Raw genomic sequence first — 49,932 nt, 5'->3', positions numbered from 1 at the left:
CTAGGGCAGGTTGCTCACGTGTTACTCACCCGTTCGCCGCTCGAGTACCCCGAAGGGCCTTTCCGCTCGACTTGCATGTGTTAAGCACGCCGCCAGCGTTCGTCCTGAGCCAGGATCAAACTCTCCAACAAAAACCTGTTGAACAATCCATCCCGGCAACAAACAAATGTTGCCAAAGGAATCCCCACCAAACAAACCCGAAAGTCTGCCCAGTGCGGGGTATAAATCATAATTGGCACTGGCTTATCAAGCACCCTGTTGAGTTCTCAAAGAACAACCACACACCACCCGAAAGCCCCGACCAACAGGACCCCCGACCTGGGGTATCTCACTCCCTACACCCCGCGCTTCCGCGCCGGGCACTTTTACTACGTTACCTTACCGTCTTCGCCGTGTCAACCGGTGTGTCCCGGTGTGTCACGCTTCGTACGGCATCGCCCGCTGAGCGCACGCAGCGGCCAGCGCTGCGGTTGATCATCGGATTTGGCAGAACCGGCCGCTACGGTCTCCCGCAGGCTCGCCCGGTGCTCCGCCGATCGACAACACTACCCGGTCGGTTCCGCCCGCCCAAATCCGCCCTGCGGCGTTTCGGTGAGCCCCACCCGGTCCGTGCCGTAGTGGACTAGTGCCCCCCACGACCCGGTGCCAAACCTGGAAGCTGACTCCCGGGGCTTTCGTCCCGTTTGCCCGTTCCGCGCTGGCAGAGAGAAAGTTACGCGGTTTCGGGTTTGATCGTCAAATCCGCAGGTCATCGCCGTACAGCCCGGCGCGCTGCCCGCCATCCCCGGACGCCGAGCACTCCCACGGTGGTGCCGATGACCAGCGAGGCGGCGATCAGCAGCAGGTGTATCCAGAAGAAGCCGGTCGGTGCGCCCTCGCCGACCACCCCACCGGCCCAGGCCCGCGCGTCGTTCCAGATGGCGAGCCCGAACCTCGGCCAGATCGCCCAGGTCCACACCCCGACCCCGATGAGGAACAACGACCAGCCCCGCGACAGCACCATGGTCGCCAAGTATTCCAGCGCCCCCGGCCCCACCCGGCAGGGCGGAGATGCGCTCACCCAGACAGCCTCCCGGCGGTCGCGTTTCCGCAAGGTTCGCCGTCGGGACCGACGCGGACGCTCGGCTTCCTTCCCGATCCGGCGGAGCACGGCGACGACCCGACCCACCCGCAAGGTCCGTCGTCCGGGCCAACCGGTCCGCGCCAGCCAGGTCCCGGCTGGCCTGAGCCGGACAGCCGGGACGGACGGGGAACCGGATGTACCCACCGTCGGTCGGCCCGCTACCGTGGCGGGTATGACCAGCGCGCCCGCCCAGCACCCCGGAACGTCGTTCGACGTCCAGGTCGGTGCGGAGCGACGCCGGCGATCCGTCGCCCGCCCGCGCTGACCCATTCCCTGCGACCGGCGGATCGAGCCGCCGGTCACCGCCGCTGTCCTCGTCCGTCCGCAGGCTCTCCCGTCCCCGGAGATCCGTTGCGTTGACGGATCCGAGCAGATCGGCGTACCCATGGATCTTGAAAGGTTGCTCACCGACCGGCTGACGCCGGCGTTCACCGCCGTGGCCGGCGGCCCGGTCGACCCCGTGGTGCGGCGCTCGCCGCGCGCGGACTTCCAGTCCGACGCGGCGTTGGCGCTGGCCCGGCGGCTCGGCCGGCCGCCGCGCGAGATCGCCCAGGCGGTGCTGGACCGCGCGGTCCTCGACGACGTCTGCGCGGCGGCGGAGGTCTCCGGGCCGGGCTTCGTCAACCTGACGATCGACGACGGGGCGCTGGCCGGCATGGTCGCCGCGCTGGCCGCCGACGACCGGCTCGGGGTGCCGGTGACCGCCGACCCGGAGACCGTGGTGGTCGACTACTCGGGGCCCAACGTGGCGAAGGAGATGCACGTCGGGCACCTGCGCTCCACGGTCATCGGCGACGCGGCGGTACGGCTGCTGGGCTGGCTCGGGCACCGGGTCGTCCGGGTCAACCACCTCGGCGACTGGGGCACCCCGTTCGGAATGCTGATCGCGCACCTGGTGGACCTCGGTGAGGCGGAGGCGGCGCAGGAGCTGTCCATCGGCGACCTCGACGGGTTCTACCGGGCCGCCCGGTCGAAGTTCGACGCCGACCCGGCCTTCCAGGTCCGCGCGCGGCAGCGGGTGGTCGCGTTGCAGGGCGGCGACCCGGAGACCCGGCGGCTGTGGCGGCTGCTGGTCGAGCAGTCCCAGCGGTACTTCCTGACCGTGTACCGACTGCTCGACGTGACCCTGACCGAGGACGACTTCCGGGGTGAGAGCGCGTACAACGACCGGCTCGGCGCGGTGGTGGGCGACCTCGACCGGCTCGGGCTGCTGACCGACAGCGCGGGGGCGACCTGTGCCTTTCCACCCGGGTTCACCGGACGGGACGGCGCACCGCTGCCGTTGATCGTGCGCAAGGGCGACGGCGGGTACGGCTATCCGGCGACGGACCTGGCCGCGCTGCGGCTGCGCACCGGCGAGCTGGGCGCGACCCGGCTGCTCTACGTGGTCGGCCTGCCGCAGCGGCAGCACTTCGCGATGGTGTTCGCGGTGGCCGGGCAGGCCGGCTGGTTGCGTCCACCGGCCCGCGCCGAGCACCTCGGTTTCGGCTCGGTGCTCGGCCCGGACGGGCGGATGCTGCGCAGTCGGGCCGGTGGGTCGGTGAAGCTGGTCGACCTGCTGACGGAGGCGGTCGCCCGGGCGACCGCGCTGGCCCGGACCAAGAACCCCGCGCTGGACGAGGCGGACGCGGCCGAGATCGGCCGGGCCGTCGGCATCGGCGCGATCAAGTACGCCGACCTGGCCACCGACCGGACCCGCGACTACGTGCTGGACTGGGAACGGATGCTCGCCCTCGACGGCAACACCGCCCCCTACCTGCAGTACGCGTACGCCCGGACCAGGTCGGTGTCGCGGCGGGCCGGCACGAAGGTCGGGCCGGACGCCCGGATCGTGCTCACCGCGCCGGCCGAGCGGGCCTTGGCGTTCGAGTTGCTCGGGTTCGCCACCGTCGTCCACGAGGTGGCCCGGACGGCGGAGTTCCACCAGCTCGCCGGCTACCTGCACCGGCTGGCCACCCGGTTCAGCGCGTTCTATGAGCGCTGCCCGGTGCTGCGGGCGGACGGGGAGCTGCGGGCCAGCCGGCTGCTGCTGACCGACCTGACCGGCCGGACCCTGCGGCAGGGGCTGCACCTGCTCGGCATCCGTACGGTCGAACGGATGTGAGCGGACCCCCACCGCCGGCCGGTGGACCCGGGCCGCGCCGCGGCGCGCGGGGCGGCCCGGGGCGTCAGCCGGCCCGACCGCGCAGCTCCTCGAAGTACGGCTTCATCGCCGGGTAGTAGTCCCCGAACTCAACCTTCGGCTCGGGGCCGGCGACCACCGGGGCGTCGGAGCCGGCGGCCACCAGGAGACGGGTTTGTCGGCGTGCCCCGTCAGCGCAGCGGGGCCGGCAGTGGGCGTACCCCGGTGAGTTCTTCGGAGCGGGCCCAGAGGTCGGCCGCGAGCTGCCGGTCGGTGGCGGTGCCGCGCAGCGGCGCGAAGGTGGGCTCCGCACGGCGGAACAGCCGGCCGGGGCCGATGTGCCGGCCGGTGGGCGCGGTCGGGACGGTGGCCGCGAAGAGCATGGGCGCCGCGGCCTCGTCGAGGGGACGGCGCAGCGGCCCCATGACGACGGTCTCGACCCGGCGGGCGAAGGAGGGGAGGTCCCGGGAGAGGTCGGTCCTGGTCATCCCGGGGTGGGTGAGCAGACTGCGCACCGGCGAGCCCACGGCCCGCAGCCGGCGGTCGAGTTCCCACCCGAACAGCACGTTGGCCAGCTTCGAGGTGGCGTACGCACCGGCGGCGGAGTAGCGGCGTTCGGCGGCCAGATCGGTCAGGTCGAGCCGACCGAGCGGGTAGAGACCCGAGGCGACGGTGACCACGACCGGCTCCCGGCCGACGGTCAGCGCGGGCAGCAGTCGCCCGGTGAGGGCGAAGTGGCCCAGGTGGTTGGTGGCGAGTTGACTCTCCACCCCCTGCGGGCTCAGCCGCCGGGGGACGGTGCCGATGCCGGCGTTGTTGACCAGCGCGTCCACGAGGTCGACCTCGCGCCCCAGGTCGTCGGCGAACGCGTGGACCGAGTCCAGGTCGAGCAGGTCCAGTCGACGCACGACGAGATCGGCCCGGGGCTGGTCGCGCAGGAGTTCGGCCCGGACCCGGGCGCCCTTGGCGGTGTCCCGGACGGCCATCACCACCCGGCCGTGGCGGGCGGCCAAGTGGCGGGTGATCGCCACCCCGAGCCCGCTGCTGGCCCCGGTGACGATGAACGTCCGGCCGGACTGGTCGGTGAGATCGGCGACGGTCCAACCGGGTGCGCTGTCCATGGGGTGCCTTCCGACGGACGAATGAAGTGGATTACGTATCCGATTGAACCTCCGGCTAAACGGATTGTCAATCCGATCGGATGGGTCATCCGCCGGGTTAGGCTGGCGCGGTGACGACGACACTGCGCGCGGACGCCGCCCGCAACCGCGAACGGGTGCTGGCCACCGCCCGCGCCGTGGCGGCGGAAGGTGACCTGTCGTTACCGCTCAACGAGATCGCGCGGCGGGCCGGCGTCGGCGTCGGCACGGTCTACCGGCACTTCCCGACCCGGCGGGCGCTGCTGGAGGCGCTCGCCGCCGACGCCTTCGCCACACTGCTCGACCAGGCGCGGGCGGCGACCCGCGGGGACGACCCCTGGGACGGCGTGGAGCTGCTGCTACGGGCCTTCCTACGCGGTCAACTCGACGATCCGGCCCTCGCCGAGGTGCTCTCGACCAGTGCGGAGGAGGACGCCATCGCGCAGACCACCGCCGGCCGCGAGGAGTTGGGCGCGCTGGCCGCGATCGTGCTGGCGCGGGCGACCCGGGCCGGCCGGTTGCGCCCCGGGCTCACGCTGGACGACCTGCAACACCTGGTCTGCGGCACCGCGTTCGCCGCCCGGCTCGCCGACGCGCCGGACCGACGCGTCGAGCTGTACCTGACCGTGCTGCTCGCCGGCCTCCGCGCACCGGACCCCACCGGGGCGGCACGACCGGCCGACTAGCCGGGCCGGACACACGGGTCGACGGTCGTGGACGACGGGCTGTCCGCCGTACGGCCGTCAGTGGCGGTGACCCGCACCGTCCAGGTCACGGCGGAGGCGCGGAGCTGGCCCACGGTCACCCGGGCGGACGGCCCGTCCACGGTCATCGCCCGGCTCGCCGAGCGCCCCCCGGCGGGTGTCCACCGCACCTGCGCAGCCCCGAGGGTGGCACTGCCGGTGGCCCGGACGACCAGGCTCCAGGTGTCCGCGCCGCAGCGTACGTGCGCGTCCGCCGCCACCGTGAAGGGCGCGGCCAGCGGCAACGCCGCCGGTGGACGGGGCACGGCCGGTGATCCGGTCGGCGCGGGGACCGGCGGCGCGGCGCCGGTCGGCGGCACGGCGGTCGGCGGTGGCGTGACGGTCGTGGCCGGCACCCCCGCACCGGCCGGGTCCGAGGTCGACGCCGTCCGCTCCGGGGAACCCCCGGTCGTCGGGCCGGCCGCCGACGCCACCCCACCGGACAGGTCGCCGGTGGTCACCGCCGCCTGCTCGCCGGCCGGCCGGCCGGGCGAGAGCGCCCAGGTGCCCGCCGCGACGAGCAGCAACAGCAGCAGCAGGCCGGCGAGCCGACGCCGCCGCTTCCGGTCCCGGGCCGACGTGGCGGCGGACGTCGCGGTCGTCCGGACCGGGCGGGAGGCGGTGCCCGCCGCGTCACCCGAGGTCGCCGCCGCTGCGGGCCCGGCGGCCGACACCGCGTGGACGACCCTCCCGGGGCCGGCGGCGTCCGGGGCGTTCCCCGCGACGACGGCATCGGCGGCCGGCGGCGGGTCGGCGGACGCCGAGGTGTCGGACGACGACACCTCGGCGCGGCCGTGGGAGACCCCGCCCGCATCGGCCGGAGCGGTGCCCTCCCCCGGGGCGGTGGCATCGGGGCCCGCGGCGGCCGGATCGGTGGCGGCGGCCTGGGGGGCGGTGGGGTCCGTGTCGGCGAGTCGCGGCCACACCGTGTCGGCGACCACGAGGAACCCCGGTGCCGTGTACGCGGTCAGCAGCGCCGCCGGGTTGCACTGCTCGCGCCGGAGCAGCCCGCACCGGGCGCAGTCGTCGATGTGCCGGGCGACCCGCTTGCGCAGGGTCGGGGTGAGCCGGCCCCGCCAGTCGTCGAGCAGGTCGGCCAGGGCCGGGCAGTCCCGGGCCCCGCCCCGGGCGACGAGCAGCGCGCCGAGCGCCCGTTCGAGCTGTGACCGGGCCCGGGACAGCCGGGCGTGCGCATGGTTGGCGGGCACCCCGAGCGCCGCACCGATGTCCACGGAGGACAGGTCGTGGCGGATCGCCAGGTGCACCACCTCGCGGTCACCGGGGTTGAGCGCGGCGACCGCCAGGTGCACGAGGTCGCGTACCTGGTCGGCGTTGACGGCGGCGGCCGGGTCGGCGGTGTCGGCCACCGGCTCAGCCGCCTCCGTCAGGGGCGCGGAACGCGACCGCTCCCGCAACTGCCGCAGGCATTCGGTCCGCACGATCGCGTACAGCCAGGACCGCAGCCGGTCCGGGTCGCGCAGCTGGTCGATGCGCTGACCGGCGAGGAGGAACGCGTCGTGGACGGCGTCCGCCGCCGCCTCCGGCTCGCGCAGCATCATCCGGGCGTACGTGTAGAGCCGGTCGGCGTACCGCCGGTAGATGCCCTCCAGGCCGACCCGGTCGCCCCGTCGCAGCGCCTCGACCAGCGCCCGGTCGTCCTGCGCCGTCACATCCATCCGTGCCCCCACCGCTCGTCCACCCGTCCAGTAGAGCGAAGAAAAGAAATCCCGGGAACTTTCTGTTGGCATGCCGACCCCCCGGTGCTCCCACCGGTGTCATCGCACCGCCGACCCCGGGAGACACCCATGAGCACGACACGTTCCGCGACCCACCGACCGGGCGTCGGCAGACGCCGTTATCTGGCCACCGTAGTGGTGGCGACACTCGCCGCCGGACTCGTCGCGACCACCTCGGTGGACGCCACCGCGGCCACCGCCCCGGGCGGCCCGACCGGGGTGCCGGGCGCCACCAGCGCCGAGCCGCTGGCCTTCCGGGTCGACCCGGGCCTGTCCGCACCCCGACTGTCGCTCGACCCGGTCGGCCGGCTCGGCACCGGTCGGGAGGTCGGGGTGGTGGCCGGGCCGGACGGAAAGCCCGCCGGCCTGGTGCTCGACGAGGTCATGGTGCGGGTCGCCGACCAGGCCGCACTGGACGCCTTCCTGGCCCGTTGGGGTGGCCAGGTGCTCGACTCGTTCACGCCCGACGACCAGGGGCAGGACCATCTGGTCCGGGTGGACGCCAACCGGGCCGACCCGGCGGGGCTGGTCGCCGACCTGCTCGCCGCCGAGCCGCGTCAGGCCGGCGGGTACCGGGTCGGCGACGAGCGGGCGCTGCGGCTGCTCGCGCTGGCCGCCGCCGAGTGGCGCACGGGCACCGAACTGGTCCTCGACTGGCTGGTGGAGCCGTCCGGCATCGCCGACGGCCAGGTGTTCGAGGCCCCCGACATCGGCAAGAACGTCTTCGACTGGACGTTCATGCGGGCCGGTGGCGCGCTGGACATCGGGGTGGCGCCGGCCTGGCAACTGCTGGAGAGCAAGGGCCGGCTGACCAAGCAGGTGAAGTACCTGGTGCAGGACGGCGGGTTCCAGTCCAACGCCGACTTCCCGAGCAAGGTCTCCCTGCACACCGCGGAGTGGGGCGAGACCAACACCAACGACTGCACCGGCGGCTCGGCCTGCCCGTGGCACGCCACCGACGTGGTGCTCGCCGGGATGGGCCGGGTCGACAACGACTACGGCACCGCCGGTCCCGCCGGGCCGGTGGTCAAGGAACTGGTGGGCGTCCGCAACGGCATCGACTACTGGACGGTCCTGCGCCGGCTGGAGAAGGCCGCCGAGGCGACCCACCCGGACGTGGTCAACCTCAGCTTCACCCGGGACGTGAACCTCGGCGTCAGCCATGCCCGTACCTGGACCGACCGGCGGATGAAGCACGTCCGGGACACCGGTGCGCTGATCGTCGCCGCCGCCGGCAACAACGGCACGAACGTCGACGGCGACACCCTCTGGGTGCCCTGCGAGAGCACCCACGTCATGTGCGTCGGCGGGATGAACACGAACGCGACCGTGGCGGGCGGGTCGAACTGGGGCACCAAGAACCTCACCACGTCGGTGGAGATCTACGGTCCGATGTGTGTGGCGGGCCTGACCGATCCGGGCACGCCGGCGGTCAACACCACGAAGACCACCTGCGGCACCAGTGTCGCCTCGCCGTTCGTGGGCGGCGTCGCCGCCCTGGTGATGGCCGCCGACCCGACGCTGACCTCCGAGCAGGTCCGGACCATTCTCAACGACACCGCCCACGTCGGCGGGCTGGGCGCCAAGGTGACCGGCAGCCAGCGTCGGATCGACGCGCTGGCCGCCGTCGCCGAGGCGTTGGGCGTCACCGTCGGCAAGCCCACGGTGAACATCAGCACCCCGAAGACCAAGCAGAAGTTCGGGGTGAACCAGTCGGTGGACCTGTGGGGCACGGCCACCGACTTCCTGGGCAAGGAGATCCCGCTCAGCTGGACCAGCAGCATCGACGGTGCACTGGCCACCGGGTCGCAGACGTTCGTGCCGTCGCTCTCCGCCGGCAGCCACGTGATCACCGCCAGCGCCACCGACAGCCTCGGGCGTACCGGCTCGGCGGCGGTGACCGTCACGGTGGTGGACAGCCCGACGACGGTGGGGATCATCTCGCCACCGGCGGGGTCGACCCTCCCGGCGGGGCAGTCGGTCGGGCTGCTCGGCACCTCGAACGACCCGGACCTCTTCGGGCAGCTCCCGGACGCGAAGGTGTCCTGGACGGTCCGGCGCGGCAACACGGTGGTCCTGGAGAAGACCGGCCACCAGGCGCTGCTGCCGGCGAACGCGGTCACGCCGGGGACGTACACCGTGACGTTCGCGGCGGGTGGCGCCAGCGTGCAGCGTGCCTTCTCGGTCACCTCGGCACCGGCCGGGCAGTCCCGGCCGATCGCCACGATCACCCTGCCGGCACCGGCCCTGGAGCTGACCACGATCGAGTCCGGGCCGAAGTCGGTCGCGTTCGTCGGGACCGGGTTCGACGCCGAGGACGGCGTGGTCGCCGGGACCCGGTTCCGGTGGACCGCGTACGGCGACGGCGGCGTCAAGCAGGTGCTGTGCCAGGGCAGCGGGGTGCCCACCGGCGAGCCGGTCGACGACAAGGGCACGCCGAAGAACTGTGCGTCCTTCACCGCGGCGCTGGCCCAGCTGGCCAGCGGGACCGACACCACCACCTGGTCGGTGTGGCTGGAGGTCTTCGACGCGACGGGACTGGTCGGCACGGACTCCGTGCCGGTCCGGATCCGGCGGGTCACCCCCTGACGGTCCGTTTCCCCATCCGAACGCCGCCCGGGACCGACCGGTTCCGGGACCGCACGACACGAGGAGAGCACATCATGCGCAGACAAGAGTGGACGCGGCGGACGGTCGCCCTGGGTGGTGCCCTGCTGAGCGCGGTGGTGCTCGGTCAGGTCGCGCTCAGCGGGCCGGTGGCGGCGGTGCCCGGCCTGCTGATCCGCACGACGGTCGGGCCGAGCAACAGCGTCGCCAAGTCGCAGAACGCGGTCTGCCCGACCGGCACCACGGTCATCGGCGGCGGCGGGGCGGTCACCGGGTCGGGCCTCGGCCAGGTGGGCATGGACATCGTGCAGCCGCTGGCCGACGCCGGCCTCTACTCGGTGACCGGGCGCGAGGACCCGAACGGAGTCGCCGGGAACTGGGCGCTCACCGCCAGCGCGATCTGTGCCCCGGCACCCTCGGGTCTGGAGGTGGTGACCGGCCACTCGGCGACCAGTTCGGTCAACCCGAAGTTCCTGGAGTTGTTCTGCCCGGCGGGCAAGCGGGCGATCGGCGGCGGTGGCGCTGCCCTGGCCCTCGGCTCGGGAGCGAGTGACGTGCTGCTGGAGGACCTGCGGATCAACCAGAGCAGCGTGACGGTGGCGGGTGTCGAGGCCGGCAACGCCTTCGCGGGCAACTGGTCGGTGGACGCCTCGGTGATCTGTGTCGACCCGCTCGCCGGTGAGCAGCGGGTGATCGTGGACAGCGCCGACAACTCGACGGCCAGCCGTGCGGTCACCGCCACCTGCCCGGCCGGCAAGCGCCTGCACGGGGTCGGCGGCGAGATCGTCGGCGGCGAGGGCCAGGTGCGGCTGACCGAGATGCGGCCCACCTCGTCGACCACGGCGACCGTCCGCGCCGCCGAGGACGAGAACGGCTTCAGCGGGAACTGGAAGGTGCGCGCGTACGCGGTCTGCGCGACCTGAGCGACGGGCCGTCTCCTGCCGGCCCCGCGACCCGTGCCGACGAACCGGTACGGGTCGCGGGCCGGCGGCGTCGGTACCCACGGGATCGGGCTGGACCGGGCGACGGCGGAGGGTTGTGTCGACCTCCACCGATGAGTAGCGTCACGTACTGATGTGACTACTCAGAGTCATGGCAGGAGATGTTCCACATGACACAGTCCACGGAGACCACACTGCCCCTCTGGCCGCCGGTCAACTCCGCCCGCGGCCCGTTCACCCCCCTCGACGACGCCGAACGACAGCGGTACTTCGGCCCGGTGACCCGGGTGCTGCTGCCCACCGGCATTACCGCCTGGCTGGTCAGCCGGCACACCGAGGTACGTCAACTGCTGCGCCACCCGGCGTTCAGCTCCGATCTCACCCGGCCAGGCTTTCCGCTGCTCCGCCCGCTGCCGCCCGAGGCGACGAGGGACCTCCGGGGCGCGTTCCTCCAGATGGACGGTGCGGCGCACACCCGGCTGCGGCGGATGCTCACCGCCGAGTTCATGATCAAGAACGTCCGCCGGATCGAGCCGCTGATCCACCGGACCATCGACGAGGCCCTGACCGACCTGGCCGCCGCCGGCCCCCCGGCCGACCTGGTGTCGACGGTCGCGCTGCCCGTGCCGTCCAAGGTGATCTGCCACCTGCTCGGCGTCCCCTACGCCGACCACGACTTCTTCCAGTCCCGCAGCCGCCGCCTGCTCGATCGTCGGGTGCCCCCGGAGCAGCTCCAGCAGGCGGCCCAGGAGCTACGGGCATACCTCCGCTCGCTGATCGACACCAAGCGGGCCCGGCCCGACGACGGGGAGGACCTGCTCAGCCGGTTGATCCGGGAACGGGTCGAGCCGGGTGAGCTCGTCGTCGACGAGTTGGTCGGGATGGCCCTGCTGCTGCTCATCGCCGGGCACGAGACCACCGCCAACATGCTCGGCCTGAGCGTCCTGCTGCTGACCCGCCACCCCGGGCGGTACGCGCTCCTGCGCGACCGGCCCGATCTCGCGCCGGGGATGGTGGACGAGTTGCTGCGCTACCTCAGCATCGTCCGGACCGGGCTGTTCCGGGTGGCCACCGAGGACGTCGAGATCGGCGGCCGGTCGATCCGGGCCGGCGAGGGGGTGATCGCCCTGATCGCCCTGGCCAACCGGGACGCCGAGGTCTTCGACGACCCCGACGGGTTCGACCCGTACCGGGAAGCCCACCAGCACCTCGCCTTCGGGTTCGGGGTGCACCAGTGCATCGGGCAACCCCTCGCCCGCGCCGAACTGCGCATCGCGATGGTGGAGTTGGCCCGCCGCTTCCCCGGTCTGCGGGTGACGGCCGAACCGCAGGAGCTGACCACCCGGGACCATTCGATCGTGTTCGGCCTCGACCGTCTCCCGGTGACCTGGTGACGCCCGCACCACGACCGCTGAGCGTGGAGACGACGCTGCGGGTGGTCGTCGATCGGGATCGCTGCTGCGGGGCGGGCAACTGCGTCCTGACCGCCCCGGAGGTCTTCGACCAGGACGACGCCGACGGCCTGGTGCTGCTGCGCGACCCCGCACCGCGCGATGCGCTGCGGGAACGCGTCCAACGGGCCGTCGACCTCTGCCCGACGGACGCGATCCGGTTCGACTGACGCCGTGGGCGGGTGGACGTCTGCCCCGTCCACCCGACCGCGCGGGCCGGGTGCCCAGCCCCGTGACCCGGGCACCCGGCCGGCGGTCGATCAGGGCAGGAGTTCGATGTACCCGTCGGTGCCGTGCACGCGGATCCGCTGCCCGTCCGGGATGAGCCGGGTGGCGTCCACCACACCGACGACGGCTGGCAGACCGTACTCCCGGGCGATCACCGCGCCGTGGGTCATCAGGCCGCCGACCTCCGTCACCAGGCCGGCGACGGCGACGAACAGGGGCGTCCAGCTGGGATCGGTGTACGGCGTGACGAGGATGTCACCCGGTTCGAGATCGGCCCGCGCCACGTCCCGCACGACGCGGGCCCGGCCTTCGACGGTCCCGGCGGAGACCGCCAGGCCGATCAGCGCACCCACCGGCACGTCGTCGCGCCGGTACGCCCCGGCGACGATCTCGCCCTCGGAGGTGAGCACCCGGGGCGGGGTGAGCGCGTGGTAGGACCGGTGCTCCTCCATCCGTCGACGGATGAGCCGGTCATCGACGTGCCCGGTGCGGACGACCTCGTCGAGTTCGGGGAAGGTGAGGTACCAGATGTCCTCCCGGTCCCGGAGCACGCCGTTCGCCACCAGACGGTCGGCCTCGGCCAGCAGCGCCTGCTTGTACGCGAAGGTGCGGTTGACCATGCCGTACTTCGGATATTCGCGGTAGCCGACGAACGTCCGGGCCCGGTCGATCATCCGTTTGGTCTGCTCGGCCTTCCCCGCGCCGTCGTCGGGCAGTGCCCGCAGGCGCTCCAGCAGTTCGCGCTCCCTGTTCCGCGCCGTCCGCAGGCCCTGCGCGAAGTGCCGCTCGGCGGCCCCCGGGGCGAAGTTCCTGATGTTGCCCAGGATCACCGGGACCAGCATGGCGGGGCGTTCGCGCCACCGGGGCCGGGTGATGTCGATCTCGCCGACCCCCCGCATGCCGTACCTGTCGAGCCAGGACTCGATGGCCGCCCGGGCTTCCCGGCCACCGGCGAGCGGGTCCATCCCGGCCAGGAGGTCGGCCGGTCCGCCGGGCCCACCGCGCTCTTCACGGGCCCCGTTGGTCCCGCCGTCGTCCGCCACGCGGTGCAGGAAGGACACCACCTCCGGGTACGGCCGGATCGCGTCCGCGACGTCCAGCAGCGCCAGTCCCATCTCCGAGGTGATGTTGTGCGGGACGGACTGGGTGAGCGCGTCGGCGGCGTTCCGCTCGCCGAGCCACTCCTGAAGATGCTCGTTGAGCCACCAGACCGCCTCCATCCCGGCCATGATGACCGGGATGCTCCTCGGATCGATCATCATCCGGGTCAGCCGGGGGAAGTCGGTCCGGATGAAGTCGAGCAGTGCCGGCCCGGACTTCGTCCGGATGTCGCGGTGGAGGGCGGCGTTGGTGTCGTCGATCTGCCTGATCAGCTCGGCGACCAGCGCGGGATCGGTCTCGACGGGAGGTGCCGCCGGCCCGGGCGGCGGCCCGGCGGGGGCCTGGTCCGGCACCTCCCTGACGAAGTCGCCGCGCTCGACGACGGTCCGCAACGCGTCCCCGATCAGCGGATCGGATCTGCCCAGGGCCGCCAGCAGACCGGCGCGGCCGGCCGGCGACGCCAGCTCGGGGGTCACGTCGGCGAACAACCTGCCGGCGGCCTCGTACATGGGCCGGGCCGCGATCAGCTGGAACATCGAGAACCCGAGGGGCTTCATCGGGTCGGTCATCATCTGCTGGTGGCCCACGGAGACGTAGACGCGATTGTCGGTGTCGTCGGCCACCGGTACGGGGAACAGCGTGGTGACCGGTCGACTCTGGACGATCTGGAAGTCGTCGTCGACGAGGCACCACTCGATGTCCTGCGGGCGGCCGAAGTGCGCCTCGATCCGCCGGCCCAGCCGCACCAGCCGGACGACCTGCGGGTCGGTCAGCGCCGGTTGCCGCTGCCGCTGCGGGTCGATCGCCACCACCCGCGTCCCACCGGTCGTCGAGGCCCGCACGGCGTGGTGCTTGGCGGCGATGGTCCGGGCGACGACGCGGTCGTCGCGTATCCGGAAGACGTCCGCGTCGACCAGCCCGGAGACCAGGGCCTCGCCGAGGCCGAAGCCGGCCTCCACGAAGGCGACCCGGCGGTTGCCGGTGACGGGGTCGGCGGTGAACAGGACGCCCGCCGATCCGGCGGGGACCATCCGCTGGACGACCACCGCCATCGCGACCCGGCGGTGGTCGATGCCGTTGCGCTGGCGGTAGGTGACGGCCCGCTCGGTGAACAGGGAGGCCCAGCACCGGCTGATCTGCCGGAGGATCGCGGTCGGACCGAGCACGTTGAGGTAGCTGTCCTGCTGCCCCGCGAACGAGGCGGTCGGCAGGTCCTCCGCCGTCGCGCTGGACCGGACGGCGTACCCGACGTGCCCGCCGAGCAGGGCCAGGGCGCGGGTGATCTCCGTCGCCACGTCGTCGGGGACGGTGACCTCTTCGATGGTCCGGCGGAGCTGTGCGCTGAGGGTGCCGATCGTCTCCCGGTCGGTGGGCGTCAGGCGGGCCAGTCGGTCGAGTTGCCCGTCGAGTGCCGGCGCCAGCGCGGTGACCCGCCGGAAGGCGTCCGTCGTGACGCAGAAGCCCTCCGGCACCCGGACACCGTCGATCCGGGTCAGGCCCGCGAGGTGTGCGCCCTTGCCGCCGACCACCGTCCGCTGCGTCGGGTCCACCTCACGCAGTCCCCGCACGTACCGCCCGCTCATCGGGACACCGCCCGGGCAGGCGGGCATCGTCGGATCGCGGCGACCGGGCGGGCAAGCGGCCTCGAATATGTCGTCGGGTACGTGGACATCGTTTCGCCTTCCGCTGGTGATTCGGTCGCCGACGCACCATCGCGATGCATTTCCCCAGGTGGCGACCTCGGCTGACGATTCTGCGGGGTGACCCGGGTCTTGCGGCAAGTCCCCCCGTCCGCTATATGTTGAGGGAGGCAAGAAATAGTGCGCGCCGGAAATAGCGAAGGCGACCCGCGAGAACGCCTTTGTCGGGTCACCTGTCGGGTCACCTGTCGGGTCGATCCGGGCGCGGTGCGACGCGACACGCCGTGACCGGCGCGACGGGCTCAGCCGATCAGCGCGGTGCCGTCCAGCCCTGCTCACGCAGTCGTTCGATGCCGTCCAGCAGCAGGTCCAGGGCGAACTCGAACTCGAACTGGTCGTCGCAGCCCTGCCCCACCACAGAGCCGTCGTCGTGCGAGGCCGCCGCGGCGATCTCGGCGACGTGCGGGAACCGGAGCGCGACCTCCGGCGGTAGCGGCGCGGGCGGTTGCGGTGCGATGGGGCCGGACCGGCCGGCCTGTCGGGCGGCGTCGAACAGTTCCTGGCTGAAGCCGAGGATGCGGCTGCCGAGCGCGTGCATCACGTGGTGGGTGAGGTCGGTGGAGAGTCCACCGGCCCGCAGCGCCCCGATCATCGAGTCGAGGTAGCCGAGGACGGCGGGCGTCGCCATGTTCCGCGACTCGATGGCGAGCGACGCCCAGGGGTGCCGGCGCAGCATCTGCCGCGCCGAGAGGACGCGCCGACGGATCGCGGGCTGCCAGCCCTCGCCCGAGGTCAACGGATCGATCTCGCCGACGACCACGTCGATCATGCCGTCGAGCAGTTCGTCCTTGTTGGCCACGTGCTTGTAGAGGGCCATCGGTACGACGTCCAACTCCTGCGCGAGGTTACGCATGCTGAGCGACTCGATCCCGGCGCCGTCGGCCAGGGCGACGGCGGCGCGCAGGATGCGGTCCCTGCTCAGCGGCGTCCGGCGCAGCTTCTCAGCCTGCTCGGCCATCTCGGTCCCTGTCCTCGGTCGGCGAGAAGAACGATAACCGCATTGACAGGTGTACGGCGTACACCTACCGTGGGTGACATCTGGTGTACGGCGTACACTCTGCGGAGGATTAGATGAAGGCGATCGTCCAGGACCGGTACGGCCCACCGGAGACGTTGACCCTCACGGACGTGGACGTGCCGGTGCCCGCCGCCGACGAGGTGCTCGTGCGGGTCGAGGCCGCCGCGCTCAACGCGTACGACTGGCACGTGATGCGGGGCGATCCCCGGATGGCGCGGTTGACCCTGGGCCCGACGCGGCCCCGGGCCCGCATCCGGGGTCGCGACTTCGCCGGCCGGGTCGAGGCCGTCGGCGTCGACGTGCGGCAACCGCGTCCGGGTGACAGCGTGTTCGGCGACCTCGGAGACGCCAACGGGGCGTTCGCCGAATATGTGTGCGTCCCCGCCGGCCTGGTCGCGCCGATGCCGGTGAACCTGACCGCACCGCAGGCGGCAGCCCTGCCGTTGGCCGGCGTGACCGCGCTCCAGGGGCTGCGCGACGCGGGACGGGTCGGGCCGGGCCAGCGCGTGCTCGTCAACGGCGCCTCCGGCGGCGTCGGCACCCTGGCCGTCCAACTCGCCAGGGCGCTCGGCGCGACCGTGACCGGGGTGTGCAGCACCCGCAACGTCGACCTGGTCCGCTCGCTCGGCGCCGATCACGTGGTCGACTACACCCGGGAGGACTTCACCCACGGCGTCCGCCACGACGTGCTGTTCGACCTGGTCGGCAACCGTTCCCTCACCGCGCTGCGACGGGCCCTGACCCCGACCGGGACGCTGGTGCTCTCCGGCGGCGGCGTGTACCGGGGCGGCAGCCTCCTCGGGCCGGTCCGGCTCCTCGCCCGGGGGCGGCTGCTGGCCCCCTTCGTCCGGCAGCGCATCGTCAGCCTGACGGCGACCCCGGGCCGGGAGCACCTCGACACGCTCCGCGCCCACGCCGAGGCCGGCCGCCTCACGCCGGTCATCGACCGGACCTATCCGTTGTCCGAGGTGCCCCGGGCCATCGGCTATCTCGAAGGCGAACACGCCCGCGCGAAGGTGGTCATCACCGTCTGACCGGCCCGGCATCCCCGTGATCGGCCCGGCCGATCCCGCCGGGCTCCCGATTCCTCGGTCAAGCGCCCCCGGCTCAGAGTTTCGTCAATATCACCTGTCAATCAGCTGGCAATGGTGGAAGCGCTTCGATTTCCTGCCTCAGCACTGTCGGCGAGAGGTGAATCTCATTTACCATCGTCGATGCTAAGCCTCGTTCATCCGCCGTTCACCTTGCCGACGGCCAAGCTTCGAGGCACCCGCACCGCGCCCGGGCCCAGCGCACCCCCACCCTGCCCACCGAGGAACAGGACCCCCATGAAAGCCACCGCACGCCGCACCGCCGTCCTGGCCGGACTCACCGCCACCCTGCTGGCCGGCCCGCTCGCCGTGGCCGCCGCCGCCGCCGCGACCGCCACGATCACCCTCAACGGCTCCAGCGCGAGCGTCACCGGCAGCAACGTCACCGTCGCCGGCAGCGCCGTCACCATCACCGCGCCGGGCTCCTACGAGATCAGGGGCACGCTGAACAACGGCTCCGTCAAGGTCGACACCGCCGTCACCGGCACCGTGGAACTCATCCTCGCCGGCGCCTCGATCACCAACTCCACCTCCTCACCGCTGTACGTGACCAACGCCAGCGCGGTCACCGTCACGCTGGCCGCGGGCACGAGCAACAACCTCACCGACGCGGCGACGTACACCAACACCGGCGAGCCGGACTCCGCCCTGTTCAGCGCCGCGGACCTGACCATCGGCGGCACCGGCTCGTTGACCGTGCGCGCCAACTACGCCGACGGCATCGTCAGCAAGGACGACCTGGTCATCCAGTCCGGCACCATCACCGTGAACGCGGTGGACGACGCGATCCGGGGCAAGGACTCGCTCACCGTCAACGGCGGCAAGATCACCGTGACCTCGTCCGGCGGCGACGGGCTCAAGTCCAACGACACCGAGGCCGGCAAGGGCGTGCTCACCATCACCAACGGCACGATCACGGCCTCGGTCGCCGACGACGCCATCAAGGGTGAGAACGTGCTGAACATCTCCGGCGGCACCATCAACGTCACCCGGTCCTACGAGGCGTTGGAGGGGCTCCGGACCACCATCAGCGGCGGCAACATCACCGTCGTGGCCAGCGACGACGCGGTCAACGCCGCCGAGGAGGGCCTCGGTCACATGGAGCCGTCCGCGATCGCGTTCATCAAGGTCACCGGCGGCACGGTGGTGGCCACCGGCGGCACGGACGGCTTCGACTCCAACGGGTCGCTCACCTTCGCCGGTGGAACCGTGGTGGCCCGGGGCTCCAGCACCCGGGGCGGCGGCGAGGGCGCGATCGACGCCGACGGGACGATCGCCTTCACCGGCGGCACGGTGGTGGGCGCCGCGCTGACCTCGCTGGCCGTGTTCCAGGCGGTGCCGAACACCGGCCAGGGCTGGGTGGCCCCCCGGTTCAACGCCAACCTGGCCACCAACACCATCGTGCACGTCGTCTCCGGCAGCACGGTGCTGGGCTCGTACCGGACCTCGGCCACCGTCCGGGAGGTCGTCTTCTCGTCCCAGCGGATCACCAACGGCCAGCGGTACGACATCTACACCGGCGGCAGCGTGACCGGCACCAACGTCGGCGGTCTCTACACCGGCGGCAGCATCACCGGCGCCACCCGGGTGCTGACCGGCGTCACCGCCGGCAAGTACGGGCGGTTCTGAGCCCGCAGGTTCTCCGGTCCGGGCCCGGTCGGGCCCGGACCGGGACCCCGGAGCGGCGGTTCGGGCCGTCCACCCCGGGACCCGCCGGCCCGCCCAGGTGCGCCGCGCGGACGCTGAGCGAACCCCGACGTCGAAGGCGTCCGCCGTCGACGTCGGGCTCGCGGGTGCACCACTGCCAGATCTGATGCCCATCCGCCGGACGCCGTGCACTGGAAGACGGCTGGCGGACACCCCAAGGAGCAAATATGTCGCGCTTGGTCCTGGCCGGAATGGACCTGGTCGCCGTGGTCCTGCTGGTCTTCGCGCTCTACTTCCCGCGCCACCGACGGCGGGATCTGGTGGTGGCCTACCTCGGCGTCAACGTCGGCGTCTTCGCCGTGGCCAGCTCACTCAGCAGCAGCACCGTCGGCGCCGGGCTCGGACTGGGGCTCTTCGGGGTGCTGTCGATCATTCGGCTACGCTCCACGGAACTCGACCAGCACGAGGTGGCGTACTACTTCTCGGCGCTCGCGCTCGGCATCCTCGGCCCGCTCTCCGGCACCTCGGTCTGGATGGTCGGCGCCCTGACCGCGCTGATCCTCGCGGTGATGTTCGTCGGGGACCACCCCCGGCTGCTCCGCCGCTACCGACGGCACGTCATCGTGCTGGACAGCGCGGTCACCGACTCGGTCGCCCTCACCGCGCACCTGGAACAGTTGCTCGGCGCACGGGTGCACAACGTCAACGTCGAGCGGGTCGACCTGGTCAACGACACGACGGTCGTCGACGTCCGCTACTCGCGGCCCCGGGTGCCCGCCACCGGCGGACGACGGCCGGTGGACGCGGGTGCCGCACGATGACCACCCTCGACCCGCCCACCACGGCGCTGGCCCCGCTCACGCCGATCGGGCTCACGGAGCTGACCGAACGCGCCGCGCTACAGACCCGGTTCGACCGCAAGTACCTCCTGCCGGTCGCCGAGATACCGCACCTGCTCGCCGGGCTCGACCGCACCGACCAGGTGCTGGAGATCGACGGCAGGCGGGCCTTCCGCTACGAGTCGATCTATTTCGACACCGCCGATCTGGTCAGCTTCCGGCTCACCGCCCGCCGACGCCGCCGCCGGTTCAAGATCAGGACGCGGACCTACCTCGACTCCGGCCTCTGCTGGCTGGAGGTGAAGACGGAGGGCACCCGTGGCGGCACGGTCAAGGAGCGGCTGCCCTACCGCCTCGACGACAGCGGCACCCTCACCCCCGGGCTGCCGTTCGTCGACGGGGTGCTCGCGGCGCTCAGCAGCGGCCCCGCCCTGACCTTCTCGCCTACCCTCACCACCAGCTACCTGCGCAGCACGCTCTATCTACCGGCTACCGCGAGCCGGGCGACCATCGACGTTGCGCTGCGCTGGGAGGACCACCGGGGTCGTCGATTGGCGCTGCCGGAACTGGCCATCATCGAGACGAAGACCGGTTCCACCGCCTCACACGTCGACCGACTGCTCTGGCGGCAGGGTCACCGCCCGGTGGCCATCTCCAAGTACGCGACCGGGCTGGCCGCGCTCGACCCCGAACTGCCCGCCGGGCGCTGGCGACGCACCCTGCGACGACACTTCCACCCCACATCCCACGCTTGCCGGGACGCGGAACCGGGGGCGTCTCACCGAGGCGGTGCCGGAGGTGACCCCGGGGTCGCCTCCGGCAGCTGCGGGGGCAGCCGTAACGCGTACCCGACGCCCCGGACGGTGTGAATCAGGGGCGGGTCCCAGCGGTCGATCTTCCTCCGCAGGCAGTAGACGTACGACTCGACGATCCGGCCGTCGCCACCGAACCGGTAGTTCCACACCCCGTCGAGGATCTGCGCCTTGCTGACCACCCGGCCCGCGTTGGCGAGCAGGAACCGCAGCAGGTTGAACTCGGTGGGCGACAGCGGCACCAGGTGCCCGCCCCGGCGTACCTCGTGGGCCTCCTCGTCCAGTTCCAGGTCGGCGTAACGCAGCCGCCCGCCGTCCTGCGCGCCCTGATCCACCTGGCAGCGCCGCAGGACCGCCCGCACCCGGAGCACCAGCTCCTCCAGGCTGAACGGCTTGGTGACGTAGTCGTCGGCCCCGGCGGTGAGCCCGGCGATGCGGTCCTCCACCTCGTCGCGGGCGGTGAGGAACAGCACCGGCACGGCCGGGCCGGGACCGGCACGCAGGCTCCGCACCACCTGGAAACCGTCCAGATCCGGCAGCATCACGTCGAGCACCACCAGGTGCGGATCGAAGTCCTCCGCCACGACCAGCGCCTCCCGGCCACCGCAGGCCACCCGGACCTCGAAGTCGTGCATTCCCAGCGTTGCCGAGAGCAGCACTCGGAGATGGGGATCATCGTCCACGACGAGCACCCTGGGCATCGGGGAGATCACGCACTATTCGTACGGGACATTGTGGAGAATGGCCTCGCAGTCGGCTGTGGATCAGCGGTGAATAACCTGTCGCCGACGGCTGGCGGCACGCGTCGGTGTCTCATCGATCGCCCCGGTCCGGGTCCGGCTTCCGGCACGCCGTGCGCGGCGTGCCGGCGGCCGCCCACCCGTCGTGCCGGTGGGTGGGCGGCCGCCGCGCTCAGGGGCTGGTGCAGGTCGGCGACGGGCTGGTCGGCGTGCCGGTGCCGAGGAAGCCGAAGGTCGTCGAGGTGCCCGGTGCGAGCGCACCGTTGTAGGCGGCGTTGCGGACGGTCGCGGTCGCGCCGCTGGTGCTCAGCGTGCCGTTCCAGACCTGGCTGATGCCCTGGCCGCCACCCAGCTCCCAGCGGGCGGTCCAGCCATTGACGGCGGCGCTGCCGGCGGTCACCGTGACCTCGGCCTGGAAGCCACCGGACCACGAGTTGACGGTGCGGTAGGTCGCGGTGCAGGCGGTGCCGGCAGGCGGCGGGGTCGTGGGCGGCGGAGTGGTCGGGGGCGGAGTGGTCGGCGGCGGAGTGGTCGGGGGCGGGGTCGTGGGCGGCGGAGTGGTGGGGGGCGGGGTCGTCGGCCCGCCCGGGGGCACCAGGGGGCAGGTGGAGCTGTACCGGGACACGCCGGTGCTGTCCGCCAACGGGCAGAGGAACTGGGTGTAGCGGGTGTCGTTGTCCAGGAAGATCTTGAGCCAGGGGATCAGGAGCCGCATCTCGGTCGGGTTCGACCGGGTGAACGACAGGTGGTCGTTGCCGGCCAACTCCGCCCAGGCGTGCTCCACCCCGGCAGGCAGCGTGTTGTAGATGCCCTGCACGTACGAGGGCGTGACGGTGCCGTCGTTCTGACCCGACAGGAGCAGGGTGGGGACCTGGGTGGTGGACATGTTCAGGTTGTTTCCCGGCGTACCGGGAGCGAGGCCGACCGCGGTCTTCAGCGACGGCCGCCGCAACGCCGCCAGGAGGGTGCCGGCCCCGCCTGCGGAGTGGCCCATCACGCTGAGCCGGTGGGGATCCACCCGGTTGCGCACCGGGCTGGTCCGGGTGAGGTAGTCCAGCGCCGCGAGCAACTGGGTGGCGCGGGCGTCGGCACCGTCGGTACGGCTGTTGGTCTCGATCCCGAGCACCACGAATCCGAAGGACGCCAGCCAGGGGCCCATCCATGCCTCTTCGTTGGCGAACAGCGCGGAGTAACCGGGGACGATCGCCACCGCGCCCCAGGTGCCCAGGCTGGTGTCGGTGGGGTAGTAGACGAACCCGCCGTTGAAGCCGTTGCCCGCCGGCACGGTCGCCTGCGTCGTGGCGAACGGTCCCCGGGTGGCGGCGACGCTGGCCGGGGTCGGGTCGGGACCCCGCTGGTACGGGTTGTCCGCCGCCGCCGCGTCCCGGGGCGTGGCCGACACCGCCAGGCCGAGGACCACCGCGAGCCCGGCGGTCAGCCAGCGGACGGCCCGGCTCCGGCGTACGGACGGTGTGCGGCGTCCGGCCCCCGGGGCCGGGTTCTGCGCTGTTGGCAGCTTCACCTCTGGTTCCTCCTTGCCTCGGGCGGGCCGGCGCGGGTCACCGTCGGCTCCACTGCTGGTTGGCCTGCCCGGAGCAGGTCCAGAGGACGAGCTTGGTGCCGTTGGCGGTGCCCTGGCTGGCGGCGTCCAGGCAGAGGCCGGACTGCACGCCGGTGATGGTGCCGTTGGCGTTGACGTTCCACTGCTGGTTGGCGCCGCCGTGGCAGTCGTAGGTGGTGACCTGGGTGCCCGGGGTGGTGCCGTAGCCCGCCGCGTCCAGGCACTTGGTGCCCAGGACGGTCAGCGCCCGGCCGGAGGTGTAGGTCCACTGCTGGTTGGCGCCGCCGTGGCAGTCCCAGAGCTGCACCTGGAGCCCGTTGGTGGCGGCGGAACCGGGCACGTCGACGCACCGACCCGACGGGGTGCCCACGATCGCGGCGGTCTGCCCGCCACTGTTCCCCGGGTTGCCGATGCTGCCGGGCACCGACTGCAGGGCGCTGTACCAGCGGGCGGCCATCTTGTCGTAGCCGCCGGCGGTGGGGTGGATGCCGTCGATCAGGTCGGCGGTGGTGACGGCGCTGTGCATGTCGACCAGGCGCACCCGCTTGCCGGCGCTCACCTTGCTCGACACGATGCCGGGGATCGCCGCGTTGAAGGTGCGGACGGCCGCTTCCTGGTTGCTGTTGGACAGCGGGATGAGCTGCGCCACGAACACCTCGGCGGTGGGTACGGTGGCGGTGATCCGGTCGATCAGGGTGGAGAGCCGGTTCGGCGCGGTGCTCACGTTGTAGTTCTGCAGAATGTCGTTGGTGCCGATGTGCAGCAGGACGGTCTGCGGCCGTTGGGTGTTCAGCCAGCCGACGATGTTCGCGTCGATCTGGTCGATGCGCCAGCCGGGATGCCCCTGGTGGTCGTGGTCACCCAGGCTGGCTGGCCCGTTGAACTGCGAGCCGACGAAGTCGATCGTGTAGCGGCCGCTGGCGAGACGCTGCCAGAGCCCGATGCGGTATCCGCCCGGCACCTGGGTGCCCTCGGTGATGGAGTCGCCGAGGGGCATCACGCGTACCCCGCCGTTGGACTCGGCCTGAGCGGGGCCGGTCGGTGTCACCACCCCGGCGATCATGACGCCGAGTGCGGCGATCGCCGCGAGCCATCTTGCCCTTGTTCGCATAGCTTTCTCCCATGAATGGTCGAACCGATGCCGGCAACGCCCCGAGTGTTAACGATAACAACGATACTTGTAAATTTTTGTCGCTGATTCAGCACCCGTCAACCCTCACCGGCGGGTGGTCGGCGCGGTGGCATGGCCGACCGGCCGGTAGGCCGTGGCAGCCGAGCCGACCACTCACCTGCCGGAAGGCGTCTCAGGCCACAGAGAAGGTCACGGTGCCGGTGTAGCTGCCGACCACGGCCGCGAGAGGTAGCTGGACGGAGACGACGGGATCCCAGGTGGCGGAGTTGGATCCCCGCCCGCCGGTGAGGGTGAAGGCGGTGCGTTCCACATCGAGGGTCTGCGCGTCCTGCGGGGTGGGTTGACCCGAGGTGAAGGTACCGATACCGGTGGTCGACGTGGCCGGCCCCGACCAGTAGGACACGTTGACGTTCGCGATGGTCTGCACCGGGCTGCCGGTGGTGACGAAGTCCGTCGCGACGACCGTCGCCGTCCAGGCAGCGACCGAGAGCAGACGATCGTCGGTCACCGTCACCGACCCCAGGTTGGCGGAGACGGCACTGCCGGGAGCACCGCCACCCAGGTCGGCCGTCTCCGGCGCAGTGATCGACAGCTCACCCGGCACGGCGCAGCTCGACCGGGTGATCGTGCTGGTGTCCAGGGTGACCGCGCCGTTGATCGCCATCGTCCGGCCGTCGACCACCAGCCCGGCACCGACGGTGATCGACGTAAAGGCGAGGATGTCGCCCCGCAGGGTGGAATTGGCGCCGAGGGTGGCCGAACTGCCGACCTGCCAGAAGACATTGCACGCCTGAGCGCCGTTGATCAGCTCAACCGCGCTGTCGGCGGCGGTGATGAGCGTGGAAGTGGCCTTGAAGATGAAGACCGCGTTCGGGTCGCCCTCGGCATCGAGGGTCAGCGTGCCGGCGATCCCGAAGGTGCCGCCGGCAGAGTTGTAGACGCCGGTGGTCCTGGTGGTTCCGCCGAGGCCGTCCGAGATGGTGTCTGTGGTGGTCCGCGTCAGGGCGTTGTCGTACGCGACAGCCAGGTCGGCCTGCGCCTGCACGGCGGGACCGTCGTTGGAGTGAATCGCACCGTTGATTTGGCCGGGTGGAAAGCCGGTCACGGCAGTACCCGGGCTCACTCCGAGGTCACCGGTGACTGCGGAGGCCCCGGTGTTCGTCACGGTCGTCCCGGCGAGGACCGCGAAGTCGGCGGCGGAGCCGAGCGGCACCGGTACGGTCTCCGCTCTCGCGCTCACCGGTGCGATCACATCGACCAGCAGCGTGGTCGCGCAGGTCAGGAGCAGCGCCAGAGCCGCCCGCCCCACGGTGGTGCGCCAGCGGCGGGCGACCGCCAGCCTGAGCCTTGTCACAGGTCCTCCTCCGAAACTCAGGCTCACCGTCGCTGACACCAGACCGATCAGCTACGCCGATCTGGGCGAATCAGGCGATGCGCCAATCTTTGAGCAATGTTCTCAAAATGGCGGTACGTTGCTGTTCGGGACGACGTCAAGACGGGGGTGAGGCAATGATCCGCCATGAAGTTCAGCCCGGCAGGTCCGCGCCCTGGTCGGTGCGGATCGCGGTCCTCGTGTTCTCCGCCCTGCTCACCGTCCCAGCCGTGGCGGCCCAGCCCGAGCGGTCGGATGCCGCGGCCTTAGCGGAGCCGGCGGCAAGCACCGGGGTGATGTTCGAAGTGGTACCGGCCCAGCCCACGGCGAGCCCGACCCAGCCGACGCCTGGCCCGACCCAGCCCACGGCGAGCCCGAGCCAACCGGCTGGTGGGCCCGACCAACCGGCTTCCCCGCCGCCCGGCGGGGAGCTTCCGCAGACCAGCCCGGACACCATCGGCCTCTTCCTCGCCTTGGGCGGTTCCGCCCTACTGCTCGGTGGTTACCTCTTGATGCGGAACCGCCGACCGGAATGATGCGGCAGTTCGGCCGACCGCCAGACGCCATTGACCTGGGAGAAGGACCGGACCCGGAAGAAAGGACCGGCCGCGCCGACCGGCGATCCCCGCCGACTCGGCGGGCTCATCCCACAGCCGCCGGTTGCCGGGACCGACGCTTCATGATCAGTGCCGCGAGGATCAGCAGCACGACCACCAGCGCACCAGCGATCGACCAGAGCGGCATCCAGCCGGACAGGATCGTGCCGGGCTTACCCACCTTCCCGCGGTCCGGGAACTCGATGCTCCTCGTCACGCTTCGCTTCACCATCCCGCTTTCCAGGTCGGCCACGATCTTCCACGGCCCGTTCGGCAGTTCCTTGGGCAGCCGGACCACGACCCCACCCGAGTCGCCAGGTGACAGGGTGGTTCCCTCGACGATGTCGAACGGCCCCGCCTCCATGCCGCCGGGGCCCTCGGTGAGGTTGACCTTCCCGGTCAGGTCCAACGCCCGCTGGCCGGTGTTGTCGACCCCGATGGCGACCGAGGGCACGCCGTCCGGGTCCCGGGCCGGGACGAACTCACCGATGCGGAAGTCGGATGGCGGTTCGCCGCCCGCGCCGACGCTCAGGTAGACCCGGACACCAACCCGGTGGACCTGGGTGACGTTGCCGGAAGCCGTCGGCTTCGAGGTCGCTGACGCCCAGACGACGGCATACCGCTCACCGGACGACGCGTTCGCCGGGACCGCGATCGTGCCGGTGAACCGGGCCGAATCGCCCGGATCGAGGGTGAGCTGGTGGCGATCGAGCGAGATCCAGGAGGTCAGCTCGTTGGGCGTACGGCCCTCACCGAAGATGAACCGGTCTCCCTCGACCGTCGCGGCGGACGGATACAGGTCGATCCGTTGCTGCGCATCGGACGTGTTCCTCACCTGCAGTTGCCGCTTGATCACTGTCCCGGGGGCCAGATGGTCGACGATGTAACGAAGGGCCCGGGGGTCCGCCCGCCGGCTGACGGGCGCCTCCAGCAGTTGGATCCCGATGCTGCCCTCGTCCGGGTCGGGCACGGCCTCGCTGGCCTGGGCGACGGGGCCCAGACCAACGAAGCACAGCAGCACCGGCACGACCCGTACGGCCGATCGGACCCACTGCTCACGCCACCGAATGCGTCACCGTTCCGGTGTAGATGCCGGCCTGGGAGTCCAGCGGAACGTTGACCACCAGGGTCGGGTTCCAGACCGCCGTGTTGTTACCCGTACCGCCGACGTGGGAGAAGGCGGTCAGCGGAGCCGTGTTGTCCAGCGGCTCCTGGTCCCCTGTGGTCGGCTGACCCGGGGTGAAGGTGCCGGTGCCCGTGGTGGCGGTGGCCGCACCGGACCAGTAGTTGATCTCACTGGCGAGGACGGTTTCGGACGCGGTGCCACCGCCGGTCTGGAAGTCCGTCGAGACCACCGTCGCCACCCATGAGGCGTCGGCGGAGGCCCGGCCGTCGGTGACGGTGACCGAACCCAGCTGGCCGGTGATCGTGCCCCCCGGCGAGCCGGTGCCAAGGTCCGCCGTGGCGGGGGCATCGATGTCCAGGGTGCCGGCGAGCACCTCGAAGGTGACCGTCGTGGTGTCCGTCGGGGCAGCTGCGGCGGGCGCGGCGGCGAAGCCCACCATCGCGGCAACGGCAGCTGCCCCGACCAGGGAGATTCTGGTAGTACGCACGAATTCCACCTCACGTCTCTCGGATCACTGTGGTGCTGGCGCAGGCATGCGACCGACACACACGGACAATAAGGTTTCAAACGTCATCATGACCGCAAAAGCGTACTTTTCTCCCCGGTGGGGAGGTGCCGTGGGCGGCGATCTTGTCGTAGCCGCCAGCGGTGGGGGTGGATGCCGTCGATCAGGTCGGCGGTGCTGAGGGGCCCCGGATCACCGCCGCACCGGGCCAGGTCGGGCTCACCGACATCACCTAGGTGCCCGCCGAGATGACGTTGGCCGAGCCGATGCCGAAAGCTCGCGCAGTTCAAGCCGTTGGCTGCCGAGTCGCGGGAGCGGGCCTACCGCACCATCCGCGAGATGCACGCCGCAACCGAAGCCACCAGCTGACCGGCCCACCCGGCACCCCTGACGGACGGGGCGGCTGCGCCACACCGGCGGGCTGTCCCGTCCGTTCTCACGGCTGCGGCAGCGCCGCGTCGATGATCGCGGCCTGCTCGATCTCGTGCTGCTTGGCGGAGCCGACCGCCGGGGCGGCGGCGGCCGGGCGGGAGATACGGCGCAGCCGCACCCCGTCCAGGTGCTCCAACAGGTTGAGCGCCACGAACGACCAGGCGCCCTGGTTGGCCGGCTCCTCCTGCACCCAGGCGACGTCCTCCGCGTTCGGATACTGGTCGAGCACCGCCTTGAGTTCCGCTACCGGCAACGGATAGAGCTGCTCCACCCGGACGATGGCGGTGTCGCCGATGCCGCGATCGGCGCGCGCCTGCAGCAGGTCGTAGTAGACCTTGCCGGAGCAGAGCAGCACCCGCTTGACCGCCTCGGCGGGCAGCGACGCCGCACCCGGCCCGCCGTCGGCCAACACCGGCTGGAACCCGCCCGTGGTGAAGTCGGCCACGTCCGAGACGCAGAGCTTGTGCCGCAGCAACGACTTCGGCGAGAAGACCACCAGCGGCTTGCGCCTGGTCGACAGGGCCTGCCGGCGCAGCAGGTGGAAGTAGTTGGCCGGGGTGCTGGGGATGGCGACCCGCATGTTGTCCTGCGCGCACAGCTGCAGGAAGCGCTCCGGCCGCCCGGACGAGTGGTCGGGGCCCTGCCCCTCCTGCCCGTGCGGCAGCAGCAACACCAGTGCCGACCGCTGACCCCACTTGAGCTCACCGGAGGACAGGAACTCGTCGATGATGGACTGCGCGCCGTTGGCGAAGTCACCGAACTGCGCTTCCCAGAGCACCAACGCCTCGGGGTTCTCCACCGAGTAGCCGTACTCGAAGCCCATGGCGGCGTACTCGGAGAGCAGCGAGTCGTGCACGAAGAACCGGGCGTCGCCGGTGGCCAGGCGGGACAGCGGCACGTCGTCCTGGCCGGCCTTCGAGTCGACGATCGCGGCGTGCCGGGAGGTGAACGTGCCGCGCCGGGAGTCCTGGCCGGCCAGCCGGACGGTGACGCCCTGGGCCAGCAGCGACCCGAACGCGACCAGCTCGCCGAAGCCCCAGTCGATGTCGCCCTCGACGGCCATCCGGGCCCGCCGCTGCAACACCTGCTGGACCCGCTTGTGCGGGGTGAAGCCCGCCGGGAGCTGCAGGTGGGCCTCGCCGACCGCGCGTACCACGGCGGCGTCGACGGCGGTCTCGACCTGCGGGTCGGGCTGCGCGCCCCCGGGGCGCCGCGCGCGGGGCGGCGCGCCGGCCGCGTCCCGGCTGGCCGCGAAGACCCGCTCCAGCTCCGCCTGGTATTCGCGGAGCTGCTGCTGGGCGGCGTCGACGGTGATGTCGCCCCGGCCGATCAGCTCCTCGGTGTAGAGCTTCCGGACGCTGCGCTTGGCGTCGATGATCTCGTACATCCGGGGGTTGGTCATCGACGGGTCGTCGCCCTCGTTGTGCCCGCGGCGGCGGTAGCAGACCAGGTCGATCACGACGTCCTTGTGGAACGCCTGGCGGTACTCGAAGGCCAGCCGGGCGACCCGGATGACCGCCTCCGGGTCGTCGCCGTTGACGTGGAAGATCGGCGCCTGGATCATCCGGGCCACGTCGGTGGAGTAGAGCGACGAGCGGCTGTATTCCGGGGCGGTGGTGAAACCGACCTGGTTGTTGACCACCACGTGCACGGTCCCACCGGTGCGGTAACCGCGCAGCTGGGACAGGTTGAGCGTCTCGGCGACCACCCCCTGCCCGGCGAACGCGGCGTCGCCGTGGACCAGCACCGGCAGCACGGTGTAGCCCTCCAGCCCCAGGTCGAGCCGGTCCTGCTTGGCCCGGACGATCCCCTCCAGCACCGGGTCGACGGCCTCCAGGTGCGACGGGTTGGCGACCACGCTCACGGTGGTGGAGTGCTGACCGTCCGGGGTGGTGTATCTGCCGGTCTGCCCGAGGTGGTACTTGACGTCGCCGGAGCCGTGCGCCGAATCCGGGTCCATCTGACCCTCGAACTCGTTGAAGATCTTCTCGTACGGCTTGCCGACGATGTTGGCGAGCACGTTGAGGCGCCCCCGGTGGGCCATCCCGATGACCAGCTCGGGGAAGCCGCCCTCGGCGCAGGCCTGGAGCACCTCGTCGAGCAGCGGGATCAGCGACTCGCCGCCCTCCAGCGAGAAGCGCCGCTGACCGACGTACTTGGTCTGCAGGAAGGTCTCGAACGCCTCGGCGGCGTTGAGCCGGTTGAGCAGGTACTGCTGCTCCACCGGGTCCGGTTTGGTGTATCTGATCTCGATGCGCTCCTGGATCCAGCGACGCTCCTCCGGCTCCTGGATGTGCATGTACTCGATGCCGACCCGGCGGCAGTAGGTGTCCCGCAGGACGCCCAGCACGTCGCGCAGCCGCATCTTCTGCCGGCCGGCGAAGCCGCCGACCGGAAACGTCCGGTCCAGGTCCCACAGGGTCAGGCCGTGTTGCAGGACGTCCAGGTCGGGGTGCCGACGGATCTCGAATTCGAGCGGGTCGGTGTCGGCCATCAGGTGCCCGCGCACCCGGTAGGCGTGGATCAGCTCGACCACCCGGGCGGCCTTGTCGATCTGCCCCTCGGAGGTCCGGGCCACGTCCCGCATCCAGCGCACCGGCTCGTACGGGATCCGCAGCGAGGTGAAGATGTCGTCGTACAGGCCGTGCTCGCCGAGCAGCAGCTCGTGCACCGTCTTGAGGAACTCGCCGGACTGCGCGCCCTGGATCACCCGGTGGTCGTAGGTGCTGGTCAACGTGGCGACCTTGCTGATGCCGTGGTCGGCCAGGGTCTCGTCGGACATGCCCGAGTACGGCGCCGGGTACTCCATCGCGCCGACGCCGATGATCGCGCTCTGGCCGGGCATCAGCCGGGGCACCGAGTGCACGGTGCCGATGCCACCCGGGTTGGTCAGCGACAGGGTGGTGCCGGCGTGGTCCTCCATGGTCAGCTCGCCCCGACGGGCCCGCCGCACCAGGTCCTCGTACGCCTGCCAGAACTGCCGGAAGTCCATGCTTTCGCACTTCTTGACCGACGGCACGACCAGGGTGCGGGTGCCGTCCGGCCGGGCCAGGTCGATGGCGATACCGAGATTGACGTGCTCCGGCTGCACCAGTGCCGGCCGGCCGTCCACCTCGGCGTACGAGTTGTTCATCTCAGGGTGTGCGACGACCGCGCGGACCAACGCCCAGCCGATCAGGTGGGTGAAGCTGACCTTGCCACCCCGCCCCCGGGCGAGATGGTTGTTGATCACGATGCGGTTGTCGACCAGCAGCTTGGCCGGCACGGCGCGGACACTGGTGGCGGTCGGCACGTCGAGCGAGCTGTTCATGTTCTGCACGATGCGGGCCGCGACGCCCCGCAGCGGGACCGTACGCGCGGCGGTGGCCGGGTCACCCGCTGCACCGCTGCCGGACGTCGCCCTACCGGCCGCCCCGGTCCCGCCGGCTCGCCCACCGGACACCTCGACGCCGGACGCGGGAGCAGTCGTGGCCGCCACCGGAGCCTTCGCGCCGGACGCGGAGGACTTCCCGGCGGACGGGGACGACGCCGCCTTCGGGGCGGGCGCCGTGGCTGCCGGGACCGCCGACTTCGCGGCGGGTGCGGTGCCGCCGGTCGCGGCGGGCTTCCCCGCCTGGACGGCCGGCGGGGTCGGCGTGCCGGCCACGGTCGCCGCCTCCTCGCGGTCGCCTGCGGTCTTCACCGTGCCCGGGGCGGTGGTGTCGTCCGGCGAGACGGTCGGGCCCGCCCCCGGTCGGTAGTCGGCGAAGAAGTCGTGCCAGGCATGGTCGACGCTCGTCGGATCGGCCAGATAGCGCTGGTACATGTCGTCGACGATCCACTCGTTGGGACCGAAATCCGCGAGCGGATTGTCCTGCGAGGTCTGGTGGGTCGACACAGCCGGGTTCGCCTCTTTCACCACAGGTCGACGGCACGCGACGATCTCGTCGCGTGGGACGGAAACCACGTCCGATTCAGGCTACGCCGCCCGCTGTCGCCATTGTGGACACGACCACGGTCGGATTCGGGTCCGTACCGGCCGCCACCGCGCCCAGTTGGCCGCTCTCACGGGCCGCCTTCGGTCGGGACGGGTGCGGTGCGGTCGCCGACCGGATGGTCGGCGACCGCACCGCAGGTGGTGGGCGGTGGCGGCCCGGTGGCGTGTCATCCCGGCAGCCGGGACACCGCGCCGGTACGCCGTCGACCCGGGCTACCTACCCAGGGTCACCTTGAGGATCCGCTCGTTGCTGTTGTTCGGGATGCTGTCCTTGTCGCCACCGGTGCTCGTGGTCAGCCAGAGGTTCCCGTCGAGGGTCGGCTCGACGGTCCGCAGCCGGGTGTACGTGCCGACGAAGAACTGCTGCACGTCGGTGAGGGTGTTTCCGCTGATCACCGCCCGGTACATCCGGTTGCCCCGCAGGCAGCCGAGATACAGCACATCCCGGACGATGGCCAGGCCACTGCACGAGGCCTCGGCCACCGGATAGGTGCGGATGGGGGCGACGAAGCTCGGGTTGGTGCAGGAACCCACAGTGCCCTCGCAGGCCGGCCACCCGTAGTTGCCACCCCGGACGATGATGTTGGTTTCGTCCATGACGTTGTTGCCGAACTCCTGTGCGAAGAGCCGGCCCCGGGAGTCGAACGCCAGCCCCTGCGGGTTGCGGTGCCCGTAGCTCCAGACCGCGTTGCCGAACGGGTTGTCGGACGGCACGGTGCCGTCGGGGCGTACCCGCAGCACCTTGCCGCCCAGGTCGTTGACGTCCTGGGCGCGGTCCGGGCTCTGCCCGTCACCGGTGGCGGCGTAGAGCATCCCGTCCGGGCCGAAGCGCAGCCGCCCGCCATTGTGGTACTTGTTGCGCGGGATGCCGGTCACCAGCACCTGCGAGCTGCCGGTCTGCAACGTCCCGTCGTACCGGATGCGGATGATCCGGTTGTCGGTCGTGGTGGTGTGGTAGATGTACAGCCACCGGTCGGTGGCGAAGCTCGACGACACGGCCAGGCCGAGCACCCCGCCCTCGCCGTTGGTGCCGGCGACGTTGGGCACCGTGCCGATGCTGCGCTTGTTGGTGCCGTCCGGGTTCATGGCGACGACGTCGAACAGGTCACGCCGGCCGTAGAGCACGGTGCCGTCGGGCAGTTGCACCAACCCCCACGGCAGGTCCCGCTCGGTGGTGACCACCGTCGTGCCGCAGACGGCGCTGGTGCAGGCCGACCCGGTGCGGACGGTCACCGCGCTGCTCGCCGTCGAGACGTTGCCCTGGGCGTCCCGGGCGACGACCGTGTAGCGGTAGTCGGTGGTGGCGGCCAGCCCGGTGTCGGTGAACGAGGTCGCGGGTGGGTTGGCGGCCGTGCCGGTGACGGAGCCGACCGTCACCCCGTTGCGCAGGATGTCGTACCGGGTGACCGCGACGTTGTCGGTGGACGCCGTCCAGGTCAGGGTGACGTCGGTGCCGTTGGCGGTGCCGGCGAGGTTGGTCGGTGTGGTGGGCCGCTGGGTGTCGGACTGGCAGAACGGCGGCGTCACGGAGAGCGTGGCACTGGCCTGCGACACGTTGCCGGCGGCGTCCCGGGCGTTGACGTACCACCCCCAGGTGACGCCCTGCGCGACGGTGAGCGTGGCGGTCAGGGTGCTGCCGGCGACCGAGGTGACCAGCTGGCCGTCGTGGTAGATGTCGTAGTAGGCGACGCCGACGTCGTCCCGGGACGCGGCCCAGGTCAGCGTGACGGACTGACAGGTGAGCCTGCTGCTGCGCAGGTAGCTCGGCGCGGTGGGCGGCCGGGTGTCGGCGGCGAACGTGGCCCGGCCGGTGGCGACCGTGGTGGCCGGCGTCGTCGGCGGTCCGGCGCTGACCGGCGCGCCGGCCAGGACCGTGCAGGCGCTGGTCAGCAGGGCAAGGGTGGCATGACGAGGACTGATTCGCACGCGGTACGTCCCTTTCTGGGGAACCTGGAGATCAGTACGGGTAGCCGGGCACGTTGAGCCGCACGCTGTACAGGCCGGAGTCGTTCGTGCGGCCCGAGGTGACGTAGAGGGTCCGCCGGTCGGACCCGCCGAACGCCACGTTGGTGGTGCCGCTGGAGCCGGACCGGATCGTGCCGAGCTGGTTGCCGGTGGGCGAGTAGACGTGCACCAGCCCGTCGCCGCCCGACGTCCAGTACACGTTTCCGGCGCAGTCGATCGTGCCGCCGTCCGGGCCGCCGACGTAGTTGACGAACACGCTGCGGGGGCCGGTGCTGCCGTCGGGCTGGACGGCGTACTTGTAGATCTTGTTCTCGCCGTAGGCGCCCACGTAGAGGGTGCCGCCGTCCGGGGAGAGCGAGATGCCGTTGGGCTGGCGCAGCGCGTCGTCGACCAGTGACACCTGGCCGCCGGAGACCCGGAACACGCTGGTCCGCCCGCTCATCTGGTCGGGGCGGTTGCCGCGCTGGAAGTTCGGGTCGGTGAAGTAGACGACGCCGTCCGAGCGGACCGCGACGTCGTTCGGCGAGTTGAACGCCCGCCCCTGGTAGTTGCCGGCGACGACGCCCCGGGCCAGGTTGTCGAGCCGGTAGGTCGAGACGCTGCGCTGGTCGTGCGTCGCGGCGACGAGTTGCTGCCCGTCGGGGGTGAGCGCGAGCCCGTTGCTGCCCGCGTTGGGGAGGAACGTGTCGAAGGTGGCCGGCGGCGTGAACCGCCGGATCGTCGACGGCTGGACGTACTCCGACCCGGTGGCCGCGCCCATGTCGGAGAAGAGCAGGACGCCCCGGTCGGCGACCCAGACGGGCCCCTCCAGGAACGAGAACCCGCCGCGGATCTTCGTGGCCACGACCGAGGTCGACGGCAGCGGCGGGCCGTACCCGGTGCCGGTGGGGCAGACGCCGGGCGGGGCACCGGGCGGGCCGGCCAGGGCGGTGGGCTGCCCGGGGGACGACTGCGCGGCCCGCAGGGACGGTGCGGGTGCGGTGTCGGGGCCCGCCGGGACGGCGGCGGGCAGGGCGAGCAGGAGGCTGGCCAGCACGGTGGCGGCCGGTTGCAGGACCATCGGGAACTCCGATCGGCGAGCGGACCCGCCGTCGTCGGCGGTCGCGGGGTGGCACCGGCACTGATCTACCGGCATCGATGCATCATGGGCAGCATAATTTAGGAACCACCGCACCGCATGGGTGGCGATCCACCGATCCCGGCAATGATCCGGATTTCTCACTAAGATGCTGGTCAATGTGGTCGGATTACCGGCCAGCCCCGGACACCCACCGCCGGAACGGTCCACATGTTGATCGGAGTCGGTCGATGGAACCCACACGTCCATCCGGCCGCTCCGGCATCACCCGTCGTCGCCGCAGTGTCGACGCTTCTCCCCGGGCCACCGTGAAAGACTCGATTGTGGAGGCCGGCCGGGCCACGAAACGCACCGACGGTCCCGGTTCGCACCCGCCCTGCCGCGTAGCCGACACCCACGGAATCGACGTTTGGGAGCGCGCTCATCTACCCTCAGGACACATCCGTCCCACTGTCGTGGGCCGGTATCGGTTCGGCAGCCATGAGTGTCGCGGTCTCCCCGCCGAATGTGACCGACCATGGCCCTGTTCGGAGGGATCGAAGCGTTGACGAGCGACAAGGTGGCGCCGCCGGGCGTCGACACCACCCGGCCCAGCATCGCCCGGGTGTACGACTACTACCTCGGCGGCAAGGACAACTTCGCGGTCGACCGGCACGCCGCCCAGATGGCGATGCAGGTCACCCCGGACGGTCCGGAGGCGGGGCGGGCCTGCCGGGCCTTCCTGCGCCGATCGGTCCGCTACCTGGCCGCCGAAGCCGGCATCCGCCAGTTCCTCGACCTCGGCTCCGGGCTGCCCACCCGGGGCAACGTGCACGAGATCGCCCACCAGGTCGACCCGGACGCCCGGGTCGTCTACGTGGACAACGACCCGATGGCCCTCGCGCACGGCCGGGCCCTGCTCGCGGACGCCCGGACCACCACCGTGGTCGGCGCCGACGTCCGGCAGCCGGAGGAGTTGCTGGCCGAACTACGCGAGCGCAAGCTGATCGACTTCGACCAGCCGGTCGGGCTGCTGCTCCTGGCGATCCTGCACCACCTCCACGACGACGACGACCCCACCGCCGTCGCCCGGCGGCTGATCGACGCCCTCCCCTCCGGCAGCTACCTGGCCATCTCGCACTTCTATGACCCGGGCGCGGCCCAGCCGGAGTTGTCCGAGAAGGCGCGGGCGGTGGAGAAGGTCTTCAACGAGACGCTGGGCACCGGCCGGTGGCGTACCCGTGACGAGATCCTGAGCTTCTTCGGCGACCTGGAGTTGCTCCCGCCCGGGTTGGTCCCGCTGGCCGAGTGGCACCCGGACGGCGAGGAGGACACCCGGCAGACCGCGACCTACCACACCATCGTCGGCGGGGTGGCCCGCAAGGCCTGAGCCCTCGCGGGCGCTCCCGCCGGCCGGCCCGGGTGCGGGCGCTGCCGCCCGGCCCGGGTCGTCGCCGGTGCCCCTCGGTGCCGGTGCCCCTCGATGCCCCAGACCCGGCGTGGCCGGCGGCGGGGTCCGCGAGGGCCGACTCGCCGGCCGCCGGGGCGTCCGGGGTCAGTAACAGGTGTTCATGGCAGCCCGTACCTCGGCCAGGGTGGCGTCGGCGACCGCCCGCGCGCGCTCGTTGCCCGCGCGCAGCACGTCGCGCAGGTGGGCGCGGTCCTGCCCGTACTCGGCCCGGCGGGCCCTGATCGGGGCCAGGTACTCGTTGACCGACTCGGTCACCACCTTCTTGAGCGCGGCAGCGCCCGCCGAGCCGATGTCCGCCGCCACCTGCTCCGGGGTACGGCCCTGGCACAGGGCCGCCAGCAGCAGCAGCGAGGACACCTCGGGGCGGGTCGCCGGGTCGTAGGAGATGTGCCGCTCGGAGTCGGTCTTGGCGCCCTTGATCAGCCAGGCGGTCTCGTCGACGTCGGCGGCCAGCGTGATCGCGTTGTTCCGGCTCTTGCTCATCTTGGTGCCGTCCGTCGTGCTGCGTGCCGGGTCCACCCCGATCGCCAGGTAGTCCAGGACCAACTCCTCGACGTGCCGGATCAGATCGTCCGCCACGTCGCGGTCGGTCAGCACCTGGTAGTCCGCGATGACCACGAACAACTCCACCCCGAGATCCTGGAGCCGGACCCGGTTGTGCAGTGTGCCGAAGAAGTGACCGAGGTGCAGGCGACCGGTGGGACGGTCACCGGTCAGCACCCGGAACCGCCCCGGGTCCTTCCGGATCAGCTCCTCCAGCACGGCGCTGCGGGCCTGCGCGGCGGACGTCCCGAGCACGTCGGCGGTGGGAGTTCACCGTCGTCTGGGACTACGCGGGCATGTACACCGCGCCCAACGAGTCGACGCTGTACGGCACCCGCCGCTACGGGCAGGTCGTCACCGACCCGACCGGCAACACCGTCGGCGGATGGCGGACGCTCAGCGGCGGGCCAACCAGACCGTTCGACCGGTGCGGACGCTGAGGTCGGCACGGGTCGCCAGACCCGCCACGACCTGCTCCAGGGCGGCGAGGTCCCGGGCGGAGAGCCGCTCCTCCAGTCCGTGGCGCATCCGGCTCAGCGAGGCGTGCGCGTAGCGGGTGGTGGCGGCCGGCAGCGGGGGACGCAGGTCGATGTCGAAGTGCCGCTCGGTGACCGAGGTGAAGCCGGCCTGCCTCATCCGCTCGCCCCAGTTCTCGTGCATGTGCAGGCCCGCCTCGTGCCGGCGCTTCGCCGCCTCGGCGTGACCACGCCGCTCCACCTCCTCGTCGGCGGTGCCGGTGAGAAAGTGGGGGAACGAGTCCAACTCGGCGATCACCAGCAGCCCGCCCGGCCGCAGCGCGCCGCACGCCGAGGCGACCGCGGTCGCCGGATCGGCCATGTGGTGCATTGATGCGGCCGCCCAGATCACCTCGACCGGCCCGAGGTCGGGCCAGGGCTGGTCGAGGTCGGCCTCGACGGTGCGGATCCGGTCGCCCAACCCGGCGGCGTCGGCCCGGCCCCGCAGGTGGGCCAGCATCTCCGGGGAGAGGTCGACCGCGGTGATCGTGGAGTCGGGCAACTCCCGGGCGAGGGCGAGGGAACCGGTGCCGCTGCCGGCCCCGAGGTCGACGACGTGGGGTCGCTCGGCGGCCTCGCGGCCGACCCAGCCGATCACGTCACGGAAGTACTCGTGGAGCACCTCCGCGTCGAGGTCGAGCAGCTCGATCAGGTGGTCGTGTGCCATGGGGGAACGGTAGCCCTGCCATGCCTCAGCGGCATAGCATCTTGCCCATGAAGCAAGACAAGGATCTGGAGACCCTGGTCCGCCAGCGCATCCGCAGCCTCCGGGTGGCGCGCGGCTGGTCGCTGGACGAGTTGGCCCAGCGCTGCCTGATCAGTCCCTCCACGCTCAGCCGGATCGAGACCGGGCACCGGCGGGTCGCCCTGGACCAGGTCGCCACGATCGCTCGGGTGCTGGGCATCACGCTCGACCGGCTGGTCGAGTCCGACGCCGACGACGACGTCGTGATCCGTCCGCACTGCGACGAGGACCGGGGGGTCACGACCTGGCTGCTCTCCCGGGACAGCAACCAGACCGTCGCCAAGATGCGGATCACCCGGGAGGTGCCGGCCGAGCTACGGGTGCACCCCGGACGGGACTGGTTCACCGTGCTCGCCGGCACCATCGCGCTACGTCTCGGTGAACGGACGATCCTCGTCGGCACGAACGAGGCCGCAGAGTTCTCCACCCTGGTCCCGCACGCGTTCGGCGCGCACGACGGCCCGGCCGAGATCCTCTGCATCCTCGACCACGAGGGTGAGCGCAGCCACCTCGGCCCGCACCACCCGACTCCGGGTCGACCGGCGGCGCCTAGCCGGTGATCACCGGCCAGGCGTAGGCCAGCAGGGCGCACGCCGCGCCGAGCAGGGCGAGGGAGAACCCCCGGCTGGGGATGGGCAGCGCGGCGAGCACGAGCAGGATGACCGCGACGATATAGAGAAACGCCTGGATCGACATGACAGTCCCCTCGGGAGGCTGGTTGACGGGCGGTGCGGTCTCTACCCCGCACCGCCCGGTCGGGAAACCCGCGCCTGCCCAGACGCCTGCTCTCCGTCTCGGCGACCCGCCGGTCCCGGACCGGTTCGACCTCCGTCCGGACAGGACGGCGATGCGTCGCCGTCCTGTCCTTCGGGCCACGTCAGCGGGTCGGCCCCACCCGGACGTGCCGTCGGCAGCCACGTCGCCCGACGTCGGCGACCGACCAGCCAGACGTCAGCAGCCGCGCCGCCGGCAGCAGCGGCTGACCGGCCACACGCCAGCAGCAGCGCTGCCGGCAGCAGCGACCGCATCGGCCGCCGCGCCGCCCGACCTCGACGACCGACCCAGCCCGGTGTCAGCAGCCGAGCCGCTTGGTGGAGAGGGCGATGTCGTCGATCCACAGGTCGAACTCGCCCGGCGTCGTGCCGCCCTGGTAGAGCTGCCAACCGATCTTCACCGTGTCGACCTTGGGCAGGACGAAGGGGACGTCGTTGCCACCGTGTTCGGTCGTGGAGGCGGTCAGTTCCGGATTCGCCTTCCCGTCGATCCAGACGGTGACCCGGTTGTCCGTCTGGTCGAGCTGCCACTCGAAGCACTGCCAGGTGTCCTCGGCGACCGGGGCGGACTCCCGCCAGTTGGTCCAGTCGCCGGTCGGGCCGCCGTCGGCACCCACCCCCCAGAAGGTGCCGGGGACGGTCGGGGCGTACTGGCCGCCGATCGGGCGGACGACCTCGGAACTGCCGGAGCCGGTCGCCTCGACCAGCGTGAAGTGCGCCCAGTCCGGGGCGGTGGGGAAGGCGTCGACACGCAGGCGCATCCGACCATAGAAGCGGTTGCCCGGCGCGGCGAAGTCGTCGACCCGCAGGAAGGCCCGTCCGTTGTCGACCGTGTAGAGGCGCAGCACCTGGTTGCCACGCCGGGCGCGCTCGACGGTGAGCGTGCCGTGGCGGGTGTCGACGCCCCAGTTCACCGTGCGGGGACCCCCCAGGGGCAGTCGCTCGAAGTCCTCACAGAACAGCAGGCCACGGGGGCACGAGCGCTCAGAGGCCTCCGACGGGCCGGCCGGGACGCTGCCGGCGGCGGTGCCGAGGATCAGGGCGGCGGTGAACACCGCGAGGAAACTGCGCATGGTCATCCTCCATGACGGCTGGCCCCGCCGCTCAGGCAGGGCTCAGCAGGAAATCCCGGCCGGCGCGAGCGCTGCCGACCTCATCCCGGGCGCATCGACGTGGCGCGTCGAACGCCTCCGGCGGTCAGAGGTGCAGCGGTCCCGGCTGTCGCGGGAAGGCGTGGCAGTGACACGTACGGCGGGACACCTGCCCGTCGTCGTGGCGCTGGCCCGGCGATGCGGCACCCACGGCTGCCGAAACTGGCGCGGTGCCGGCACTGCGATGCTCCCGTGCTCACCGTTGCCAGCGCGGTTGCCCCCGTGCTGCGGCGATCTGAGCCATTTCAGCACGACCGCATCCACTCAGGCAACATCGACGTTCATCAGCGCGCCTGGGTCCGGTCAGCCCCTGACCGCTCCGGCGTCCCGATCCCGGCCGGCACCGGCGGACCGCTCAGCCGCGCCCCGTTGCCCCGGGCGGATCCTCGCGGATCAGACCGCGCCCCGGTCGACCAGGCTGAACGTGGTGCCCACCGGGGCGTCGCCGAGAACCTCCACGTAGATCTTCTTCTGGCTCGGGCTCCACTGCACCACGCCGTACTTCTCGCTGACGATGGCGTAGGAGAGTCGCCCCTTGTCGTCCTTGCCCTCCCTGGAGACTCCGAAGAGGGTCGCCCCGCCGGGGTTGCATTCGGTGCCCACCAGCGAGGCGTACCCCTCCTCGTCGATCTTGACGCCGAGGCAGGGCCGGTGCGCGATCTCCGGGTTCAGGGATTTGATCATGAAGTCGACGCCGACCGGGTCGAGCACGAAGCGGGCGTCCGGTTTGGTGCCGTCGCTGACCCGGACCTCACCGTCGAACGGCAGCGAGAGGTCGCGGTCGATCTCCACCACGTGCAGCAGGATCTGTCGCTGCCCGGCCAGGATCGCCTGGGTACGGTCCACCGAGGTGGACGGCGCGGCGGACGGCGACGGGGTCGGCGTACCCGCTGCGGAGGCGGTGGTCGCCGGGCCACCCGCTGCCGGCCCGGCCCCCGCCGAGCCGCTCGGGTCCGGGGTCGACCGGCTGTCGAACAGTCGCGGGCCGAACAGGGTGACGGGCACCAGCACCGCGATCACCGCGACGGCCGCGCCCACACCGGTGAGCCAACGCCGCCGCAGCGGGCTCCGCCGGCCGGCCGGGCCCGTCCCCGCCGCCGACGACGTCGACGGTTCGCCCTGGCCATCGCCGGCGGCGGCGGGCGGCGTAACCGGCCCCAACGATCCGCCCGATGGCTGGTCGGCACCGGCGGCACCGGCCGGGGACATCGCGGCGACGGGGGCCGGGTCGCCCACCGGGGCCGCGACCGTCAACAGCCCGTCGAGCAGTTCCCGCGCGGTGGGCCGGTCGTCGGGGTCCTTCTCCAACGCCCGGGAGACCAGCTCCCGCAACGGCCCCGTCAGTCCGGTCAGGTCCGGCGGTTGGGTCAGGATCCGCATCGCGGTGGCGGTGGCGGAGTCACCCCCGAACGGGTTGCGGCCGGTCGCGGCATAGGCGACCACGGCACCCCAGGCGAAGATGTCCGCCGCCGGGCCCACCGCCCGACCGGACGCGGTGTCGAACCGCTCCGGAGCCATGTACGAGACGGTCCCGACCATCTGGTGGGTCCGGGTGTGCTGGCTGGTCGCCTCGAGCGCGCGGGCGATACCGAAGTCGATGACCTTGATCCCACCGGGCGCCACCAGCACGTTCGCCGGTTTCAGGTCCCGGTGTATCACCCCGGCACCGTGGATGGCGGTGAGCGCGGTGGCCACCCCGACCGCGATGCTGTGCAGCTGCGCCGCGCCCAGCGGCCCCCGGTCCCGGATGACCTGGGCCAGGCTGGGCCCCTCGACGTACTCCACCACGAGGTAGGGCGGGTCGTGGTCCGGGTCGGCGTCCAGCACCTCGGCGGTGCAGAACGGCGGAACCTGGCGGGCACGGTTCACCTCGCTGCGGAACCGACCACGGAACTCGTCGTCGTGTGAGAGCTCGGCGCGGACGACCTTGACCGCCACCTGGCGGCCCTGCGGCGACCGGGCCAGGAAGACGCTGCCCATGCCACCCTCGCCGAGCCGGTTGAGCAGCTCGAACCCGCCGAGTCGGGCAGGGTCGCCGGGGCGCAGCCCGTCGTTCACGTCGGCTGCCCGCAGACCACGACCAGCCCGCGAGCCGTTGCGCCAATCACGCGTACCCCTCAGTTCGTTCGGAGACCGCCCGCAGCCTATCGCCCGCCCACCCGGCATCTTCGCTGCCGTCCGCAGGCGGGACGGGTCGGCCCACGCGCCGAAGGGCCCCGCCGGGGTGTCCGGCGGGGCCGTTGCGGTGGTCATCGCGATCGTGCCGGATGACCGGGTGGTGCGGTGCCGCCCGCCGTGGTACGGCGAGGACAGGTCAGTTGCAGGTGGTGCCGTTGAGCTTGAAGGGCGCCGGGACGGTGGGGGACCCGCTGGCGGTGAAGCCGAAGCTGACCGCCCCGTTGGTCGGGATGCTGGCGTTGTGGCTCTCGTTACCCACCGTGACCACCGCGCCGGTCTGCTGGAAGACGCCGCTCCAGTGGCCCTGGACCAGCTGACTGCCGGGGAAGGTCCAGCCGAGCGACCAACCGTTGACGGCCGGGCCGTCGTTGTAGACGGTGACGCTGACGTTGAAGCCGGTGTTCCAGGAGTTGGTCACCACGTACGACACCCGGCAGGTGCTCGCGAGGGTGGTGGCCGGCCGGATGTCGCCGTAGTCGTCCCGGGCGGTGGCGAAGTCCTGGAAGCCGAAGCCGGGACCGGCCGACCGGGTGGTGGTGCCGGCCGCGAGGACGGTGCCGTTGGCGTTGACCGAGTAGACCGGCCCGCCGCTGTCGCCGCCCCGGGCTGATTCGTTGCCGTCGAGCTGGGTGGCCTCGACCAGGTCCTCGATGTCGTCGTAGTGGAAGTCGACCCGCAGGTTGCAGACCGGGCCGCCGATCTCACCGGCCGAGGTGTATCCCGACTGGCAGAGCAGCTGGCCGGGGAAGACCTGGGTCCAGCCGGTCACCTGCGCGCGAACCTCGTCGTTCTGCCCACCGACATAGATGTGGCCGCCCGGGGAGGAGGTCGAGACCAGCATGGTGTCGTGGTCGTCGTTGCTGGCGACCGAGTAGCCGATCAACGTGCCGGTGTTGGTGTTCGTGTTCCAGCCGACGTGCCAGGGCTGACCGATCGGGCCGCAGTGTTCCGCGGTGAGCAGGTAGCCCACGTTGGTCGTCTGGTTGCGGACGCCGAAGCCGGCGGTGCAGGCGTACGTGGTCAGGCCGATGCCGATCCCGCCGTCGTACGGCGCGGAGTCGTTGTACCGGGACCGCTCGACCATCCGCTCCCGGACCACGGTCCGGGTGTTGACGCCGGTCGTCGGCAGCGTCGGCTGCTTCGCGCCGGCCTTCGGGTCGACGGCGATCTCGATCCCGGAGCCGTCGGTCCGCAGCCGGACGGCGTGGGCGGCGTCGTTCGGGTCGGCGTCGACGACGGGGGCGAGCTTCGCCGCCGCCTTCTTCAACTCGGTGCGGGAGTAGGTGGCCCCGACGACCTCGACCGGGGCGGTGCGCCGGGCGGTCGTCACCGCCGTCGCGACGTCGCTGGGCAGGGTGCCCTTCCACCAGAGCGTGACGTGGTCGTCCACCAGCCCGATGCCGGCGTAGCCGCGCGGCGCGCCGGCGTCGATGGCGGTGCGGACGACGTTGGCGGCGTCGACGAGCGGGGTCTGGGCGAGCATCCTGTCCCGGGTCTGCGCCGGGATCAGGTCGAGGAGGGTACGGCCGTTCTCGGGCGTCGGCGCCGTCGCCGACGTGCCGAACGGCTGGCTGGGCGCGGCGTGCGAGGGCGCCGACAGCGGACCGACCAGCACCGTGGTGCCGAGCAGCACGCCGGCGACCACCGAGCGGGGGGCCGCTTTCCAGGTTTGCGTCATGACCAAGAGTCAAGTGATCCTGACGCTCCGGGACCATGCAGAAGCACCGGCAAGAATCGGCTACGACCGTGGCGACGACCACACCCCGGTCGACCACGACGCCCCCGGTCACCGCGGACCGGCCCGGGACGCCGGCCGGGCCCGGAGCTGGTGGCTCCGGCCCCGGCCGGCGGGGGTGGTGTGCCCGCCGTCAGGCGGGGGTGCAGGAGATGTTGCTGGGTGCCGTGTTGCTGCTGCCGTTGACCAGGAAGCCGAGGGTGGTCGAGGCGTTCGCGCCGAGGGCGCCGTTGTACGCGGCGTTGCGGATGCTGACCGCGCCGCTGTTGCCGGTGTTGCTGCCGTTCCAGACGTTGGCGATGGTCTGCCCGCCGGCCAGCGTCAGCTGCACTGTCCAGCCGCTGATGGCGGTGGTGCCGTTGGTCACGGTGAGCTCACCCTGGAAGCCGCCGTTCCACATGCTGACCATGCGGTACGCCGCGGTGCAGCCACCCGGCTGCCCGGTGGGCGGCGGCGTGGTCGGCGGGGTGGTCGGGGGCGTGGTGGGCGGGGTGGTCGGCGGCGTGGTGGGTGGGGTGGTCGGCGGCGTGGTGGGTGGGGTGGTGGGCGGCGGGGTCGTCGTCCCCGGCACCGTGGTGGAGGCGGCGTTGAGGGCGTTGAGAACCGAGGTGTACGCCGGCTTCGGGTTGCTGTTGCGGTCGAACAGCAGCGGGTTCTCGTTGCCACGCCAGGAGTCGCTGTCCCGGATGCCCCACGTCGTGATGCCGACGCAGCGGGGGACGTTCATGCAGGCCTGGGTCAGACCCTGGTACTGGCTGGTCGAGGCGTTGGTGACGTCGGCCTCGGTCAACGCCACGTCCACCCCGAGGGCGGCGAAGCTCGACAGCGTCTGCTGGAAGTTGCCGGGCAGCGAGCTGCCACCGGTGAAGTGGGTCTGCAGGCCGACGCAGTCGACCGGTACGCCCCGGGCCTTGAAGTCCTTGATCAGGTTGTAGACGCCCTGTGTCTTGCCGTACGTCCAGTTCTCGATGTTGTAGTCGTTGTAGCACAGCTTCACGCTCGGGTCGGCGGCCCGCGCGGTCCGGAACGCCACCTCGATCCAGTCGTTGCCGGTGGACTGGAGGTTCGACGACCGCCGGCTGCCGTTCTCGGCGTACGCCTCGTTCACCACGTCCCAGTAGGCGAACTTGCCCTTGTAGTGCGCCATCACGCCGTTGATGTGGCTGATCATCGCGGACCGCAGGGCACTGCCACTGAGACCTGCCCAGAACTTCGGCTGCTGGGCGTGCCAGGCCAGGGTGTGGCCCCGGAACCGCATGCCGTGCTGGGTGGCCCAGTCGTAGATCGCGTCGCCTCTACGGAAGTCGAACTGGCCGGGGTTGGGCTCGGTCGCGTCCGGCTTCATCTCGTTGACGGCCGTCATCATGTCGAACTCGCGGTTGGCGATGTTCAGGAAGCCCGAGTCGTTGAGCCGGTCCGCCCCCATGGCGGTGCCGAAGTACCGGCCGCTGCGCTCGGCGGCGGCCTTCAGCGTGGTCCCGGGCGGTCCGCTGAGGTCGGCGTGGGCGAGGGTGGCGACGGCCATCGACGACACGGTGATCGCCAGGGCGCAGGCCCCGCCCAGCAGCAGCCTGGCGCCACTGCGGGTACGGCGTTTCGATGGAGCGGGTACGTCGTTCATCTGTGCGCTTCCTCTCGGTGTTCTGTCTGGTCCGTGGCAGCACGAGGCACTGAGCCGGCCGATCGTGGTGGATCGATGACCCGAGCACCGCGCGCCGCTGGACCAGCACGCCACAGGGGACGCCGAGCCGGAAGTCAACCCCGACCGCGTCCTCGTCAGTGACCACCGGTGGCTGCCCGGTCCACCCGGTGGATCGCGAACACTCCGCGTCGTACGCCCGTGCGGGGTGACGCTGCCCTGCGGTGATGTTATATCGAATGCATTCGATCTGCGACCGGTTCCGGGGCGTCCGGGGCGGGCCTGCACCCTCCGCCACGGCCCGACCACCCAGCGGCAGCGCGCTCAGCCGGAATGGGCCCGCCGGGCGGCCAGCTCGGTACGGTTGCGGACCCCGAGTTTGCGGAAAATGTTGCCCAGGTGGAACTCGATCGTCTTCACCGAGAGGAAGAGCCGTTGGGTCGCCTCCCGGTTGCTGAGCCTGTTGGCGATCGTGGTGGCCACCCGGGCCTCGGCCTCGGTCAGCGCCGGCCCACCCGAGGACGTCGGGAACGCCGACCCGACCACCGGGGAGAGGTTGGCGCTGGTGCTCGACCGGGGCCGGCTGGTGGAGAGCGGACCGCCCGGGGCGCTGCTGGCCGCCGGTGGGCCGTTCGTCCGGCTGGCCGGCGTACCCGATGCCCTCCGGTCGTGGCCCGACCGGGTGTCCTGACCCGTTGCGGCAGACTCCTGCCCGTCCGACCCCCGCGCCGGCCGTCGCCGGCCCCGCCCGGTCACGGGGAGGGCGGGACGACGGCGAACCCGACCAGGTCGAGACGACCCCGGGTGTGGGCGTAGCGGGTGAGTGAGGTGTTGGCGATCGGCGTGGTGGCGAGGATCGCGTCGAGTTCGGTGAACGACAGGTCTTCGAGAACGTGGCGTACGGCGACGACCACGGCGTCGTGGGCCACCACCCACACCCGGCGGCCGGCGTGGTGGCGGTGGAGGTCGACCAGGGCGGCGCGGACGCGGGCGGTCACGTCGTCGAACGTCTCACCACCTGGTGGTCGGTAGGCGTAGAGGCCGTCGGCGGCGAGCCGGGCCGCCTCGGCGGGGAACCGCTCGGCGATCATGAGGGGCGTCAGCAGTTCCAGGTCGCCCATGAGCCGGTCGACCAGCCGCTCGTCGAGGTCGGCCCGCGCGGGGGTGACGCCGAGGGCGGCGACGGTGTCCGCGACGCGATTCCAGGTCTGGCGGGCCCGCCGGTAGGGCGAGCAGACGACGTGGTCGGGACGTTGGTCGGCGGGTTGCGTCGCGAGCCAGCGGCCCAGTCGGGTGGCCTGCCGCCAGCCAAGCGGCGACAGCGGGATGTCGGCGTCGCGGCCGGTGAGACCGTGTGCGGCGACACCCTGCGCGTGAGCCTCGGCGAACGCGACGTTGGCGACGCTCTGCCCGTGCCGGACGATGGTCAACTCCGCGACGGTGTCCATGGCTCCCACTGTCCGCAGGGAGGAACACCGCCGCGATCCGGTACGCCGGTCGTGGGCGTGATGTCCCCCATGCGCGCTTTTCCGAAAGTTTCCGAAAGTTGTTGACGCGTTCGAAACCCCGCTGCAATACTCCGATCCACAGTGACATCAACACATCTCGATATATCTGCCGCGCTGTCAGGTGTCACCGTCCCAGGGAGGACCTGCGCATGATCGCCAGTTTCGGTGGCTCCGGCCGCCCGCCCACCCCCCGAACAGCACGGTTCACCGTCCGGCTGGCGGTGCTCGCCACCACCGTGGCCCTGGGCGCCGTCGGTGTGGCGGTCTCGGCCACCCCGTCCAGCGCCGCCGCCTGCAACGGTTACGTCGGCCTCACCTTCGACGACGGGCCGACCGGCAACACCGGCGCGCTGCTGTCCGTGCTGCGCGCCAACAACGTCCGGGCGACCATGTTCAACGTCGGGCAGAACGTGCAGGGCAACCAGTCCGCCGCCCGGGCCCAGGTCGACGCCGGCATGTGGGTCGCCAACCACAGTTGGAACCACTCCCACATGACCTCGATGAGCCAGAGCCAGATGCAGTCGGACCTCTCCCAGACCAACTCGGCGATCCAGTCGGCGACCGGCGTCCGGCCGCAGTTGTTCCGCCCGCCCTACGGAGAGACCAACTCGACCCTCCAGTCGGTCGCCTCGTCGCTCGGCCTGCGCCAGGTGATCTGGGACGTCGACTCCCAGGACTGGAACGGTGCCAGCGTCAGCCAGATCGTCTCCAACGCCGGCCGCCTCCAGGCCGGTCAGGTGATCCTGATGCACGACGGCATCCAGAACACCCGCGACGCGATCCCACAGATCATGGCCAACCTGAACAGCCGCAGCCTCTGCCCGGGCATGATCTCGCCGAGCACCGGCCGGGCGGTGGCCCCGGACGGCACCCCGACCACCCCGCCGACCGGCACCCCGACCACCCCGCCGACTGGCGGCGGGTGCACCGCGACAGCCACGTACCCCAACGTCTGGGGCGACCGGTACAACACGTCGGTGACGGTCCAGGGGGCCGGCAACTGGACCGTGGTGGTGGCGGTGACCGCGCCGCAGAAGATCACCACCACCTGGAACGGCACCGCCAGTTGGGACAGCTCCGGCTATGTGATGACGATGCGGTCCAACGGAAGCGGCAACACCTTCGGCTTCACCACGATGATGAACGGCAACAGCGGCGCCAGGCCGCAGATCCGGTCCTGCACCGCGAGCTGACCGACGGGCGGCCGTCAGGTCCACCGTGATCCACCGGCCCTCTCCGGATGCGCCCGTCGCGTCCGGGGAGGGCCCCTTCGCTACCACCCGGTCCAGGCGACGTCCCGAAACTATCGGGTCACCTGCTCGAAACTACCGGTTGAAAACCCCGGGATTACCTGCCAACCTGAAACCCATCGATAACCGTGAACGTTAACAGGGGCGGTACCAACTGCCCTGCCGGATGGACGCCGGCCCGGTCGGGCACCCGACCGGGCCGCCCACCCACCACCCACCACCAGGAGGTACCGATAGTGCGAGGACACGCACCACACTCCCCGCCCCCGGAGCACACCCACCCCGGCCGGGTGTCCCCCCGCCGTCGGGGAAAACTGTTCACGCTCGTCGCGGCCGGGATCGCCGCCGCCGTCGTCGGGTTGTTCACCATGACGGTGGCGACCGGTTCGGCGTCGGCCGCCGACAACCCGTACCAGCGGGGGCCCGACCCCACCCGGAGCAGCGTCGCGGCCGTGAACGGCCCCTTCGCCAACACCTCGGTCGCCGTCCCGACCGGGTACGGCTTCAACGGCGGCCGGATCTACTACCCGACCGACACCAGCCAGGGCACCTTCGGCGCGATCGCGATCTCGCCCGGCTACACCGCGCTGTTCTCGGTCGAGCTGGCCTGGATGGGGCCGTGGCTGGCCTCCCACGGCTTCGTCGTGATCGGCATCGAGACCAACAGCCGTAACGACTTCGACACGGCCCGGGGCACCCAGCTGCTCGCCGCGCTGGACTACCTGGTCCAGCAGAGCCCGGTACGCGACCGGGTCGACCCCAACCGGCTGGCCGTCTCCGGTCACTCGATGGGTGGCGGTGGGGCGCTGAGCGCGGCCATCCGGCGCTCGTCGTTGAAGGCGACGGTCGGCATCGCGCCGTACTCGCCGTCGTCGAACCTGGCCAACGACCGGGTGCCCACGATGGTCTTCGCCGGGCAGGCGGACACGGTGGTCACCCCGTCCTACGCCACCGGCCTCTACAACAGCCTCCCGGCCACGACCGAGAGCGCCTACCTGGAGGTCGCGGGCGCCGACCACGGGTTCATGGTCGGCCGGTCGAACCCGGTGCTGATCCGGACCATGCTGCCGTTCCTCAAGATGTTCGTCGACAACGACGCCCGGTACAGCCAGTTCCTCTGCCCGCTGGCGGACAACAGCGGCGTGGTCAGCTACCGCAGCACGTGCCCGCTGCTGCCCCCGGTACCGACCACCCCGCCGCCGACGCCGTCGGACACCCCGCCGCCGACCCCGACCACGTCGCCGACCAGCAACCCGCCCGGCACCGCCAGCCTGATCGTCGGCGCGCAGTCCAACCGGTGCCTCGACGTGCCCAACGCCTCCCGCGCCAACGGCACCCGGGTGCAGCTCTGGGACTGCAACCGGCAGGCCAACCAGTCGTGGACGTACACCTCGAACAAGCAACTACGGGTGTACGGCGACATGTGTCTGGACGCGGCGGGTTCCGGCAACGGCGCGGCGGTCCAGATCTACGGCTGCCACAGTCAGACCAACCAGCAGTGGAACCTCAACTCCAACGGCACCATCAGCAGTGCGCAGTCCGGGCGGTGCCTGGACGTCTACAGCACGGCCAACGGGGCGCAGGTCCAGCTCTACGACTGCCACGGACAGACCAACCAGCGGTTCACCCTCACGCCCCTCGCCTGACCGCCCGAACCGACCCGG

39 protein-coding genes and 1 rRNA gene are annotated in these 49,932 nt (G+C 71.6%); 16 read left to right on the top strand and 24 right to left on the bottom strand.

Going from position 1 to position 49,932, the window contains the following annotated elements:
• Positions 1-131, bottom strand: a 16S ribosomal RNA gene (locus GA0070216_RS28360); the annotation flags it as partial.
• A gap of 617 nt (positions 132-748) precedes the next feature.
• Positions 749-1,060 carry an SCO4848 family membrane protein gene (locus tag GA0070216_RS28355; RefSeq protein ID WP_245722780.1) on the bottom strand — a complete coding sequence of 104 codons (312 nt, stop codon included), beginning with the start codon at positions 1,058-1,060 and terminating at the stop codon, positions 749-751.
• Positions 1,061-1,508: 448 nt separating this feature from the next.
• On the opposite strand from GA0070216_RS28355, the gene argS reads away from it, so the two are divergent.
• Positions 1,509-3,227, top strand: coding sequence for an arginine--tRNA ligase (gene argS, locus GA0070216_RS28350; RefSeq protein ID WP_091252419.1), 1,719 nt, complete (start codon positions 1,509-1,511; stop codon positions 3,225-3,227).
• Positions 3,228-3,436: 209 nt separating this feature from the next.
• Here argS and GA0070216_RS28345 read toward each other — a convergent pair whose 3' ends face one another.
• Complete coding sequence (locus GA0070216_RS28345) at positions 3,437-4,366, bottom strand: SDR family NAD(P)-dependent oxidoreductase (protein ID WP_091252418.1); 930 nt, start codon at positions 4,364-4,366, stop codon at positions 3,437-3,439.
• A 110-nt stretch (positions 4,367-4,476) separates the two neighbouring features.
• Between GA0070216_RS28345 and GA0070216_RS28340 the strand changes: the two genes are divergently transcribed.
• Entirely contained in the window at positions 4,477-5,070 is a 594-nt protein-coding gene (locus tag GA0070216_RS28340) for a TetR/AcrR family transcriptional regulator (protein ID WP_091252417.1), read from the top strand.
• Here GA0070216_RS28340 and GA0070216_RS28335 read toward each other — a convergent pair.
• On the bottom strand, positions 5,067-6,803 hold the full coding sequence (locus GA0070216_RS28335) for an RNA polymerase sigma factor (RefSeq protein ID WP_176739181.1): 1,737 nt from the start codon (positions 6,801-6,803) through the stop codon (positions 5,067-5,069). The genes GA0070216_RS28340 and GA0070216_RS28335 overlap by 4 nt on opposite strands.
• A 129-nt stretch (positions 6,804-6,932) precedes the next feature.
• Between GA0070216_RS28335 and GA0070216_RS28330 the strand changes: the two genes are divergently transcribed.
• From GA0070216_RS28330 to GA0070216_RS28315, 4 genes are all read left to right on the top strand, one after another.
• Positions 6,933-9,452 (top strand): S8 family peptidase, encoded by a 2,520-nt coding sequence (locus tag GA0070216_RS28330; RefSeq protein WP_141723221.1) that lies wholly within the window; start codon positions 6,933-6,935, stop codon positions 9,450-9,452.
• A gap of 74 nt (positions 9,453-9,526) precedes the next feature.
• Positions 9,527-10,393, top strand: coding sequence for a hypothetical protein (locus tag GA0070216_RS28325; RefSeq protein ID WP_091252411.1), 867 nt, complete (start codon positions 9,527-9,529; stop codon positions 10,391-10,393).
• A 188-nt stretch (positions 10,394-10,581) separates the two neighbouring features.
• The gene (locus tag GA0070216_RS28320; RefSeq protein ID WP_091252466.1) at positions 10,582-11,805 is read left to right on the top strand and encodes a cytochrome P450; all 1,224 of its coding nucleotides are present in this window, start codon (positions 10,582-10,584) and stop codon (positions 11,803-11,805) included.
• Positions 11,802-12,032, top strand: coding sequence for a ferredoxin (locus GA0070216_RS28315; protein ID WP_245722779.1), 231 nt, complete (start codon positions 11,802-11,804; stop codon positions 12,030-12,032). Before GA0070216_RS28320 ends, GA0070216_RS28315 begins: the two co-directional genes overlap by 4 nt.
• 90 nt (positions 12,033-12,122) lie before the next feature.
• Here GA0070216_RS28315 and rph read toward each other — a convergent pair whose 3' ends face one another.
• Entirely contained in the window at positions 12,123-14,774 is a 2,652-nt protein-coding gene (gene rph, locus GA0070216_RS28310; protein WP_091252409.1) for a rifamycin-inactivating phosphotransferase, read from the bottom strand.
• Between the two features lie 367 nt (positions 14,775-15,141).
• Entirely contained in the window at positions 15,142-15,849 is a 708-nt protein-coding gene (locus GA0070216_RS28305) for a TetR/AcrR family transcriptional regulator (protein WP_091252407.1), read from the bottom strand.
• A gap of 113 nt (positions 15,850-15,962) precedes the next feature.
• Here GA0070216_RS28305 and GA0070216_RS28300 point away from each other — a divergent pair, with 113 nt between their 5' ends.
• The 4 genes from GA0070216_RS28300 to GA0070216_RS28285 all read left to right on the top strand — a co-directional run bounded on the left by GA0070216_RS28300 (position 15,963) and on the right by GA0070216_RS28285 (position 20,355).
• Positions 15,963-16,943 (top strand): NAD(P)-dependent alcohol dehydrogenase, encoded by a 981-nt coding sequence (locus GA0070216_RS28300; protein ID WP_091252405.1) that lies wholly within the window; start codon positions 15,963-15,965, stop codon positions 16,941-16,943.
• A gap of 294 nt (positions 16,944-17,237) precedes the next feature.
• On the top strand, positions 17,238-18,629 hold the full coding sequence (locus GA0070216_RS28295) for a carbohydrate-binding domain-containing protein (protein WP_091252403.1): 1,392 nt from the start codon (positions 17,238-17,240) through the stop codon (positions 18,627-18,629).
• Between the two features lie 245 nt (positions 18,630-18,874).
• On the top strand, positions 18,875-19,468 hold the full coding sequence (locus GA0070216_RS28290) for a DUF4956 domain-containing protein (protein WP_091252401.1): 594 nt from the start codon (positions 18,875-18,877) through the stop codon (positions 19,466-19,468).
• Positions 19,465-20,355, top strand: coding sequence for a polyphosphate polymerase domain-containing protein (locus tag GA0070216_RS28285; RefSeq protein ID WP_091252399.1), 891 nt, complete (start codon positions 19,465-19,467; stop codon positions 20,353-20,355). Before GA0070216_RS28290 ends, GA0070216_RS28285 begins: the two co-directional genes overlap by 4 nt.
• On the opposite strand, the gene GA0070216_RS28280 is transcribed toward GA0070216_RS28285, so the two are convergent.
• The 4 genes from GA0070216_RS28280 to GA0070216_RS28265 form a co-directional block, all read right to left on the bottom strand.
• Entirely contained in the window at positions 20,265-20,999 is a 735-nt protein-coding gene (locus GA0070216_RS28280; RefSeq protein ID WP_091252398.1) for a response regulator transcription factor, read from the bottom strand. The two genes, GA0070216_RS28285 and GA0070216_RS28280, sit on opposite strands and share 91 nt — an antisense overlap.
• A gap of 211 nt (positions 21,000-21,210) precedes the next feature.
• Positions 21,211-22,560: a poly(ethylene terephthalate) hydrolase family protein gene (locus GA0070216_RS28275; protein ID WP_425413205.1), complete on the bottom strand. Its 1,350-nt coding sequence runs from the start codon at positions 22,558-22,560 to the stop codon at positions 21,211-21,213.
• 37 nt (positions 22,561-22,597) lie between these two features.
• Positions 22,598-23,710: a ricin-type beta-trefoil lectin domain protein gene (locus GA0070216_RS28270; protein WP_091252396.1), complete on the bottom strand. Its 1,113-nt coding sequence runs from the start codon at positions 23,708-23,710 to the stop codon at positions 22,598-22,600.
• Positions 23,711-23,903: 193 nt separating this feature from the next.
• Positions 23,904-25,085, bottom strand: coding sequence for an ice-binding family protein (locus GA0070216_RS28265; protein WP_218108299.1), 1,182 nt, complete (start codon positions 25,083-25,085; stop codon positions 23,904-23,906).
• A 77-nt stretch (positions 25,086-25,162) separates the two neighbouring features.
• Here GA0070216_RS28265 and GA0070216_RS36710 point away from each other — a divergent pair, with 77 nt between their 5' ends.
• Positions 25,163-25,639 carry an LPXTG cell wall anchor domain-containing protein gene (locus GA0070216_RS36710; RefSeq protein ID WP_091252393.1) on the top strand — a complete coding sequence of 159 codons (477 nt, stop codon included), beginning with the start codon at positions 25,163-25,165 and terminating at the stop codon, positions 25,637-25,639.
• 106 nt (positions 25,640-25,745) lie between these two features.
• On the opposite strand, the gene GA0070216_RS34795 is transcribed toward GA0070216_RS36710, so the two are convergent.
• The 5 genes from GA0070216_RS34795 to GA0070216_RS28235 all read right to left on the bottom strand — a co-directional run bounded on the left by GA0070216_RS34795 (position 25,746) and on the right by GA0070216_RS28235 (position 34,763).
• The gene (locus GA0070216_RS34795) at positions 25,746-26,726 is read right to left on the bottom strand and encodes a COG1361 family protein (protein ID WP_176739179.1); all 981 of its coding nucleotides are present in this window, start codon (positions 26,724-26,726) and stop codon (positions 25,746-25,748) included.
• A gap of 28 nt (positions 26,727-26,754) precedes the next feature.
• Positions 26,755-27,312, bottom strand: a complete 558-nt coding sequence (locus tag GA0070216_RS28250; protein WP_245722778.1) for a hypothetical protein — start codon at positions 27,310-27,312, stop codon at positions 26,755-26,757.
• A 454-nt stretch (positions 27,313-27,766) separates the two neighbouring features.
• Positions 27,767-31,639 carry a multifunctional oxoglutarate decarboxylase/oxoglutarate dehydrogenase thiamine pyrophosphate-binding subunit/dihydrolipoyllysine-residue succinyltransferase subunit gene (locus GA0070216_RS28245; protein WP_091252390.1) on the bottom strand — a complete coding sequence of 1,291 codons (3,873 nt, stop codon included), beginning with the start codon at positions 31,637-31,639 and terminating at the stop codon, positions 27,767-27,769.
• A 312-nt stretch (positions 31,640-31,951) separates the two neighbouring features.
• Entirely contained in the window at positions 31,952-33,664 is a 1,713-nt protein-coding gene (locus GA0070216_RS36260; RefSeq protein WP_281190470.1) for a PQQ-dependent sugar dehydrogenase, read from the bottom strand.
• Positions 33,665-33,695: 31 nt separating this feature from the next.
• Complete coding sequence (locus GA0070216_RS28235) at positions 33,696-34,763, bottom strand: SMP-30/gluconolactonase/LRE family protein (RefSeq protein WP_091252387.1); 1,068 nt, start codon at positions 34,761-34,763, stop codon at positions 33,696-33,698.
• A 535-nt stretch (positions 34,764-35,298) separates the two neighbouring features.
• On the opposite strand from GA0070216_RS28235, the gene GA0070216_RS28230 reads away from it, so the two are divergent.
• Positions 35,299-36,150 (top strand): SAM-dependent methyltransferase, encoded by an 852-nt coding sequence (locus GA0070216_RS28230; RefSeq protein WP_245722777.1) that lies wholly within the window; start codon positions 35,299-35,301, stop codon positions 36,148-36,150.
• Between the two features lie 165 nt (positions 36,151-36,315).
• Here the strand turns inward: GA0070216_RS28230 and GA0070216_RS28225 are convergent, their stop codons facing one another.
• Entirely contained in the window at positions 36,316-37,029 is a 714-nt protein-coding gene (locus tag GA0070216_RS28225; protein WP_091252386.1) for a tryptophan--tRNA ligase, read from the bottom strand.
• 141 nt (positions 37,030-37,170) lie between these two features.
• Positions 37,171-37,956: a class I SAM-dependent methyltransferase gene (locus tag GA0070216_RS28220; RefSeq protein WP_091252385.1), complete on the bottom strand. Its 786-nt coding sequence runs from the start codon at positions 37,954-37,956 to the stop codon at positions 37,171-37,173.
• A gap of 47 nt (positions 37,957-38,003) precedes the next feature.
• Between GA0070216_RS28220 and GA0070216_RS28215 the strand changes: the two genes are divergently transcribed.
• On the top strand, positions 38,004-38,594 hold the full coding sequence (locus tag GA0070216_RS28215) for a helix-turn-helix domain-containing protein (RefSeq protein WP_091252384.1): 591 nt from the start codon (positions 38,004-38,006) through the stop codon (positions 38,592-38,594).
• On the opposite strand, the gene GA0070216_RS34790 is transcribed toward GA0070216_RS28215, so the two are convergent.
• The 6 genes from GA0070216_RS34790 to GA0070216_RS36705 all read right to left on the bottom strand — a co-directional run bounded on the left by GA0070216_RS34790 (position 38,584) and on the right by GA0070216_RS36705 (position 45,993).
• A complete protein-coding gene (locus GA0070216_RS34790) occupies positions 38,584-38,730 on the bottom strand; it encodes a hypothetical protein (protein ID WP_176739178.1) in 147 nt (48 codons plus the stop codon). The genes GA0070216_RS28215 and GA0070216_RS34790 overlap by 11 nt on opposite strands.
• A 376-nt stretch (positions 38,731-39,106) precedes the next feature.
• Complete coding sequence (locus GA0070216_RS28210) at positions 39,107-39,880, bottom strand: hypothetical protein (protein WP_091252383.1); 774 nt, start codon at positions 39,878-39,880, stop codon at positions 39,107-39,109.
• Between the two features lie 471 nt (positions 39,881-40,351).
• Positions 40,352-42,016 (bottom strand): serine/threonine protein kinase, encoded by a 1,665-nt coding sequence (locus GA0070216_RS28205; RefSeq protein ID WP_245722776.1) that lies wholly within the window; start codon positions 42,014-42,016, stop codon positions 40,352-40,354.
• A gap of 256 nt (positions 42,017-42,272) precedes the next feature.
• Positions 42,273-43,814, bottom strand: a complete 1,542-nt coding sequence (locus GA0070216_RS28200) for a cellulose binding domain-containing protein (protein WP_091252381.1) — start codon at positions 43,812-43,814, stop codon at positions 42,273-42,275.
• A 190-nt stretch (positions 43,815-44,004) separates the two neighbouring features.
• Entirely contained in the window at positions 44,005-45,492 is a 1,488-nt protein-coding gene (locus tag GA0070216_RS28195) for an endo-1,4-beta-xylanase (RefSeq protein ID WP_091252379.1), read from the bottom strand.
• A 342-nt stretch (positions 45,493-45,834) separates the two neighbouring features.
• Entirely contained in the window at positions 45,835-45,993 is a 159-nt protein-coding gene (locus tag GA0070216_RS36705; protein ID WP_218108298.1) for a response regulator transcription factor, read from the bottom strand.
• On the opposite strand from GA0070216_RS36705, the gene GA0070216_RS35085 reads away from it, so the two are divergent.
• Positions 45,983-46,201 (top strand): hypothetical protein, encoded by a 219-nt coding sequence (locus GA0070216_RS35085; RefSeq protein ID WP_218108297.1) that lies wholly within the window; start codon positions 45,983-45,985, stop codon positions 46,199-46,201. The two genes, GA0070216_RS36705 and GA0070216_RS35085, sit on opposite strands and share 11 nt — an antisense overlap.
• Positions 46,202-46,262: 61 nt before the next feature.
• Here GA0070216_RS35085 and GA0070216_RS28185 read toward each other — a convergent pair whose 3' ends face one another.
• Complete coding sequence (locus tag GA0070216_RS28185) at positions 46,263-46,958, bottom strand: histidine phosphatase family protein (RefSeq protein WP_091252374.1); 696 nt, start codon at positions 46,956-46,958, stop codon at positions 46,263-46,265.
• A 209-nt stretch (positions 46,959-47,167) separates the two neighbouring features.
• Here GA0070216_RS28185 and GA0070216_RS28180 point away from each other — a divergent pair, with 209 nt between their 5' ends.
• Both GA0070216_RS28180 and GA0070216_RS28175 read left to right on the top strand, forming a co-directional pair.
• Positions 47,168-48,211 carry a polysaccharide deacetylase family protein gene (locus GA0070216_RS28180; RefSeq protein WP_091252372.1) on the top strand — a complete coding sequence of 348 codons (1,044 nt, stop codon included), beginning with the start codon at positions 47,168-47,170 and terminating at the stop codon, positions 48,209-48,211.
• Positions 48,212-48,504: 293 nt separating this feature from the next.
• Positions 48,505-49,914 carry a poly(ethylene terephthalate) hydrolase family protein gene (locus GA0070216_RS28175; RefSeq protein WP_091252370.1) on the top strand — a complete coding sequence of 470 codons (1,410 nt, stop codon included), beginning with the start codon at positions 48,505-48,507 and terminating at the stop codon, positions 49,912-49,914.
• Positions 49,915-49,932: the final 18 nt, after the last annotated feature.

Source organism: Micromonospora matsumotoense (genome assembly GCF_900091525.1).
GTDB lineage: Bacteria > Actinomycetota > Actinomycetes > Mycobacteriales > Micromonosporaceae > Micromonospora > Micromonospora matsumotoensis.
Note: the sequence above shows the minus strand (reverse complement) of the source record. Positions and strands in the feature narration are given on the sequence as shown.

Bases quoted from the DNA above. Each gene is read 5' to 3' on its own strand.
- argS (WP_091252419.1), top strand. From the start codon at position 1,509: ATGGATCTTGAAAGGTTGCTCACCGACCGGCTGACGCCGGCGTTCACC.
- GA0070216_RS28345 (WP_091252418.1), bottom strand. From the start codon at position 4,366: ATGGACAGCGCACCCGGTTGGACCGTCGCCGATCTCACCGACCAGTCC.
- GA0070216_RS28335 (WP_176739181.1), bottom strand. From the start codon at position 6,803: ATGGATGTGACGGCGCAGGACGACCGGGCGCTGGTCGAGGCGCTGCGA.
- GA0070216_RS28330 (WP_141723221.1), top strand. From the start codon at position 6,933: ATGAGCACGACACGTTCCGCGACCCACCGACCGGGCGTCGGCAGACGC.
- GA0070216_RS28325 (WP_091252411.1), top strand. From the start codon at position 9,527: ATGCGCAGACAAGAGTGGACGCGGCGGACGGTCGCCCTGGGTGGTGCC.
- GA0070216_RS28320 (WP_091252466.1), top strand. From the start codon at position 10,582: ATGACACAGTCCACGGAGACCACACTGCCCCTCTGGCCGCCGGTCAAC.
- rph (WP_091252409.1), bottom strand. From the start codon at position 14,774: ATGAGCGGGCGGTACGTGCGGGGACTGCGTGAGGTGGACCCGACGCAG.
- GA0070216_RS28305 (WP_091252407.1), bottom strand. From the start codon at position 15,849: ATGGCCGAGCAGGCTGAGAAGCTGCGCCGGACGCCGCTGAGCAGGGAC.
- GA0070216_RS28300 (WP_091252405.1), top strand. From the start codon at position 15,963: ATGAAGGCGATCGTCCAGGACCGGTACGGCCCACCGGAGACGTTGACC.
- GA0070216_RS28295 (WP_091252403.1), top strand. From the start codon at position 17,238: ATGAAAGCCACCGCACGCCGCACCGCCGTCCTGGCCGGACTCACCGCC.
- GA0070216_RS28290 (WP_091252401.1), top strand. From the start codon at position 18,875: ATGTCGCGCTTGGTCCTGGCCGGAATGGACCTGGTCGCCGTGGTCCTG.
- GA0070216_RS28285 (WP_091252399.1), top strand. From the start codon at position 19,465: ATGACCACCCTCGACCCGCCCACCACGGCGCTGGCCCCGCTCACGCCG.
- GA0070216_RS28280 (WP_091252398.1), bottom strand. From the start codon at position 20,999: ATGCCCAGGGTGCTCGTCGTGGACGATGATCCCCATCTCCGAGTGCTG.
- GA0070216_RS28270 (WP_091252396.1), bottom strand. From the start codon at position 23,710: ATGCGAACAAGGGCAAGATGGCTCGCGGCGATCGCCGCACTCGGCGTC.
- GA0070216_RS36710 (WP_091252393.1), top strand. From the start codon at position 25,163: ATGCGCCAATCTTTGAGCAATGTTCTCAAAATGGCGGTACGTTGCTGT.
- GA0070216_RS28235 (WP_091252387.1), bottom strand. From the start codon at position 34,763: ATGGTCCTGCAACCGGCCGCCACCGTGCTGGCCAGCCTCCTGCTCGCC.
- GA0070216_RS28230 (WP_245722777.1), top strand. From the start codon at position 35,299: ATGGCCCTGTTCGGAGGGATCGAAGCGTTGACGAGCGACAAGGTGGCG.
- GA0070216_RS28220 (WP_091252385.1), bottom strand. From the start codon at position 37,956: ATGGCACACGACCACCTGATCGAGCTGCTCGACCTCGACGCGGAGGTG.
- GA0070216_RS28215 (WP_091252384.1), top strand. From the start codon at position 38,004: ATGAAGCAAGACAAGGATCTGGAGACCCTGGTCCGCCAGCGCATCCGC.
- GA0070216_RS34790 (WP_176739178.1), bottom strand. From the start codon at position 38,730: ATGTCGATCCAGGCGTTTCTCTATATCGTCGCGGTCATCCTGCTCGTG.
- GA0070216_RS28210 (WP_091252383.1), bottom strand. From the start codon at position 39,880: ATGCGCAGTTTCCTCGCGGTGTTCACCGCCGCCCTGATCCTCGGCACC.
- GA0070216_RS28200 (WP_091252381.1), bottom strand. From the start codon at position 43,814: ATGACGCAAACCTGGAAAGCGGCCCCCCGCTCGGTGGTCGCCGGCGTG.
- GA0070216_RS28195 (WP_091252379.1), bottom strand. From the start codon at position 45,492: ATGAACGACGTACCCGCTCCATCGAAACGCCGTACCCGCAGTGGCGCC.
- GA0070216_RS28185 (WP_091252374.1), bottom strand. From the start codon at position 46,958: ATGGACACCGTCGCGGAGTTGACCATCGTCCGGCACGGGCAGAGCGTC.
- GA0070216_RS28180 (WP_091252372.1), top strand. From the start codon at position 47,168: ATGATCGCCAGTTTCGGTGGCTCCGGCCGCCCGCCCACCCCCCGAACA.